Annotated in this window: 37 protein-coding genes and 8 pseudogenes (2 of these 45 running past the window's edge); 16 read left to right on the top strand and 29 right to left on the bottom strand. The window is 52.9% G+C overall.

What is annotated here, in order from left to right:
* The 6 genes in view from NL116_RS02190 to NL116_RS02165 are tightly spaced (at most 44 nt apart) and all read right to left on the bottom strand, a layout consistent with a single transcriptional unit that may run on beyond the window.
* Positions 1-476, bottom strand: partial view of a substrate-binding periplasmic protein gene (locus NL116_RS02190; protein ID WP_494375835.1) — the 5' portion only. Its footprint begins 169 nt before the window's first position; only the first 476 of its 645 coding nucleotides appear in the window; it begins with the start codon at positions 474-476; the stop codon falls past the left edge of the window.
* The gene (locus NL116_RS02185) at positions 460-1,713 is read right to left on the bottom strand and encodes an ATP-grasp domain-containing protein (RefSeq protein ID WP_494375834.1); all 1,254 of its coding nucleotides are present in this window, start codon (positions 1,711-1,713) and stop codon (positions 460-462) included. The genes NL116_RS02190 and NL116_RS02185 overlap by 17 nt, the downstream gene beginning before the upstream one ends.
* Positions 1,688-2,575, bottom strand: a complete 888-nt coding sequence (locus NL116_RS02180) for a hypothetical protein (RefSeq protein ID WP_494375833.1) — start codon at positions 2,573-2,575, stop codon at positions 1,688-1,690. The genes NL116_RS02185 and NL116_RS02180 overlap by 26 nt, the downstream gene beginning before the upstream one ends.
* An 11-nt stretch (positions 2,576-2,586) precedes the next feature.
* Positions 2,587-3,204, bottom strand: a complete 618-nt coding sequence (locus tag NL116_RS02175; protein WP_494375832.1) for a LysE family translocator — start codon at positions 3,202-3,204, stop codon at positions 2,587-2,589.
* Positions 3,205-3,372, bottom strand: a complete 168-nt coding sequence (locus tag NL116_RS02170) for a rubredoxin (RefSeq protein WP_494375831.1) — start codon at positions 3,370-3,372, stop codon at positions 3,205-3,207.
* A gap of 44 nt (positions 3,373-3,416) precedes the next feature.
* Complete coding sequence (locus NL116_RS02165) at positions 3,417-4,232, bottom strand: iron-containing redox enzyme family protein (protein ID WP_494375830.1); 816 nt, start codon at positions 4,230-4,232, stop codon at positions 3,417-3,419.
* A gap of 627 nt (positions 4,233-4,859) precedes the next feature.
* Between NL116_RS02165 and NL116_RS02160 the strand changes: the two are divergent.
* Positions 4,860-5,688 (top strand): annotated as a pseudogene (locus NL116_RS02160) (IS5 family transposase); the annotation flags it as partial.
* A 131-nt stretch (positions 5,689-5,819) separates the two neighbouring features.
* Here the strand turns inward: NL116_RS02160 and NL116_RS02155 are convergent.
* The 9 genes from NL116_RS02155 to NL116_RS02115 form a co-directional block, all read right to left on the bottom strand.
* Complete coding sequence (locus tag NL116_RS02155; protein ID WP_494375829.1) at positions 5,820-6,335, bottom strand: hypothetical protein; 516 nt, start codon at positions 6,333-6,335, stop codon at positions 5,820-5,822.
* Positions 6,335-6,880, bottom strand: a complete 546-nt coding sequence (locus NL116_RS02150; protein ID WP_494375828.1) for a glycoside hydrolase family 19 protein — start codon at positions 6,878-6,880, stop codon at positions 6,335-6,337. The genes NL116_RS02155 and NL116_RS02150 overlap by 1 nt, the downstream gene beginning before the upstream one ends.
* Before the next feature lie 140 nt (positions 6,881-7,020).
* Positions 7,021-7,449 (bottom strand): hypothetical protein, encoded by a 429-nt coding sequence (locus tag NL116_RS02145; RefSeq protein ID WP_494375827.1) that lies wholly within the window; start codon positions 7,447-7,449, stop codon positions 7,021-7,023.
* Between the two features lie 233 nt (positions 7,450-7,682).
* Complete coding sequence (locus tag NL116_RS02140; RefSeq protein ID WP_494375826.1) at positions 7,683-10,622, bottom strand: RHS repeat-associated core domain-containing protein; 2,940 nt, start codon at positions 10,620-10,622, stop codon at positions 7,683-7,685.
* Positions 10,619-15,079, bottom strand: a complete 4,461-nt coding sequence (locus NL116_RS02135) for a SpvB/TcaC N-terminal domain-containing protein (protein ID WP_494375825.1) — start codon at positions 15,077-15,079, stop codon at positions 10,619-10,621. Before NL116_RS02135 ends, NL116_RS02140 begins: the two co-directional genes overlap by 4 nt.
* A gap of 189 nt (positions 15,080-15,268) precedes the next feature.
* Positions 15,269-18,811 (bottom strand): Tc toxin subunit A-related protein, encoded by a 3,543-nt coding sequence (locus NL116_RS02130; protein ID WP_494375824.1) that lies wholly within the window; start codon positions 18,809-18,811, stop codon positions 15,269-15,271.
* 140 nt (positions 18,812-18,951) lie between these two features.
* Positions 18,952-24,195 (bottom strand): Tc toxin subunit A, encoded by a 5,244-nt coding sequence (locus tag NL116_RS02125; RefSeq protein WP_494375823.1) that lies wholly within the window; start codon positions 24,193-24,195, stop codon positions 18,952-18,954.
* Between the two features lie 417 nt (positions 24,196-24,612).
* Entirely contained in the window at positions 24,613-24,939 is a 327-nt protein-coding gene (locus tag NL116_RS02120) for a phage holin family protein (protein ID WP_248916893.1), read from the bottom strand.
* Between the two features lie 247 nt (positions 24,940-25,186).
* On the bottom strand, positions 25,187-25,837 hold the full coding sequence (locus NL116_RS02115) for a helix-turn-helix domain-containing protein (RefSeq protein WP_494375822.1): 651 nt from the start codon (positions 25,835-25,837) through the stop codon (positions 25,187-25,189).
* A gap of 512 nt (positions 25,838-26,349) precedes the next feature.
* Here NL116_RS02115 and NL116_RS02110 point away from each other — a divergent pair.
* The 10 genes and pseudogenes from NL116_RS02110 to NL116_RS02065 all read left to right on the top strand — a co-directional run bounded on the left by NL116_RS02110 (position 26,350) and on the right by NL116_RS02065 (position 39,287).
* Positions 26,350-26,751 carry a carboxymuconolactone decarboxylase family protein gene (locus NL116_RS02110; protein WP_494375821.1) on the top strand — a complete coding sequence of 134 codons (402 nt, stop codon included), beginning with the start codon at positions 26,350-26,352 and terminating at the stop codon, positions 26,749-26,751.
* Between the two features lie 30 nt (positions 26,752-26,781).
* A complete protein-coding gene (locus NL116_RS02105) occupies positions 26,782-27,831 on the top strand; it encodes a beta-keto acid cleavage family enzyme (protein ID WP_494375820.1) in 1,050 nt (349 codons plus the stop codon).
* 28 nt (positions 27,832-27,859) lie between these two features.
* Positions 27,860-29,209 carry an MFS transporter gene (locus NL116_RS02100; RefSeq protein WP_494375819.1) on the top strand — a complete coding sequence of 450 codons (1,350 nt, stop codon included), beginning with the start codon at positions 27,860-27,862 and terminating at the stop codon, positions 29,207-29,209.
* A gap of 115 nt (positions 29,210-29,324) precedes the next feature.
* Complete coding sequence (locus NL116_RS02095; RefSeq protein WP_494375818.1) at positions 29,325-30,959, top strand: 3-(methylthio)propionyl-CoA ligase; 1,635 nt, start codon at positions 29,325-29,327, stop codon at positions 30,957-30,959.
* A 96-nt stretch (positions 30,960-31,055) separates the two neighbouring features.
* A complete protein-coding gene (locus NL116_RS02090) occupies positions 31,056-32,963 on the top strand; it encodes a DUF1302 domain-containing protein (protein ID WP_494375817.1) in 1,908 nt (635 codons plus the stop codon).
* A 40-nt stretch (positions 32,964-33,003) separates the two neighbouring features.
* Positions 33,004-34,362: a DUF1329 domain-containing protein gene (locus NL116_RS02085; RefSeq protein WP_494375816.1), complete on the top strand. Its 1,359-nt coding sequence runs from the start codon at positions 33,004-33,006 to the stop codon at positions 34,360-34,362.
* Between the two features lie 63 nt (positions 34,363-34,425).
* Complete coding sequence (locus tag NL116_RS02080; protein ID WP_494375815.1) at positions 34,426-35,502, top strand: WD40/YVTN/BNR-like repeat-containing protein; 1,077 nt, start codon at positions 34,426-34,428, stop codon at positions 35,500-35,502.
* Positions 35,495-37,945 (top strand): annotated as a pseudogene (locus NL116_RS02075) (efflux RND transporter permease subunit). The gene NL116_RS02080 and the pseudogene NL116_RS02075 overlap by 8 nt, the downstream one beginning before the upstream one ends.
* Positions 37,942-38,271: a Rieske (2Fe-2S) protein gene (locus NL116_RS02070; RefSeq protein ID WP_494375814.1), complete on the top strand. Its 330-nt coding sequence runs from the start codon at positions 37,942-37,944 to the stop codon at positions 38,269-38,271. Before NL116_RS02075 ends, NL116_RS02070 begins: the two are co-directional and overlap by 4 nt.
* Positions 38,268-39,287, top strand: coding sequence for a YeiH family protein (locus NL116_RS02065; RefSeq protein ID WP_494375813.1), 1,020 nt, complete (start codon positions 38,268-38,270; stop codon positions 39,285-39,287). The genes NL116_RS02070 and NL116_RS02065 overlap by 4 nt, the downstream gene beginning before the upstream one ends.
* Here the strand turns inward: NL116_RS02065 and NL116_RS02060 are convergent.
* The 4 genes from NL116_RS02060 to NL116_RS02045 all read right to left on the bottom strand — a co-directional run bounded on the left by NL116_RS02060 (position 39,276) and on the right by NL116_RS02045 (position 43,694).
* Positions 39,276-40,949, bottom strand: coding sequence for an EAL domain-containing protein (locus tag NL116_RS02060; protein ID WP_494375812.1), 1,674 nt, complete (start codon positions 40,947-40,949; stop codon positions 39,276-39,278). The two genes, NL116_RS02065 and NL116_RS02060, sit on opposite strands and share 12 nt — an antisense overlap.
* Before the next feature lie 341 nt (positions 40,950-41,290).
* Positions 41,291-41,767, bottom strand: a complete 477-nt coding sequence (locus NL116_RS02055; protein ID WP_494375811.1) for a hypothetical protein — start codon at positions 41,765-41,767, stop codon at positions 41,291-41,293.
* Complete coding sequence (locus NL116_RS02050) at positions 41,764-42,528, bottom strand: winged helix-turn-helix domain-containing protein (RefSeq protein WP_494375810.1); 765 nt, start codon at positions 42,526-42,528, stop codon at positions 41,764-41,766. Before NL116_RS02050 ends, NL116_RS02055 begins: the two co-directional genes overlap by 4 nt.
* Before the next feature lie 313 nt (positions 42,529-42,841).
* A protein-coding gene (locus NL116_RS02045) for an IS5 family transposase (RefSeq protein WP_494375809.1) occupies positions 42,842-43,694 on the bottom strand; the annotation gives its coding sequence in 2 pieces (ribosomal slippage) (positions 42,842-43,339 and positions 43,341-43,694; 852 coding nt in all).
* Positions 43,695-43,807: 113 nt separating this feature from the next.
* Between NL116_RS02045 and NL116_RS02040 the strand changes: the two genes are divergently transcribed.
* Complete coding sequence (locus NL116_RS02040; RefSeq protein ID WP_494378172.1) at positions 43,808-43,933, top strand: hypothetical protein; 126 nt, start codon at positions 43,808-43,810, stop codon at positions 43,931-43,933.
* Here NL116_RS02040 and NL116_RS02035 read toward each other — a convergent pair.
* Positions 43,930-45,297: an MFS transporter gene (locus tag NL116_RS02035; protein WP_494375808.1), complete on the bottom strand. Its 1,368-nt coding sequence runs from the start codon at positions 45,295-45,297 to the stop codon at positions 43,930-43,932. The genes NL116_RS02040 and NL116_RS02035 overlap by 4 nt on opposite strands.
* Before the next feature lie 431 nt (positions 45,298-45,728).
* Here NL116_RS02035 and NL116_RS02030 point away from each other — a divergent pair.
* Positions 45,729-46,295, top strand: a pseudogene (locus NL116_RS02030) (IS5 family transposase); the annotation flags it as partial.
* Positions 46,296-46,419: 124 nt separating this feature from the next.
* On the opposite strand, the pseudogene NL116_RS02025 reads toward NL116_RS02030, so the two are convergent.
* From NL116_RS02025 to NL116_RS02010, 4 pseudogenes are all read right to left on the bottom strand, one after another.
* Positions 46,420-46,926: pseudogene (locus tag NL116_RS02025) on the bottom strand (IS5 family transposase); the annotation flags it as partial.
* Between the two features lie 100 nt (positions 46,927-47,026).
* Positions 47,027-47,425: pseudogene (gene istB / locus NL116_RS02020) on the bottom strand (IS21-like element ISPre4 family helper ATPase IstB); the annotation flags it as partial.
* Positions 47,419-47,859 (bottom strand): annotated as a pseudogene (locus tag NL116_RS02015) (IS21 family transposase); the annotation flags it as partial. The pseudogenes NL116_RS02015 and istB, both read right to left, overlap by 7 nt.
* 179 nt (positions 47,860-48,038) lie before the next feature.
* Positions 48,039-48,527: pseudogene (locus tag NL116_RS02010) on the bottom strand (IS5 family transposase); the annotation flags it as partial.
* A gap of 645 nt (positions 48,528-49,172) precedes the next feature.
* Here NL116_RS02010 and NL116_RS02005 point away from each other — a divergent pair.
* Positions 49,173-50,183: an AraC family transcriptional regulator gene (locus NL116_RS02005; protein ID WP_494375807.1), complete on the top strand. Its 1,011-nt coding sequence runs from the start codon at positions 49,173-49,175 to the stop codon at positions 50,181-50,183.
* Here NL116_RS02005 and NL116_RS02000 read toward each other — a convergent pair.
* Positions 50,176-50,987 (bottom strand): annotated as a pseudogene (locus NL116_RS02000) (inositol monophosphatase family protein). The gene NL116_RS02005 and the pseudogene NL116_RS02000 overlap by 8 nt on opposite strands.
* A gap of 1,007 nt (positions 50,988-51,994) precedes the next feature.
* Between NL116_RS02000 and NL116_RS01995 the strand changes: the two are divergent.
* Positions 51,995-52,276: a helix-turn-helix domain-containing protein gene (locus NL116_RS01995; protein ID WP_494375806.1), complete on the top strand. Its 282-nt coding sequence runs from the start codon at positions 51,995-51,997 to the stop codon at positions 52,274-52,276.
* 346 nt (positions 52,277-52,622) lie between these two features.
* A complete protein-coding gene (locus NL116_RS01990) occupies positions 52,623-52,958 on the top strand; it encodes an antitoxin Xre/MbcA/ParS toxin-binding domain-containing protein (RefSeq protein WP_494375805.1) in 336 nt (111 codons plus the stop codon).
* Positions 52,959-53,125: 167 nt separating this feature from the next.
* Here NL116_RS01990 and NL116_RS01985 read toward each other — a convergent pair whose 3' ends face one another.
* From NL116_RS01985 to NL116_RS01970, 4 genes are all read right to left on the bottom strand, one after another.
* A complete protein-coding gene (locus NL116_RS01985) occupies positions 53,126-54,379 on the bottom strand; it encodes a hypothetical protein (protein ID WP_494375804.1) in 1,254 nt (417 codons plus the stop codon).
* The gene (locus NL116_RS01980) at positions 54,360-54,947 is read right to left on the bottom strand and encodes a DNA glycosylase (protein ID WP_494375803.1); all 588 of its coding nucleotides are present in this window, start codon (positions 54,945-54,947) and stop codon (positions 54,360-54,362) included. Before NL116_RS01980 ends, NL116_RS01985 begins: the two co-directional genes overlap by 20 nt.
* A complete protein-coding gene (locus tag NL116_RS01975) occupies positions 54,944-56,740 on the bottom strand; it encodes a hypothetical protein (RefSeq protein WP_494375802.1) in 1,797 nt (598 codons plus the stop codon). Before NL116_RS01975 ends, NL116_RS01980 begins: the two co-directional genes overlap by 4 nt.
* Positions 56,741-57,125: 385 nt before the next feature.
* On the bottom strand, positions 57,126-57,671 hold the 3' end of the coding sequence (locus NL116_RS01970) for a hypothetical protein (RefSeq protein WP_494375801.1). Its footprint extends 1,317 nt past the window's final position; the window shows 546 of its 1,863 coding nt (coding positions 1,318-1,863); its start codon lies off the right edge, out of view; its stop codon occupies positions 57,126-57,128.

Below are 57,671 nucleotides of genomic sequence, written 5' to 3'. Positions count from 1 at the left end.
TTTGCAATATCAACCCCCACAAGCAAACTGTCTATTGATTCATCATGGAGCCCAGCAGATAACGCTTCAAGATCCAAAAACTCATAAACCTTGAGCGTATTAAGCTCTGACTGCGCATATGCACAATGATTTGAACCAGCTAAAACACCAATTGAACGAACTCTACTAAAGCCATTTAATCGCCTCTTATAAACAATTGCTTCTGGCGAATTAAAATATGGTGTCGTGAAATTGTACATCATCGATCTTTCAGTCGTTTTAGAAATACTGGAAAATATCGCATGCACTTTTCCAGCGTCTAATGACTGAAAAAGCTCACTCCACTTCATCGGGATAAATTGGCAATCCAGTTCGGCGACCCTACACACCGCATGTAAATAGTCTAACTCAAACCCACAGCCCACTCCATTGCGAACGAAGGTGAGCGGGATATTCTCCGAGTCATAACCTATAAGATATTTAGCACCCCGCGTCATACATCGCACCCTCTAACGATTTAAATTTATCATAATCGCATTCAAGTTTTTCAGCGCTCTCACTGGCAAAATAAACAATGCCGGGGCAGGTTTCCATACTGATAGTCTTGACCAACTCAGACCCTTTTCTTGGCAAATGAAGTTCATCGACATAGGTCGGCAATGCCCGTACGGCATTCAAGTAACTATCATCCTGCACTTGAAGATCACGAGGACATCTCATCAATACTGCAAGACATTTTAGTTTGTTGCCGAAAAAGCTTCGCATTTGGTTTTTAAATTTCTGAGGGCTGATATAAGCCAACGCAGTTAAAGTAACATGACTATGGCCTACCGACTTCAATACCGCACTATGGCAAATAGAACCCTGCATCCGCGCGCCCAATTCAATCAGCACCGGGGCGTTTCTTCTCAAACACCACATAACCTCAACATGAGAGGGCCCATGAACAACTCCCAATGCATCAAGGCACTGCCTAGCATAACTTACTAATAGTTCACCTTCCGCACACACCACGTTAAAATCAAGAAGGTACTCCTTATCGCCAAGGTAGCCATGAAGCTGATCTTCAACACGACATTCCTTCCAGACATCCGAGACAAAATGCTCACCTTCACAACTGACCATATTTACGATGTACTGAACACCAATCAACTTCTCCTGAACGATTAGAGTTGTGTTCAATGAGCCCATCGAGTTCACTTTATTCAACAAACACCGAAACGCCGACGAAATCTCGGATGCAGTATTACAAAAGAAGACCCCATCTGAGCCTGCGCTATCTAATGGCTTTACAACAACCACCGAAAAACCACTAGCTTCGAACCAACTTATTGCAGCACCGGGGGTGTCTGTTTGAAAGCTTTCTATATGCTCAACACCCGCGCACTTCAAAGCGGACTGCATAAGATACTTGTTTCTGCGACACTCAGACTTTTCAATAACATTACCCTGCAAGCCAAGTATATCTATCAGCGTATCCGCCAGCAGCACCCCTGATTCACAACCTGCCACGATAAACTCAACGCCCAGTCGCTCCAATTCCAACGCAGTCTGCTCTACACTTTCCGAAATTATGTTCGCAATAAAATTTTCGGGCCTGAAACTTCCGCGATCAAACTCCAGAATAGGATCCATTGACTGAACATGGACTATCTTATATCCATATTCTTCAAATTCCGCCGATAGCAAACTGCCTGTAGAATAAGCATCAACTATCGCAGCTAATTTTCGCATAACCGACAGCCCTCACATTCCTGATGATCTGAATGACAGAAATCATGACTATTGAAAAGCAACAAAAAACCGTTATTAACGATGGTGGATGGGGATGTTGTAGCCATTGAAATAAAAGTACGAACAGTGGCGTACTCGACAACAAAATCTCTAAAAGCACCGGCTCCAGATATCTAATACCCTCCTGGAGTAAATACACTGCGGGTATTATCCCGAGCCCGGAGATTATCAACGCCACTTCAAAAATTTCAATATTTAGGGCAAACGTACCCTTGACCAACGAGCAAGCAAATGCAATTGCAATAAGCAGGTAAAACCTAGAAGAAAGGATAGTTAGTGTATTCGCACCTTTATCGTACATCGACTTATTGGTAACGGTAAGCGCAGCATCCGAAAATGCTGCAAACACCGAAATGCAAAGCCCTAGAGCCATAACGAAAGGCGCTATCCCTGAACCCACACGAAAGCCATCGTAGAATAATAGAAGCATTATCAATAGCGAAAGCAGACAGACCAGCATGTCGCCGCGATCACTTTTTGAGTCAGGCCGATATATTTTGTTAATACAGAAAGTTAATGTCGGAGCCAATGAAGTTGCCACACCTATCACCATTGCTGGAGGCAGCAGTGAAATAGCCAGAAAAATCCCTCCCCAACTACCAGCAGTCCAGATATTTAGATACAGCAAATGGCGGATCTCCAGCCTTGCCTTTGATATTTTGAAACGCGCGACCATCATAAAAAACGTTGCTGTCAGCAACATCGATAGTGATGTCATCAGAAACACATCATGATTCATGAACGTAGATGAACGATAGACATCCTGCCATCCAGCAAGAATATTGTGACTCAGAATCAGCAAGCACCCATAGATCAACCCATTCCCCATAAAAACCCTTCGTCCTTAATAAAATGGTGTAATTTCCATATAGAGAATGCAATCAAATAAAAGCCGCTCAGACAATTTAATATTCGAAAACTCACTCTACCCGACAACATTTTACCGACAACATCACCGCCTAATGCATATACCATTTGACAGGCGAAACTACCAATAAAAAAGCCTGAAATAAAGGCAGGCATATTGACCGCCGCCCCACCCGAATGATTGGCAAAAACGTAAGACGTAATCGCAACAAAGGTCAGTGGGTTAGTCATCGTCAAAGCGAAGACAGAAATAAACCCAGCCTTCTGCGAAACTGATATATCAGGATCTGCATACCCGAACATCTTAACACCCAAATAGAACAGATAAACTACAGACGCAACGATCAAAAAATGCCGGTATTCATACACAAGTACATTGACAAATGCAGCGCCGATTAATGCAATTGCAGCATATAGAACATCAGCAACAGTAGCGCCCAACGCACTAGGCAATGCACCCATTCGGCCATACAAAATTGATTGCCTCAAAATAATTAAGGCAATCGGCCCGAATGAAATCGACAGCACCATCGAAAACAGCAGGGACTGCTGAAAATCATGCACTTACTTTCCGACTTCCTTGAATATTTTTTTCTTCGCACGACAATGGGGACATCTAAAGTCCTCAGTCACGTCTTCCCATTTAGTTCCTGCTTCAATGTTCTCCAATGGCTCACCGTCACTTTCAGAATAGGTGTAATGACAGAGTTGGCACTCATACTCGTTTGACATAACTAATCCCTGTTAAGAAAGCGGGCCGCAGGCCCGCTTAAAACTCACTGAATGGATGCACTCAAGCGCTTGTTCAATGCGGCAAACATTTGCTCAAATCCATCCATGAAAGCCATCGCCCCTCGTAAAGCTTGCGGACCGATGTTTTCATTTTTCTCCAGATAGGAAACAAGTATGTCCCGTCCGGTTGCCACGTGCATGGGCTCCACATCGCAATGAATTGCAAAAAAGGCCAGTACCGGATCGTCCTGATCCTTCAGACCATATTCACTGGAGTACTTCTGGAAACCCTCAAGAAAGTACTGAAACTCCCTGGATGAGGTCATTTCTGACGCAAGATGAAAACCTAAAGCTTCTCCAAGGAACTCCGAACGGTACATTCGGTGAGTGTTATTACCCATCGCGACGCCTTCCGGCAAAATGTGTTTCGGATCAAAAAGATCAGCGTCAGAAAGGTCTAAATGGGACGTAAGCTCTTTGAACATTTGATGATGGGTTGGCAGCATGTGTTTGCTGTGTTGATGCAACCCGTATTCATCTACTGAAGCGTAGAGAATATGTGCTGCTTTGGCTGTACCGTTCCAGGTATCTTCTTTGATCCACTCATCAGTGACCCTGGCGGCCAACGCAATAATACCCGCGGGTACGTCTTTGAAGAATGCCCACACAGTTCCGAAGAATATCGCTAATCCTTCATGATCTAGGGGTTTAGCCGCCAGAATCTGGCCAAATCGATCAAGTTCCTTAATTGCCTTATGTCGAACGATGGATGAGGCAATATTATTGTAAGTGGCATCGTGTTTGGTATCGCGTAACGCTTGCTCATTTGCCCTTACATTAAACGCTTCCTGAATGCTCATCAGACTCTCCGTTTATCCTTAATTTTGTTTTTTATCGATCCTTGTTGCGCTATCCTGCGCCGGAGAGATATTCAATCCACCAAAAAAAATGTCAACATTATTTTCTACAAACACGTAATGCCTTGGATGCCCGAGTTGCACACCTTCGTCTGAAGCGATTGAGCTAGAGCCTCCCACTCATGAACAAAGCTGAATCCGATAATCAAAAATTTCTGGTAACTAATCGTTACGGATTGCGCGCAAAACATATCCGCTCCACGAACCCCACATTCCAAGCGAATAGCTGACAACGGATGCTGTGCTCTCGATTTCCATCAGGAGCCCATCACGATGATGCGCCCCAATGCCAGTGTTGAAAAAGTGTACCTCTACCCAAACCGGTGGACTTTCGAAAGTCCATCGACGGCCTGGCTGCGCTGGTCGAACTGGATATCAAAGTCGCGATGTTTGACCCGGGGTTCGGGGAGCAACGGAACCGAAAACCAACGTAAGGCATGGTTAGAGTTCGCTTTTCCCGTCAGGTGGTGTGGATTAGGTTCTGTACGAAATCTCTTGAAATCTCACAGAGGGCTCTTGGGAGCTGAGATTCGGTAGAGTTCGCAGTCATCGAAGGAAAGGAGTCCATGGATGGCAAAGCGGTATGAACTCTCCGATGCGGCCTGGGATTTGGTCGCTGATCTCTTTATGGAAAGTCGTCGAAACGGCCGGCCTCGCGCAGATGATCGCCTGATGCTAAACGGCATACTCTGGGTGCTCTGCTTGGGAGCCGCCTGGCGCGATATGCCCGAGTACTTTGGCCCATGGTCCACGGTCTATCAGCGGTTTCGAGATTGGCGTAATCGCGGGGCATTCAACCTGATGCTCAAGCGGCTTCACACCAGGTTGAACGAGCAGGGGTTAATCGATCTGGATACCTGGATGATTGACTCCACAGCGGTACGCGTAACCCGGGCCTCTTCTGGTGCAGGGAAAAAAGGGGCCTGAAGAACCGCAAGATCATGCGCTCGGACGTAGCCGGGGCGGTCTGACGACGAAGATCCACATGCTGTGCGACGCCAATGGAGTACCGCTGAGTTTTCTACTGTCGGGCGGGCAAGCCAGCGACATCGCCTATGCCCAACCGTTGCTGGATGGCGCTTACATCCAAAGCTTGCACGGTCGTCCCCGCAAACGCTGCCGTTGGTTGTTGGCCGACAAGGGCTATGACGCCGAAGCCCTGCGTCGTTACTGCGACCGCTACCGGATGCAACCGGTAATCCCACTGCGCAGCATGAAGCACAAACCCAAGCCGGGTTTACCGAGACTGTTTGACCGCCCCAAGTATCGGCAGCGCAACATCATCGAGCGTATGTTTGGCTGGCTGAAGGAGAGTCGCCGCATCGTTACGCGCTTTGACAAGCTTGCGAAAAGTTATGCGGCGATGGTCTCACTGGCTTGTGCCATGCGGTGTTTACGACATGTCTTGATCGAGGTCAAAAACCCTCAATTCGATCATGTCGAAAAGGCAAAATTAATCCGGACTGTGATTGTGGTGTTTACTGACAGATTCAACAACATGATGATGGGTTCAATGCTTAAAACGCAGGCCTATTCATGAGCCCGCCTTTTCTCGAAAAGCCTCTCTCGCTGCTGTAGATAAGCCAGTTTCACTGCGCACTCGTCGGCGTCCGCGGCAAGGGCGGCAAGATCTGCTGCAACCGCTGGATGAAGTTCGGTGGTGTAGGTTGCATCGCCCAGGGCGCGACTGCTGGAGGCGGGCTGCATTCCACCGTCACATACCGGACCGGCGATGCGGACTGACAACCGCTGGCGAGCAGCAGAGAGCTCAAGAGTGAGGCGCTGAGCGGTGTCTTGAACATGCTGAATCTCCTGATAGCGTTGCTGCTCCAGCTGGGTGATTGCCTGGGTCAATTGTCTATTACGATGCTGCTCCAGGATGATGGCTTCGTTGGCTGCTCTGGCGCGTTGCGCTTCATCGGTGGCGGCTCGCGCCCTGATGTGGGAAATTTCAGCCGCATAGCGAATGGCTTGCCATTCCCATGCGCCGCACGCTCCAAGACTGACGAGTGCCGCCATGCCGACCATCCGCCAACCCAGCGTCATCACTTCAGTACCTGCATTGCCACACGATACAAAGCCAATCGATCGGCCTGCCCATTGAGCCCGCCATTGATACGGCGAGTGATGGATTCAAAAGCCTGATCGTCCGCCAAACCATTCAGCCCGTTGCTGTGCCAGAACCAGGCTGCGCTAAGGCAGGCGTGTTCAGGTTGCTCAAGCCACTCTGGATGATTGATCAGATCGAGCTCCAGGGCATAGCCACACCGCTGATAGTTGCTGCGTCCCGTAATTTGAATAAGCCCACGGCCACGGTATTTTTGCCCGTCACCGTCAGCGTGCGGAGTATTGCCAAGGCGTGCCGCCAATGGTCCCGTGTCGTATTTACTCAAGTAAGCCTCATTGCCTAACTCGCGCAGGTAACGCAATTGTCCTGATTCATGCCCCACTTGAGCGATGAATGCAGCGATCCTGCTTTTCGTAGTGATCTGATAACGACCCATCGCGACATCGAGCAATGGAGCAAAGACACCTGCTCGAGCCCCGGAGGCCGGCAGAATTTGCAGCAGTTGTTTCTCGAAAACCAGCATATTCCAACCTTTCGAAAATATTATAAATTACAGTTCCCCCCAGGCAGAGGGTGCCAGGCATATATGTTGAAGGAAAAAATGTTGCGCAGTAAAAACTGAGCGCTGCCAATAGAGTTTATATTGCAAAAATAACGAATAACTCAATTACAAAATGGATAGGTCAAAACAGCTTGAACCCTGCTACCAATCAGCATTCTGCGCTCATAAACATTCAAAAAAGCGTCATCAAGGAAGCCTTGCAGCTCTGCAACAATAGGCGCATATTCAAAGTACCATTCAGCGTCACTTTTTATTGAATTTATCTTTAGCAGCAAAGCCTGAGCATCGTTCAATACGGATTCATCGCGCTCGACTTTCAACTGCGCCTCTCTTAAAACACTGAGATATTCACACTTCGCTTCCACCTCTTTAAAATAGAATGCACAGCCAAAACTTACCCCAACGATAGCCAACGCAACCAATCCATAACCCAGAAACTGTCGAGCCCTATCACTGCTCATCGACATCGCAACCTCCTGAAATTCCGATAGCAAACAACCGAAGAACGGCCACTCCATAAACCCAAGCATTTATAAAACACCTGAGACACAGAGCACAGTAAGCGTCTGAAATCAGACAATTTAGTCAGCACACAGCGTGAAGCGGTGACAGCGTAAGGCTGCCACCGCATGAACAACTTCTATTTTACAAACTGCCCAGTTGTGTGAACCGAGTCGTTGCTCCTTCACTTACGGTGGATCACAGTGATCAGGAGCAGATGTTATTAAACCGTCGAGAGAACGATGTTCACGAACGGAAACTACTACATCTGTCGGCTTCTCGAATGACTTGTCGCTCCACGTGCACCTCCTTGGCGAGTGCCAGCGGGTCTCGAAGGACCGCGATTGAAGCCAATTTGTACTTGATGCACGACAGGCCGCGCAGTTTCCACAGGAACGGGCGCCAAGGGTGTTGGTTCTTCCGGATCGACCTCAACTGGTTGAGCCAAAGCCTTCGCGGTCAATGAAGCGTAATTAGGGTCGCGCACCGACGATGCATAGGACAAGGCTGCCGTTTGGCTTTGCACGTTGTACGTTCGATGAAAACTTTCTGGCGAAAGAATTGACCTGGCCTCAAATTGCTTAGCCGCTTTTAATCCAAGGTCATCAATAGTTCTTCCGGAGCCGGGCTCGCGCCCTAGTGCAGTAGCCGCCAAGCCCCTCCAATTGCCTTTTTGGCTCGAGTCTTCAGCACCATTAATCCCCTGCCTTAGAATAATTGCCCCTGGATTACTCCATGTATTATAAAACAAGTTTCCGGACACTGATTCTAGCGACTCCCATTTCCCCTCTCCTTTGGCCAGTGTTTTTTCTGCGATGCTTTTGACTGAGTTACCAGCGAAACAATTCATTATATATATCTGCCCCACCTTCGAGGTAAGTTGCGTAGGCAGACCCAACTTATTCAAGTTATAGGCGTAATCATCCCCCATGCCGAGATGGCCTGCGTAACCACCATGACCAATCAACACGAGGTTCATGGAATCAGGATAAGCAGTAATCGCGGCAGTGCGCTTAGCAATTTCATTGTAGGGAATTAGATCATCAATTAGTCGCGGCTTGATTTCCTTCTGTTTGAAGAACACTCGAGCAACCTTTGTCACGTTTTCTATCTTCTTTTCTTTCTGAGTAAATACAACCAGTGTGTCTGGTGCTAGACCGTCTGAATCCAAAAAAACAATCGGGTTATTCCTGACCATCCGATACAAGTTCAGCCCATCCACCGTCCCCCCCGGATCCGGATTGATCCAACGCCCCAGCCACGGTGCGTAATACCGGAAACCGTAGTAATACAAACCTGTAGCATCACGCTCCTTGCCCGAATAACGCACAAACTTGTACTGGGTTTCACTCGCCGTTTTGCCTGACCACACCGCCGTGCCGCCATAGGGAAAGTATTCTTCCAGGGTCAATACGTTGGCCTGCTGATCCAGCTCCAGCACGCTGGAACCAATTTGATTGTCCAGACTGCCGCGCAACTGGTCATTGGGCATGTCGCTCGGCCGTCCGGTCTCCCAGTGCAGTACCCGTACTTGCTGCCGGCCGGCGCCGCCTACGCTGATCACGTGCAGCTCCTCCTCAAGCGCACTCCCGCCCGCCGTCGTGCGCAGCGTGCGGCGTAGCTCCAGCCCGGGCAGGTAGATCACCTCGGCACTTCGCTGGGTGCCGCTCGTTTGCGTGACCGTGGTTTTGCGTACCCGAGCGCCCCCACCGTCGTACTGGTAGCGTTCGAGGTCATCGTCCGGGCCGCTGCGCACCACCTGGGTCACTTGTTGCAGCTGGTTACGCCCATCCCACAGCAGCGGCTGGCCGGGGGCCAGTTGTTGAAGATTGCCGCAGGCATCGAAGAAGCCCTCAACATCGTCCGGCAATACATGCCCGGTCTGTCGCACACCGTGATTGGATGAGGGAGACATCACTGTGTCAAGGGTATAGCCCAGACGCCCCTGATGCTGAATCTGCGTTAGGTTGCCGCCACGATCGTAGGTGTAGTGCCGCGTGTAATTACTGTACTGATTCGGATCAGCACTGATCGGTACATCGGCCATGGGCAACGATGGCCCCTGTTGTCCGGCGCTGGCGTTTTCCCGGCCGCTGGCACTGAGCAACTGGTACAGCGCATCGTAGTGATAGTGGTTGGCGGGCTCGATACGCTGGTTCTGGTGGAAACGGGTCGACAGCGCCGCGTTGCTGATCGACAGGATATTGCCCACCGGGTCATAGCTGTAATTAAGGTCCTGCAACAGGCTCTCGCGCCCACTTTGGGCCGGGCGGGTGGCCAGCAATCGACTCAGACGCTGGGTTTGGGGCTCGTAGGTGTAATCGGTGATCACGCCATTGCCCGCCACTTCACGCAGCACCTGGCCGGCGGCGCTGTAGCTGATCGAACTGAGGATCGGGCGCCCGCCCGCCTCGCCCGCCAGTGTCAGGCCAGTGCTGGCCAACTGGCCAGCTACGTCGTGCCGGTGCCGCTGCACATTGCCCTTGGCATCGACGCTCGACACTGTATTGCCCAGTGCATCGTAGTCCTGGCGCGTGAGATAGCGCTCGGGGTCCAGTCGAACCTGCCATTGCGCTTCGCTCCCCTGCCAATCGCTGTCTGCCAAAGAATCCTGCAGCAATTGACGCACCTGCTGAAGCGGCTGTGCGCTGGTATTGAAGCGTGAGGTTTCACTCAGACCGGCGGTGTCGTAATGGCGCACCAATTGGCCGCGACTATTGGCCAGTTCTGCATCGGGTAGGTTTTCACCGTAGACATAGCGTTCGCTGATGCGGGTCGGGGCCGTCCCGAGTTGTTCCACCGTCGAACTCACGCGGTGCAACAGGTCATAGCTCAACCAGGTTTGCGCACGACCATTGCTGCGCCAGCAAACCCCTTGCTCGATGTCGAACAGGCAGACCTCTTCGCCAGCATCCTGACTCAAGGTGCGTAGCACTTGTCCGGACAAGGACGACTGGTAACGGAAGTTGGGCATGGCCGTTGAATCCAGTTGCTGTTCGTCAAACAAACGCGGATCGATGCTGCTCAGCAGTTCACCTCGCAGGCCGTAATGTTGTTGAGTGACCCTGCGCACCGCGACTTCGCCGACGGCGTTACGGTTGAACTGCAGGACTCGCACATTGAGTCCGCGGTTATCCAGCACCTGTACGGTGGGAGTGCCGGCGCAGAGGCCGGCAGTGGTTATATTGGAAAGTGTGGTCATTGGAAGGCTCCGATGAGTGCCTCTTCGGGGTTGATGACTTCGTGCAACGTGTCGTTTTCGTCTTCGACGACGGTAAACCATGGATAGGCGCTGGACCGGCGCAGATGCCCCAAGGCCGATACCACCGCAAACTCGCGGCCCAGCGGGTCGTAATAATGAGTGTCGGCATAACCCCAAGTCTGAATCTGTGGTTCCTTCACGTGAATGGGCTCATTGATGAAGTATGGCTGGTACGTGCGAATGGTCTGACCTTTATTGTCATACTCGACCCGCCCCGATACCGCCCAGCGCGGCGCACTACCGGTGTCCTGTTCCAGGGGCCGATCGCCGTCCATGATCAGTTCGCCATCGGCATCGACCACATAGGCCATCCCCGGCGGACACTTTTGTTTCGCCTGGAGCTGGCGACCAAAACCATCGTTGGAGGACAAACCGATCTGGATCTGTGCCGCGTCCAACGCACCAGGGGCTTGATCCGGAATCAGAGCCGCGACTTGCACGGGGCTACGCACCGTGCGCTTGACCAATGCCTTCACGCTATCTGGAACGCCGGCCAACGATACGCTGCTTGTCGCCCACGTATAAGCACGCCCGCGAAGCCGACCTGCCTCATCGACCAGATGGTGAGAGCGCATGGCGCTCAGGCAAGCTTGAGACTCTTGTGCACCGAAGAGTTCAAGCAATGACGACCTTGGGGAAGAACCCATCCAGCAATGAAGGTCATATAGATAGACCCCGGCGCTCTCTTGAACCGCGCCAGCAGGATCACTCAGGGCCGCCGGGATCGAGGCCAGTGCCGCCGTATGAGCGTCAAAGGCTGATAATGGCGGAAAACCCGCGTCCACTGGCGCGCCGTTTTCATCCAGCTCCCTCCCATAGGTTGAGTTGGCCAGGACGCGCCCCAGCGCATCAAATAGCACTTCCTGGGTATTCTCGTTGGCGTCGATGACTTTCCAGGGCTGCAAAAAGCGGTAATCGATACTGGACGTCACGCGACTACCCAGGCCATCGGTGACACTCAGCACGGCGCACGAGTAAACGTCATACGTGAAGCGTTGCGGTGCAACAAGGGAGGTACTTTGGGTGGTGCGTGGCCGGCAGAAAGGTAACCAGCTTCCCGCTTCGACATAGGTACTGAGGCCGCTCGGAATAACCCAGACGGTCGTACCAGCGTCCATGCCGACACTCAGAATTTTGGCTCGTTTGAGATAACCCGCCGTGGCCAACAACTGGTCAATGTCAGGCAGCCCCTCGTACGCCTCGAGGGATTGATCATCGAGTTCGGCATGTTCCTCATGATGGACCAGCGCCAGGGGCGGCGGCGGTGTCCCGTCTGCCACTGCACTGCTGCCCGACGCATCCATGTAGAAGGTCAACGTTTGCCCCATGAATACGCGGCTTTGGCCAACGCCCAACAGACCATCGGGTTCACGCAGCGCCTCGTAGCTCAGTCCATAGGTGGCCAGTGGATAGCAGTCGTAGTCGGCGCGATAGGCCAGCATGTTTTGCCGCTGCTGATACGGCAGGCCCAGTCGCCACTGCGTAGGCTCGATCAAGTGATAAACACTATTGCGCGCTTCCGTCAGCCGAAGGGGCTCTTGCCCTTCGTCGTAGGAGCTACGCCACACGCTTTCTGCCACAGCCGCGGGATAGGGGTTGGTGCCAGGCTGCGGACGGCGAGGATAACTGACTACCACACTCCAAAGTGACGTAGCGAACTCGTCCAACTGCAACGTGACTTGCTGCTGCACTTGGGGATCGGCCTCGATGCGCTCGTAAATAACACTCAAGTTTTCCAGAGCGGACGGCAAGACTACGCACCACCCCATGGGCGATAGCGGCTGCAGCAAACGCACTTGTGAGCGCCGAGTCTGCACGCTATAGGGGACCGCCTCCAGCGCACTTGCGTCAACGCCATACACTTCTTCGCGCATGACCGCGCCCTTGAGTGCGCGATAGAGCTGATAGCGGGTTACCTCATGGCTGACCGGCAGCAATTCATCGTCCTTCGTGCGGCTATTGAACCGAGAGAATCGAGTCGGACCGAGCGGGAACGCCTTGGGATCGTTGAAAGCGGGCATGCCAGGGCGCAGCTCACACCCCTCTTGACCGGTGTGGTACCACACTCGGGTCAGGCTCGGTGGCGTCAATGGCACTTCGGAAGCAGTGGCAATGGAATGCGCCTGTGTATCCAGGTGCTGTACAAAACCGAAGCCACGGAACTCACGCTCCCGACCGTCATACACCCCACGCCGATAGCGATATTGTTGCGTCAGCTGATTGCCATTGATTTCATCTACCGAGGTCACGGCGCGTACCAGCTGCATGGCGAACGGCAGTTCGCACACACTCAAGGGAGTCGACTGCTTTTCATCCAGCCACTCTTGGGCTGAGCTGCAATAGTCCAGGCGGCCGAGCATGCCCATATTGTTGTCGTAGCGGGTTAACAGATAGGGCTTTTGCGGGGCGAAGTTGTAACACCAATGCCGAGGCTGCATGTGCGAAACACTGAGCAGCAGGCTAGCCGAACCACTGCCGTTCAGATCAGCGAAACTGACCTGATCCAGGGCGTCAAAGCGCACCCCGGATGGCATTGGCAGGATCCGCGGGGTTGAGCTGAAGCCGTTGCCGGACTGGTTCATGAAGATTAGAAAATAATCGGATTCGGCATAAATCAGATCAGCCGCGCCGGAGCCGTCCAGATCGGCAAGAAATACCCGGTCAGGGTTGAAGCGCTGCACATCGAAGGGCAAGGAACTCAGGATAATCGGCTGGCCAAATGCGCCACGGCCCAAGTTGGGCCAACAGGTCACCAGGTTATGGCGGATCTGGACCAGATGCTGTTGCCCCGATCCGAGTACATCGCTGAAAGCGACCAGGGCCGCACTGTCACCCGCCTGCAGGGGTAAACGATCATGACTGGTATGGGCGACATCCTGGCCGACGCTGAAGCCGTCTTCGCGCCGATTACCGTATAGCCGCACGCTTTTTGGTCCAATCAGCACCAGGTCGGAAAGACCGGTACCGACCAGCTCGGCCAATTGCGCGTTCGGGTGCAGGAACTCCGAGGGAAACACCGGGTAAGGCACAAAACCGGACCAGCTTCGATCTTCACTCAGACTGAAGTATCCGGCCAGGCCAGGCTGAACGAGCAACCAGTCCAGACGACTATCGCCGGTCAAATCCATCAGCACTTGCCGCTCGCCTTGCAGCGGAAGCAGCGATGGAAGCTGTGGCAGAGGCTGCCACGGGGCATAGTCCACGGCATTGGCATGCTCACTGCCACGCATTGGCGCTCGATAACGCCAGTCATTGCCGGCGCGGTAGAGGACCCCGGGAACACCCTCGCCATACAAGTCCACCATCTGGTAGCGATGGCCATCATTGAGCGCAGGAAAAGCCGGCAGCGCGGTGTAATTCGCCGCGTTGAAATCGTTGGTAAAAGCGCTATACGCCAGATCCAGCGGCGGAATGGATTGCACCGCACCATCACGTTCGTACGCCAGGGTTTCAACCGATATCAGCTGCGACATCTGAGGTGTCTGAAGGTAAGAAAGTAACAAGCGCGAGACCAGCGTCGCACTGTCCTGCAATTCCTCAGGGAAGTGATGGAACATCAACACTTGATGGCATAAGCGGTGGGTTCGGACCTCAAAACCAAATGAGTAATCGGAGAACGAATCCTCTCGGCACTGCCAGGACTGAACTGGCGCATGGGTGGGAGGCAACAACGGATCCAGAGTGCGCTCACCGTAATCAAGCACCAGACTGAATAGCCAATCGGGGGCGTCCGCCTCGGCGAAGCGCTGCCAGGCGTACAGCGGCGCGTACCCGCTCACATTGCCGTACTCGACCTTCCTCAAGTAACGATTGGCCGTGTGCCGTCGGGTCTGTTCGGAGCCCGTCAGTACGACACCCTCGGTATTTTCAGCACTGTAGCTATAGGCGATGTGCTCACCCGTCAGGGTCACCGACTCTTCCACCAACCAGGCGCCGATACGACTGGCATCGTCTGGATCAGCAATCCGCGCCTGCGTCGATTTACCCAGGCAAAGCAATTCGCCACTGGGCGAGTGAATCAGCCAAAAATCTCCAGAACGGTCCGCCGGACTCCAGCGCTCGAACCGTGAGAAGTCGCCTTCGATGCACGGGAAGTAGCGTGTCACGGTGTACGACTGATCCAGCGCCAGGTCACCGTAGGTGGAGGTGGTGCTCGATACCACCTGATTGTGCTCATCACGTTCCGGCACCATGACGTCGCCACTGGGCGCCAGATAAATATCCTCCGTTTCATACAAAGGCACGCCGCTGCTGGTGCGTCGACGAATCGCCAGCGTCGACAGCCCCCAGCCTACGGAGAACTCGCTGTTGCCCGCACCGCTGCTGTAACTCAATCCCAGGCCTGGGGCATAACCGCGTCCCGGTGAAATCGGTAGCGGGACAGAAAAGCTTGCCATTCCCGACATTCCCACACTGCCCAGCGCCTCTCCCATTCCCTGGATAGCACCTCCCCCTTTGGGCAATGACGGCGCGGCAACGGCAACGGTTGAGGTTTCTTTTTGATTGTTCGTGTTCATCATGTCTTCCATTTGTCTAGGCGACAGCGAGCCGTGCCCGATCGACGAGCACGGCTAGACATCAGAGGATCAGTAGTCTTTGAGGGTGTACTGGATGTGGTAGATGACGTCGACCAGACTCTCGACCAGCGCGCGCTGATTGCCGGACGCATCGGCCTTGAAGAACGTCAGGGTCAGAATGCCCCTGTCCGTGGCTTCCCCTTCGAACGGCAGGTATTTCGGATCGTTGAAGTCGACGACGAACAGCCCCGAATCATCCAGGCCTCGTGACAGCGCTACGTACGTTGCGCCCAACCCCAGGGTGGCCTTCACATCCTGATAAGGACCGAGCAAGGCTGGCAGGGTCACGCTGATATTTTTCAGGCGTCCGGTTTTTCCCGTGGAACCGTAATCGGTGTTCAACGAGAGTGCTGAGAGGTCCAGGGTAACGGTCAGCATATTGCTGTTCACCATGGCCATGTTCACTCCACCGACGGCGCTAATAGGCTCCTCTTCGTTCAAGACCGCACTGAGCATCTTCCCGAAAGTGTTGCCACTGTCAGCCGATGTGACCTGTGCGTTGAGCGACACACTCGCCTGCACCTCCAGGCCGCGCACATCGTCTTTGAGGTAGGTGTTTTCCAGTTTTTGCAGCTCGAGCATCAAGCCTTCACCGGCTAACAAACCCTGATACAGGTCATTCCACATCGGCGTGCTGAAGAGATTACCCGCGCGCTGTGCGCCGATTTCACGAGCCAGCGCATTCCTGCTGGCCAGGCACAGCGACAACGTGGCGTCGTAGAGTTGGTAGTACAGCGAGGACAGGCGACCGCTCATCCAGTTGTACAGCTCCAGGCCGGTGAAGCGGGTGGATTGCAGGCTATACACCGCTTGCTGATTGGCCAGCTCTTGCTGAGTAATCGCTCGCTGTTTTTGCGCCATGGTGATTTGTTGGCGTTGCGACTCGATTTGCTCACCCAGCGAAGCGACTTCACTGGTGGCCATATCTCGCTGCAGCTGCCATTCCTCACGTCGACGGCGGTACTGCTCACTGATATCCAGACGCTGGGCTGAAGTCTCAAGGCCGGTGCTCGCGGCTTGCAGGCCAAAGGCAACTGCGCGTGCCGCACCGCCCCAGCGCGAGCCACCACAGGCCAAGCCAAAGGTATTGGGCGCCATTTCCACCGCGGCCCCCACCACATTACTGATCATGGCCGCCGTGTTGAGCGCCCCCGCCAACACACGCAGATCCATGGCCGTTTGTTCACTGCCGGAAATCCAGTTGTTATACAGATTGTTGAAATGCGACAGCCGCGTTTGTGCTCCACGCAAGCTTTCTTGCAACGCCTGGAGCCCCTCCTGCAAGGCCGTGACGTTGTTCGATTGCATGTCCTGGGTTAACCCGAGAATTTGCTGTTGCTGCGACTGCATCAACAAGGTCATGTTCTCGTTATCGCGACGCTCCAGGGTGTTTTGTAGCGAAGAACCGAACTGAATCACATTGCTCACCGCAGCCCGCGCCTTATCCAGCAAGACCACGAATCGGAACTGACTCGCAAGTGCGTTATACGCAACCGAGCTGCCCCCCGCATCGTTGCCGGTACCATGCCGACGCTGCAAATCGCTAGGCGAAACGGGTTCAGCGTAAAGCGGCAACGAGAGAGGCTGACCATCCAGGCTGAGGTTATGACGCAAGTTGTAAAGTCGTACCTCCAGCTTGTCCCAATACACTAGCAATTCAGCGTTATACGGCGGCAGGAAGTGCCCATTCGATTCAGCCAGGTACGACTGCACTTGGCGAGCCAGCAGCGAGGACACGGAATCCGGCATGCCAGAAGAAGGATCGATCGCTGCGGCTTCATCACCGACAGTCGGGTTCGGCCAACTGTTGGTGTAATCGATCACCGGACGTGGCCCGAGCATTTGCGAGGCTTGCAAGTAGCACATCTTGGCCTGGGCCAGATAATCGCGCTGCAGCTGTCGATAAGCGCTGTCACCTTGCTCAATGAGCCGGTTTACCGAGTTGAGGAAAATCGCCAGCTTGTAGTGCATGGGATCGTTCATCGCGATCGCATCAGGGTCGACTGTATGCATAAGACTGTCGTTCCAGGACAGGTCTTGCTGTAACGGCACGACGTTCCAGTAACGGATATCACCGTCTACACGATCAAGTTCGCCGTCCGCATTCCGAAAGCCGGTCGGGGCGAAAATATATTGGTACCAACGCGCTGACTCAGCATAGTTTTGTTCATTCAGAAAGCGATTGGCGATCAGAAAACTGGCGTGGAAAAAAATCTCCCAGAAATACAGGCCGTAAGCACCATTGAAGTCAATGGGCTGGGTGTTATCGCATTCGATGTTACGTGTTTGAAGATCATAAGCCAGCAGACCACTAATACCTTGGCTGAGCAGTCGGCTCATCAAGGGCTGAGCGGAGTCGGTTTCCAAATTGGCGATTTTTACAATGACCGTTTGAGTCTCTGCACTGAAAGAAGTCTGCTCACCCGCATCCAGCACGAGTTCGCCGTTGTCGATATAAAATACCGGACGACGAACCTCGGTAGTTGAGATGTTCATTGAGTCATACAGAACGGCGTTAATGTTTTCCCATGTCCCGGCATAATCCAGGTAGAGATTTAGTTCTTGTTCCTCCACATTGTGAATTAACGCAAAGTCATCGGGTTTAGATGTTAGTGCTTCTTGACGCAAGGACACCCAGGTACCGTTACTTTGCAAGTACCAGATGTTCGCCTTAAAAGCATAGGCCAATTGACCATCGCCATAATCGCTTTCGGAACGACTGATCCAGCAAGCGTGCAAGCGATCCTTGTACCAGCAGGCCTTCACCTTCCCGTCCCATGCCTCATTGGCGGGCGCGGTGATTTTCAGCCATTGTGACCAGGCGTCCCCGAGTAACTGGTTATGATCATTGCGCATGGCCAAATTACAGGAGCGCCAGTAATAGTCGTGCGGGAAGTTCTCCGTCTGCCCGATAAAATACAAGGTGTCTGTGCTATTAACCGAAATTTCGTTACCCGCCTGATAGCCACTGATGACCTGCAGATTGGCAAGGGTTTCAAAGCTCAGCAGGTACTGCTCAAAACCTTTTTCCACCCGCTGAGCACTGATTCGCCCTTGATTGAGGGTTTCTTCCAAGGCTTTGAACGTTTCGGTTTTGCTGTAGCGCAGCGTCGGATCCAGATAGGTTTCCGGGTAGTATTGCAGGCGCTCTTTGCCCGCCCAGGTGGAAAAGACCTGGTTGTAATTGTCCCAGTCATACAGAAAACCACCTGGCTGAGACTCAGTGACCATCGTAGACCCGGAATCATTATCTACCTCAGGGTCATAACCGTTGAGGCAACGGTTGATATACATCTGAACGCTGTAGGTAGCTTCAGCCACTAACGAGGTGGTGACTTGCGAACTGATCTTGGTGTCAATCAACAAATACTCAAAAAGATCATCCGGTGTTTCTACCCGCGCGGACAATTTCACATCTTCTTCAATGGCGTCATCTGAAATAGAGTGCGCGATATAGTAGGCGACCAAAGCGTCGCGCCGAGCTTCTTGAAGCGAATTAATGGCTACTTGACTATTCATAAAAATTCCGTGGCGATATATATCGCAAAACAATAGTTTGAAAACAAGAATCCAATGAATAGCTAAATATACAAAGAATGAAAAATCTTCAGCTATTCATACTGATGTTTAGAGTTGGGAAAACTGCCGATCGCTAATCTTTGCAGCGATCGACAGCTACCCGTTAAGCCCTGTTATTCGTGATCAATCGGCGTCGAAAAAGCACAGACTTCAGTGCCTGTATCAGGCGCGCCGGTTAACGATATTGGCGTCACGCAAAATGCAACGATATGTCCGGCATGAGCATCCGTGAGCTGCAGTTTTTTGCCTGTTGCGCCTTCAATGTCCTCCCAGCCACGTCCGGGTTTGGAAAGGAATTTCTTGCGCCAGCGCAACGTCGTTGCGCCTTCTAGGTTGCGGTCATGATCCAGGTATTTATAACTGCCCGTCAGCGTCTGCCCCACAATCGGAGTGCCCTCGATCATGACGGCTCTGGCTTGCGGTGCATGCCCGGCAACAACGCTGTCAGTTGGCGCTGATTTGCTCGTTGCTCCCTGGATCGGCTCCCCCGTCAAGGCAACGGGAGTGACGGCCAGAATCAGGTAATTCCCCAGATCCTCTTCGGCCACGGTGTAGAGCTTGTGTGTCGCGCCAGGGATCGGATTTTCGGTACTGCCATCACAGCCTACCCGATACCACTGCAACTGCGTCTGCCCTTCCTGATCGAGGTTTTCATCGTAATAGGTGTAGCTGCCTGCGAGTACCTCGCCCACGCGTGCGGTGCCCTGGACCAGCACTTCAAGAGTTGATGGTGCAGAAGGCTCCTCAACGACTGCAGAGGGAGCCGACTTTCTCTTCGGACCGATTACTGGCGTTCCGGTGCGCGCAACGGGGGCGACCTCAAATTGCAACGTAGCGCCCAGGTCCTGCAAGGTGACCAGGTAGGTCTTTTGTGTTGCGCCCGCAATCGCGCCAGCGTTCGTACCGGTTCGATACCACTGGAAGGTCGTTTCACCTTCGAGGTCGTTATCTTTATCGACATATTCGTAGGTGCCGGTAAGGGTCTCCCCTACTTGCAGACAGCCATTGATTTCCACCTTTTGGGCTTCGGGTGGATGTCCGAATTGAACGATTGCGGTAGGCGCGCAAATGCGCTCGAAACCTACATTGGGAAGCCCGGTGAGTGCCCGAGGGATGACCGCAAACTGCAGCGTGGCGCCCACGTCATACTCTTGAAGAACATAAGTTTGCTCAGTGGCGCCTTCAATCGCCCCATCCAATTCAGTCCCACTGTTCCTGAACCACTGGAATGTACTTCCGTTTTCAACGTTGCCCTCCGTGTCCACATAGTCGTAAGTGCCCGTCAGTGTCTCTCCCACTTGCAAGTAACCGCGGATAGACACATTTTGAGCCATGGGCGGTGAACCCCGCTTAGCGGCAATCGGTGGAGTCGCCGCCACTTTTTCCACACCCACGTTGGGCTTTCCGGTTAAGGCGACCGGCGTGACCGAAAACGCCAGGACAGCGCCCTCGTCCTCAGCAGTCACGGTGTAAGACTGCGTGGTTGCCCCCTCAATGACTCCCTCCATGCCACCGCCATGGCCACCGGCGCGCAGCCATCGAAAGAGCGTCTCACCTTCCGCGTCGTTGTCTTGATCCACGTACCAGTAGGTGCCGGTCAGTGTTTCACCCACCTGAGGGCAACCATAGATGTTCACGCCCTTCGCCTCGGGGGCATGACCAAACACTGCGATTTCGGTCGTTGCCGAGTTTCGCGGCGTTCCTTTATTGGGCACACCGGTCCTGGCGATCGGAGTGACCTGAAATTGCAGCGTCGCGCCCACATCCTCCTCGGTGAGTATGTAAGTAGCTGCAGTGGCCCCTGCAATGGCTATCGGAGCAGAACCATTGACGCTGCGCATCCAGCGGAAGGTGCTTTCGCCTTGCGGATCGCCTTCAGCATCAGCATAGAGATAAGTTCCCTTCAGCGTCTCTCCGACTTGCGCGCGACCACTGACCGCCACAGAACTCGCCACGGGCGCTGTGCCATCTTTGGCAGAGATCGCTTCGGTTTTGGCAATGGCCTGCGAGCCGAGCACCGGATCACCGGTGCGTGCTTTGGGAGTGACCAAAAATGTAAGGACCGCGCCTTCGTCAGCGACAGTCAGGGTATAGGTCTGCTCGACGGCCCCTTCAATAATTCCTTCAGCACCGCCACCATGGCCCCCGGCTCGTGACCAGAGGAAAGTGGTCTCCCCCTCCAGGTCGCCATCATTATCGAAATAGGTATATCGGCCCGTCAGCGTCTCACCCACTTTTTGAATCCCTTCGATAGTCAAACCAGTCGCCGTTGGTGCAGAACCTCTTTTAGGCGCGATGATGGCGGTGGCTGCGGACTTTTGCTCACTGCCCATGATGGGCGTGCCGGACCGAGCAACCGGGGAGACGGAAAATTTAAGCGTCGCCTTTTCATCCTCCACCGTCAGGGTATAAGTACTGCTATTTGCACCCTCAATCAGCTGTTCCTTATCGCCATCGTTGGTGATTCGGTACCAGCACAAAAGCGTCTCGCCTTCCAGGTCACCCTCCGCATCCACATAGCTATAGCTTCCGGTCAGCACTTCACCCACCGTTGGGACTCCCTCCACGATGACGTCTTTGGCAACAGGTGCTGTACCCGTTGCGACGCCGTCAGCAGATGAAAGCATTGCAGCACAGGTTTCAGCGACCGTTCGGATGAGCGAGGAGTCTTCAGCAACATCGTTGTTGAGCGACATCACGTAGAGGCTATTGATCAGCGCGCAGCCTAAACCACTTTGCAAACTGACTTGCATCGACGCTTCCAGCTGTGAGAGGTGGGCGAAAGTGGTCGCAAAGGCCGGGTAGGTTCCTCGTCTCACCAGCATGTCATTCATTTCACGGGTGGTATCCAAGTCCCAGCCGTGGATGCGGGCCAGCATCTCTGTCGCAAAGGCTGCGGTCTGGCCCGCTTGATTGGCGTATTTGAAATAGCTCATTGCCTCCGCTTCGGAGACGACAATGCGCTGCTGCCATTCCTTGAGGCGGGAAATAAAGAGCAATAGCTTCAGGTCAGGGGCCGAAACGGCACCTTCAGAGAACGACGTGCGACGCGCGGAAGAGGGCCGAGCGACGATGAGATTCAGGTCCTGTTCGGTCAGGTTGGCCCATTGCGCAATCAAGGCATACTGCCCCAGCGCCTGGCTGTAGCGAGCGATATCAGGGTAATTGTGTAGCTCTTCATAGATCGATGGCGCACCGCTGTTGAACAGCTCATCGATTTCCACCCAAAAGTCGGACAATCCGTAAGGCTGCGCAGGCGCGCCGAGACGGGGGACCGTCGTGAAGGTGCAATCAAGCCAGTCGATCAGGCACGCCATGACATTGGCCTTGACTTGGAACGTGGCGGAAATGAGCTTGAACAATTTCTGCCGAACCCCTTCTGACAGCGGAATGCTGACATCGGGGTCCGTCGCGAACGTGGTGTAGATGTTGTCGACGAAGTTGAACAACTCTGGTGTGACGTTTTCAATGTATTGGTCGGTGACCAAATTGAAGCCGTCATCGATGGCTAGCTGATGAGTCGTCATCCACAACAGCACAGCTTCGGTTTGCTTAATGAGCGCAAGGGTTTCAAGCGTTGGAGCACCGGCCAATAGCCGCGCCATATCCCGATCCGGTGTCAGCATTTTCCACAACCGAACCGCCTGGTAATAGGTGATGCCCAGCATCTGCGGAATGATCGCCTGCCGGTAAAGCTGAGCCGCTGAACGAGTATTCCATGAAGCGGTTGTGGGGTAGGTAAAGGTCAGCTGTGCCATGGCGAGCAATTCATTTGCCGACACGCCCAGACTGCCGGCAATAAGGCTCGCATTGGCGTCTCCCGCCTCGGGATCGAAGTCCACCAGCACATCCAGTGGCACAGTTTTACCGTCGGTCTTTGACGTAAAGACCTGGCGATAAAGGCTAGATACAGACTGTGGGGCATAGGTGTTCATGTCCCCAATGAAACAGGCGAATGCATCGACAGACAGAGCGTACGCCGTATGCAGGCGCTGAAACTCGGCGATGGCCTCAAGAACAGGGGTGTCTAACAGCAAACATTCGGTGCGTTCCTGGCTGTGGGCCAAATTGGCATTTTTAATCAACCAGTCCAGTTGATAGAACTCGAGCTTCAACTGACGCTGCAAGCGAATGAGCCGTTCGGCCCGATCAGCGAGCAAGACTGCGTTTTCATTGTCCAGGTTCAACTCGGCCGGGTCGTCTCCGCTGGCCCCTTGAATCATTAGCAATGGGGTCGCGGCGTCACCGGACGTGGACAGATAGGATTGTCCGAACTCAGTTACCGCGACGGCATCCTTAAAGCCAAACTTGAAATAACGACTGGTTTGATCTTCCGGGGACGTTCCTTTCGAATCAGTCTGACCGGTCATCTCCAGCAGTTTATTGACACTCAACCCCGTTTTAGAGGTGAAGATAGACACGGGTTTAAGCTCAACGTGGATGTCTTCACTGTCGAGATTGTAGTTGCGCTGGATTGTTTCTGCGCTTGCATCGGCCCCGACTAACAACTGGTAAGTAGTCGGAGTCAGCAGCAATTCTTCACGGGTGGCCGGAGAGGGGGTAGCAATTCCATCGTTCATGTCATCAACAATGAAACTGACAAGGGGATTAAAGTTCAAAGCCTGCTGATCGAGCAGAATGTCCCAAACTTGTTGAAGAGAAGAACCTTTCGAGTTCAAGGTGGTACGAATTTGAACCAGGTTATCATGGTACGGAAGCGTCATCGGAAAGTAGGTCGTTTCCAGCGAAGCCAGCGTAGCGCCGGGATTCGCCCGCCGCATACCCGAGATTAAAATATCAATCAAAATGCCCAAAGTAGACGCTTCCTTGAGCATATTATCATCGCTAAGCGTCAACGTTTTGATATCGGGACGACGATTATCGATGTTCAAAGGGCTCGACGGTTTATGTAAGCCTTTGGCAATCTTGTATAACTCGGTCAGGTATCGACCAGGAGAGAACAGTGACTGGATGGAAGCGGCATCCGCATATCCCTCTGCGGAGCGATCCGGAAAGAGTTCGTCAAAATCAAGCGATCCACCCAATGAGCGCTCGAGCGCAACAGTGAGTGCCTGTGGGCTCGGATTGACACCCAACTTTGGAAGTGATTGAAGAACAGGCTCATTGCGCGAGCGATAAGCCCGGACAATGCTATTGAGACTGTCCACTCGTTGCGTGGCCAGTGCATAAATTTCCTGCGCCTGCTCCATCGGCAGCACCGAAAGTTGTTGGCAGAAAGCCACTTTTGGTTGACGAACAATGTCGAAAATCGAGTTGTACCCTTCATCACTGAGTCGTTGCACCGCTTCTTCGGTTGAAGAAACAGCGCTCGATGAGGGTTGGTTCTTTATAGACATAACTCTCTCCATTCGTATTGATTTAACCATTGCAAAATGTTCACCTTCCACTCCAAATGCAACGAGTAACTACATAGCCGGCCTTAGATACTCAGCTCGCCGGAATAACAAGCTTCGAGCCGCAAAAACGCCCACATAAATAAAGATTCGACAGCATTGGGATGCACTTTAAACAGTACATGGACAAGCAACTGGATGGCGCCCGCCTGCTCTGAGTGACAGAAACACCACACCACAAACTATAAATAGTAACTTTGGCAAATCAAGATTTTCAGTGCCCAAGTCTGATTTCGCACTGTGCGCTCGGCCAAACATTCAAACACTACGTGAGTGGACGACATAGATAGTCGTCCATCAATGTTAATCTCGAAATTTCGAGGGTGCAGCACGCGGTAGAAACGCCTGCAAAGCCTGCAGTCAGCTTCGATCGTCAAAGCTCTTTATTTTCAGTTTTTTGTAAATATAGGACTGCAATAGCATCAAGGTCGCATCGGCCCCTAACCAGCCACACAGGCCGATTATCACGCCGGATATCTCTGGTGGAATACCCGCTGATCGACAACCTAACAGCACCAGATAGCCCGCAAACGCGGCCCCCACCCCTTGTAGCGTTGTTTCACCGATGTGAATGGGTTGCTGCGCCCCTAACTTGCGCATCATATGACCCAGAACCCCACCGACGGCAGCAATCAAAACATATGCCCAAGACTTCATGAAGTCCGAAAGCAGATCATAATTATTCATATCCCGGCATCCCATGATTCAGAAAAGTCTGTACTAAAAAACAGCGCTTGATTTTTTATAAATGATCGACCGCAAAAGCACAGCCTAATTCGATAGAAGAGCTGAATCAGCGGGTGTGCAGCACTGGCAAACGCCATACAACTAAATAATGAAAATCGCGTCAACCGTAACTATGATTTCAGACTGCCCACTGCTTGAATGTCAGGGAAACGGGTGTAAGGTCAGATTCATGACTTTAAATAAGTACCTAGTAACCTTCCGGTAGTTTTCTGATGATACGCACCAGATACCCTCCATCCATTTCAATGTACCCTCCTTGTTTCAAGGATTTCATGATCGAAAGCGCATGAGATCTGGAAACCCCTGTTGTATCAGTGACAAACGAAATGGCCGTGCATTTTATCTTGACGGTCTCAGGGAGTTCGTTCACCCATTCCAATGCGGACTTGACCTCGGCATACCCATCATTCACGCACTGCGCCAACCACTTACGTGAAATGTTGCTCGTGTTCCACGTCATAAAATCAAAAATGCCTTTCACCAAGGACGCATCCGCCGTCGCAAGTTGAATGAACTCTTCTGGCAGTTCGTAATAAACAGATCGCGACATGACTTCGCACTTGTTCGCGGGCCCCTTGCACTGCTGCGTAAACCGGTTAATCCATACAATACCTCCCGCCCCCACCACACCTATGACTTTCTGATCACCAACGAACAACCGCCACGAACCACTTTCAATTGACAACACTAGATTTCGATTACTGTCTATAAGGGGAGCACCTGGTTCTGCAATTTTTGTCGCTCCATTTTTTTTGATCCAATTATGCAAGTAATGAATATTTTCACTTCTCACACTGCCATCCTCACAGCTGAAACCAGATAGATGAAAATTGCTCATTTCTGCCTTTCTCATGCTTGATCTTATTGTTGTTCACGGCCAAACAATCAGACTACACAGTCATCATTTATATTTGAATCCGGCTTTACGGGTATTGACTTCCTTATTACTTACGGCGGCCCTGACAAGCGTTTCCCCTAGTAAGTTGCTGGCGAATATTTCGGTTTAAAATAAGTTGATCGTCAACACCAAGTCCGATTTCAGACCCGGCGACTCTTACTCATTACCTGCTCGCAGATAAATGTTAAGTATTACAACGCCTCGGCATTACACCCGAGCCACAACGTTCACGCAGACTCCAAATCTTTCAATTCACCACACATGGCTGTTAGCCATCTTTTCCCCGGCACAGGCTTATTGGTCGATTCCATTCATAACGCCGCAACAATTCGCTTTTTGTTCTGTCGGACTTCTGATGTCCCGAATAGCCAAGTCGATGCCCCATTAGGTCAAGTCAAGTCATTCGCAACACCTTAGAGTTGAGCTGCATTCAACTTTTCAAGGACCGCGGCATGAGCCAGGAAAACGCCCCGAATACCTACCCCACCAGTGACGCGTTACGCGAGACCGGGAGTTGGAACCCCGCTTGGGATCGCTTGGCTGAGCTCGATGCCGACTGGATCGAGAAGTTTCTCACCATGGCCGTACATCCCGCGCTCAAAGGAATTCTCGAGCCCAAGACCGTCGAGTTGATCGCAATCGCCGTCGATGCGTCCTGCACCCATTTGTATGCCCCAGGCGTACGCCGTCACATCCGTAAGGCACTGGAGCTTGGGGTCACTATGGAAGAGATACTGGCCGTACTGCAGATGACTTCGGTATTGGGCATCCACAGCATGGCATTGGGTGCTCCGATATTGATTGAAGAAGCTCGCCAGCTCGCCAGCGATGGCCCGATGCAAGGCACCTACTGATCCCTGAACAAGCGCCCCAAGGTAAATGACATGTTCTATACCCACGATTCGCTGTGCCCGGAAAACCAGGAAAAACTGATCATCTCCGTAGCGCCTTACGGGCCGGAATGGGTCCCGTCGGATTTCCCCGAAGACATTCCAGTCAGCATGGACGAGCAAGTACAGAAAGCCGTCGACTGCTATAACGCCGGAGCGACGCTGCTGCATGTGCACGTACGAGAGGCCGATGGCAAAGGTTCCAAACGCTTGTCGATGTTCAACGAACTGTTGCACCGCCTACGCGAGGCAGTGCCGAAGATGATTCTTCAGGTGGGTGGTTCGATTTCCTTCGCGCCAGAGCCCGGTGAGCTCGCACAGTGGCCGGCCAACGATTCCCGACATGCCTTGGCGCTGCTGGAACCCAGACCGGATCAAGTCACCATCGCCATTAACACCAGCCAGATGAACATCTTCGAGTTGGTGACAGCGCAAGAGGTCGAAGGCACCTCTTTGGGCGACCCGATGGTAAACGCTGCATTTCGTGACATGTATCTGGAGGCGGGCCCGAGTTTCGTTGAAACCAATTTACGCCTGCTCTGTGAGAATGGTATCCAGCCCTACTTCATGCTCGGCCATGTGCATCAGTTGGAAACCGTCGAACACCTCGTGCGCAAGGGGTTGTACAAGGGTCCGCTGAATCTCTGCTACGTCGGTATCGGGGGCGGTGCGGCCGGGCGTCACCCGTCCGATCTGATTGAATTCGCCCGTCGCGTGCCAGACGGCGCCAATCTCACCAACGAATCCATCATGCGCTCGGTGTTTCCAACCAATGCCATGGCGATTGCCATGGGGCACCACGTACGGGTCGGAATCGAGGACACCCTTTGGGGGCCCCGTTTCGAAAAGATGACCTCCGTACAACAGATCCAATGGTGCGTCCAGCAAGCCAGGCTGCTGGGACGCGAAATCGCCAGTGCCGACGAAGCACGCGCCATGATGAAGATTGGACAGGCCTACGCCAGTACCGATGAGACGCTGAAAGCTTTGGGCTGGGCGCCGAATCGCCGGGCAGGTCAACGCGGCAGCCTTATGTGGGACTGATTTAGCCTCGTCGCCGAAGGGGGCAGACATGCAGTCTCCCCCTTTGCTTTGGCAAAAGGGTTCGTTCTGCTCTTTGGCCATCTTCATGCCGCTTTATCGGGAGCGTTCCAACATGGCCCTGCATCTGTGCAGTCATACGATTACCACTGACGAAGCGCAGCCGGTATCACGCGGCTATGCGTGGCTGGTGTTTGTGCTGACCTTTGGCTTGATGCTTTCTGATTACATGTCGCGCCAGGTCATCAACGCCGTTTTTCCTTCACTGAAGGCTGAGTGGGCGTTGAGCGATACCCAGCTCGGCCTGTTGGTCAGCGTAGTAGCGCTGACTGTCGGTGTAATGACATTCCCCATCTCGCTATTGGCTGATCGTTGGGGGCGTGTCAAAAGCGCTACCGTCATGGCCATTGTCTGGGGACTGGCGACTATTGCCTGTGGCCTGAGCGGCAACTTTCTGGCCCTGTTTCTTGCTCGCTCCATGGTTGGGCTGGGCGAAGCGGGCTATGGCAGTGCCGGTGGCGCCATATTACTCAGCGTATTTCCGCGGCGCTTGCACGCCACCGTGGTAGGGGCATTTCTCTCTGCCGCCTTATTTGGTTCAGTGCTTGGCGTAGTTTTAGGCGGCGCTCTGGCTCAACACTATGGTTGGCGAATGGCGTTTATCGTGGTCGGCGCGGGCGGACTGATCCTTGCGTTCGTCTACCCGTTGCTGGTGCGCGAACCGGCGACTTCCAATCCTAGTGCCTCGGCAATGCGCTTGCCGCTAAAAGCGGTGATGCGCCAGCTACTCACCACCCGTACGGCCCTGTGGACTTATCTCGGCTCCGGCCTGCAGATGTTCATTCAAGGGGCGGTGATTGCCTGGATGCCCAGTTATCTGAATCGCTTCTATGGCATGGACATGCTCCAGTCTGCTCAGGGAACGGGGCTTCTGGTGCTGGTGGCTGGCATCGGTATGGCAGGTGGCGGAGTCATGGTAGATCGCCTGAGCCGTCGGGATGAGCTCAATAAACTTCGCATACCGATGTGCTATGCCCTGTTTTCGACAGGCGTGCTGCTGGTTGCTTTCCTCTTGCCGGCTGGCGCGTTGCAAATCTCGCTGATTGCCCTCGGCCTGTTGTTCAGTGCCGGGTTCGCCGGTCCCGCAGGGGCGGTGATCTCGGATGTAACTAGCGCCTCCATTCGGGCCTCTGCCCTGGCCACCCTGGTATTGGCCAACAACATTCTTGGACTGGCTCCCGGCCCTTTTATCACGGGTGTACTGGCCGATGCTTTCGATCTGCAGATGGCGTTGGCAGTGGTGCCATTGGTTGGGCTCGGTGCCGCGTTCGCCTACAGCAGGGCCCGTTGCCACTATCGCCAGGACCTCATTCCTCACTAAGCGCATGAGCGGCCAGGTTACTGGCTCTTCGCGAAATACACATCGTTTCACCCCTGACTGGCGGCCGCCGCTCAGCCGGGAATAACAACTCTAAAAACACAAAGGCGATCCCTCAATGCTTGGTCTGATGCAAAACACCCCCTTGATGATCTCATCCCTGATTGAGCATGCGTGTGTCTCCCACCCCGAGGTCGAAATTGTCTCGCGCACAGTGGAAGGCCCCGTCCACCGCTGTACCTATGCGGACATCGCGCGGCGCTCCAGGCAGGTGGCCAACTCAATGACCATGCTTGGCGTACAGCCAGGTGATCGGGTTGCAACCCTGGCATGGAACGGCTATCGCCATATGGAGTTGTACTTTGGCGTGTCGGGTATGGGAGCGGTGCTGCACACCATCAATCCCCGCCTCTTTTCCGAACAAATCGAATTCATCATCAACCATGCTCAAGACCAGCACCTGTTCTTCGACCTGAGCTTTGCCGGCCTGATCGAGGAGCTGGTTCCCCGATTGCCGCACGTCAAATCGTTTATCGCCTTATGCGACACGGCTCATCTGCCAGACCTCGATATTCGCAATCTACGCAGCTATGAAGAGTTGATCGCTGATCAGTCACCCTATTTCGATTGGCCGGAGCTCGACGAAAACAGCGCCTCGTCCATGTGTTACACATCCGGAACGACCGGTAACCCGAAGGGTGTGGTGTATTCGCATCGATCCTGCGTGCTGCACTCGGTGATGTCTTGTACTCACAGCGGCTTTTCGCTCTCGCTGGCCGATACCGCATTAGTGGTCGTACCCATGTTCCACGTTAACGCGTGGGGGATGCCTTATGCGGGAGCAATGAGTGGCGCAAAGCTGGTCCTGCCCGGTCCGCAACTGGACGGCGCCAGCCTCTACCAGTTGATGCGTGATGAGGGCGTGACACTGGCGCTTGGAGTTCCAACCGTATGGATGCTGCTTCAGCAGCACGTTGAGAGCAACAGCCTCGTTCCTCGCGATCAACTGCGCCTGAACCGTGTTGTCATAGGTGGCGCTGCGGTGCCTCGAACGGTGGTGGAATGTTTTGAACATCAATTCGGTGTACGCGTCGTGCATGCCTGGGGGATGACCGAGCTGTCACCCCTTGGCACCGTCTGCCATCCGCTCCCTAAACATGCCAACGCCAGCCTGGAGGAGCGCCTGAATCTTCTATGCAAACAAGGCCGCCCCCCTTTCGGTGTTTCGATGAAGGTTGTTGACGAGCAAGGCAATGCCCTGCCCCGTGATGGCAAAGCCTTCGGGCGATTGCTGGTGAAAGGACCCTGGGTCGTCAATAGCTACTTTCGTGACGAGAGCGGATCACTACTCGATAGCAACGGCTGGTTCGATACCGGTGATATCGCCACCTTCGATGCGGATGGGTACCTGCAGATCACCGACCGGGCCAAAGACATGATCAAGTCCGGTGGCGAGTGGATCTCTTCGATCGATCTGGAAAACGCCACCGTCAGCCACCCCGCAGTTGCCGAGGCAGCCGTCATCGGTGTCGCTCATCCCAAGTGGCAAGAGCGCCCGCTTCTTATCGTGGTGCCAAAACCTGGGCAGCAGGTCAACCGCGAAGAACTGCTGGATTTTCTAACGCAAAAAGTGGCGCGTTGGTGGCTTCCTGATGACATCGTATTCGTCGATGAATTACCGCACACCGCGACCGGAAAAGTTCAAAAGCTCAAGTTACGTGAACAATTTCGCGATTACTGCTTCCCGACCTGAACACTGACGTGAACCGAGCACCTTCCCCTGGCGCACCGACGCCGGGGTCGCTCGTGCCTGGCGCCTACCCACAACAATAAAAAGATGCATACGCACATGCCGCTACTTACTTATCGCCCCACGCCATGCAGCCTGCTCGCCTCCACCCTCCTGGCAGCCAGCACATCCGCTACCGCCTTTGAACTGGACACCGGCAATGCCGATTGGTCTGCACGTCTGGACAATACCGTGAAGTACAACTATGGCGTTCGCACAGAAAGTGCCGATAAACGCATGCTGGCCACGCCGAACAATAACGACGGCGATTTCAATTTTCGTCGTGCAGGCACCAACATCACAAACCGCGTCGATCTGCTGACCGAGTTGGACGTCATCCACCAAGGTAACAAAGGATTTCGTGTCAGTGCCGCCAGTTGGTACGACAAAGCGTACGACAACACAGGTACCCATTCGAACCCCTTCGTCAATGGCAACGACGCCTACTCGTCCATCATTGGCCGACCCAGTACGACAAACACCGGCTTCGGTAGCCCGCACCTCTCCGACTACGCCCAACGCTATTACAGCGGTCCGTCCGGCGAAATTCTCGATGCCTTCGTGTTCTACAGCACGGAAGTCGGCGATGAATCGATGTTGAGCGTCAAGGCAGGCCAAACCAATGTTTATTGGGGTGAAACCATCCTCAATCCGGTGCATGCCATCAGCTACGGCCAGTCCGGCCTAGACTTGGCCAAGCTTGCCGCCGCGCCGGGCACGGAGGCCAAGGAACTGTTCGTTCCGCGCAATCAGATTTTCGCGTCGTTCACACTCAACCCGCAGCTGACCGTCTCCGCCCAGTATTTCTTCGACTGGGATGCGGCGCGCCTGCCCGAGGCCGGCACCTATTACGGAAGTTCCGACCTGGTGGGCTTCGGCGCGCAGTCTTTTCTCCTGGGCCACACCGGTGGCCCAGGCCTGGCAGGGGCAAACAGCACTTTGACCAACGTGCGCCGCGGGCACGACACCACTCCGGACAAAAGCGGCGACTTTGGTCTGATGCTCAAATGGTCGCCCCAATGGCTGGACGGCACCGTCGGTGCCTATTACCGCAAAAGCGCGGAAATTCTACCGCAGGCCGTGCTCGATGCCACCGGGCTGTCGGCCCAAGGTGCGGCTGATCCCATCTCCAATGTCCAACGGTCCATCGCAACCATCGACTACAAGCTTGCCTACGGCGGCGACATCGACATCTTCGGCCTGAGCCTGTCCAAGGAATTAGGCAGCATCAGCGTCGCCAGCGACCTGAACATCCGTCACAACATGCCCTTGGCCAGCATCCCGGCCATCATCAGCGCCACGGGCCCCGGTGGTGTGGAAGCAGGCCTCGGCCTTCTGCCGGCGCGAGCGCCGGGCACCGGGGTTGTCACGCAGGTCCCGAGTCATGGCGACAGCATGAGTGCCACCGGCGACACCCTGCACTGGACCGTGAACGGACTGATGACCATCGGTGACACGCCACTGTTCGACTCGGCGTCCGTTTTGGGTGAGCTCTATTACAGCAACCTGCTGAAGCTCGATAGCCATAACGAGGCGCTCTACAAAGGCAAGGCCACTTATCACGGCATTGACCAGTCGACTCGCGACAACTGGGGTATTGCGGTGAACTTCACGCCCACCTGGTATCAGGTACTACCCGGGGTAGATCTCTCTGCTCCCATGTCCATCAACGTCGGCCTGGACGGCGTTTCGCCCGTGCAGGGCGGCGGCGCCGAAAACACTGGTAACTACGCCGTGGGTATTAGCGCGACTGTCTACAACCAGTATTTCGTCGACCTGAAATACGTGGATTCCTTCGGCGATGCGCAAAAGTGTCGCGATGGCGCCAGCGACGGCTCGATACCCAACGCACTGGATGCCACGCAGCGCTACACCTGCTACGCCGGCGGCTACTCCTCCTTCTCCGGTGGTGGCGCTACCACACACGACCGCGGCGCGATGTACCTGACCTTGAAGACCTCTTTTTAACCCTTTGTATCGCTCGTCCCACGCGTAGGAGAACAACACAATGGCATTCGTGAACACACTGATGACGACCGCCCTGGCGGTAACCCTCACCGGGAACGCGCTCGCGGCCGTGCCAGCCGATGAAGCCGCGAGGCTGGGCAAGAACCTGACCTTGGTGGGGGCCGAGCAGGCCGGCAATGCCGACGGCTCGATACCGGCCTATAACGGTGGCCTCACCCGCGCACCCGCCGACTTCAAGCCAGGCGACAGCATACGCGCAGACCCCTTTGCCAGCGAAAAGCCGCTGCTGGTCATCAATGGAAAGAACGTTGATCAATATAAGGGCCTGCTTAGCGTCACCACAGTAGAGCTGGCCAAACGTTACCCGGATTTTCGAGTCGATGTTTACCCCACCCACCGCACCGTCGCCATGCCCCAGGCGGTGCTGGACAATTCGGTGAAAAACGCCATCGATGCAAAAACCACCAATCAGGGACTGGCCTTTGAAAACGTCTTGCCGGGCGTGCCCTTCCCGATCCCGCAGTCGGGAAATGAGGCCATGTGGAACCATCTTCTGCGCTACCAGGGTGTCACAATCAATGCCAAGTATGACTCCTGGAATGTCGACGCAGCGGGCGTGGCCACACTTGCCACCACAGGCCAGGCATTCATCAATTATCCAATTTACGAAAACATGTCGCGGCCCATTGCCAACGCCGACCTTTATTACCAAATGAAGTTGTATTACTCAGGCCCGGCTCGGCGCGTGGGCGAGGCGGTCATGCTCAAAGACGCCGCCAACGCTGTCGAACAGCCGCGCCGCGCCTGGCAATATCTGCCAGGACAGCGCCGCGTGAAACTGGCGCCAAGCCTTGCCTACGACACTCCGAACCCAGGCACCGCCGGGGCGGGAACTTATGACGACGCGTTCGTCTTCAATGGCGCCCTGGACCGTTACGATTGGACGCTGCTGGGTAAACAGGAGCTGATCGTTCCGTACAACACCTACAAATTGACCTACGCACATGACCCGAAAGTACTGGTCACCCCCGAACATCTGGCGCCTGAGTATGTCCGCTGGGAGAAGCACCGTGTGTGGGTCGTCGAGGGTCTCCTGAAAGAATGCGCCCGACACATCTATGCCAAGCGTCGCTTCTACCTGGACGAGGACAGTTGGGCCGCCCTGGCCTCCGACCAATACGATGCCCGGGGGCAGATCTACCGCGGCTCATTTGCCTTCCTCAGCCAGAGCTACGACAAGCAGGTCCCGGATACCACGCCCTACGTGATCTATGACCTGGTACGCAATTCCTACAACATTAACGGCGTCGTTGGCCCCTATGGCGGCATCCGCTATGTCGCCCCCCTGAGCAAGGCGCAATGGGCAACCGAGTCCCTGGCTGGGGCCGGAGTTCGCTAAGCCTGTTCATTGCCACCCCTGCGACAAAGGGGTGACAACCCTCCTTTTTTATAGGAAGTCCCGATGTATTCGCTCAAGCTCTTGGCCCTTGCTTTGGCCCTTGTGGCTGGCCATTGTGTGGCCGCACCGCCGGTGGATGTACTCGATCAGCCAGCGCAATCCAGCAAACTGGCGGACCTTAGCCCGCTACTCGATCTGGCGCAAGCCGGCAAACGTCTGATCGCAGTCGGTCAACGTGGCCACATTCTGTACTCCGACGATCAGGGCATCCATTGGACCCAGGCCCGCGTGCCAGTCAGCTCCGACCTCAATGCGGTGCAATTCGCTACCGAACAGCAAGGCTGGGCTGTGGGCCACGACGGTGTCGTTTTACATAGCCGTGATGGCGGCAGCAGTTGGGAGAAACAACTCGATGGTCGTCAGTTGGGTCGGCTGATGCAGCAGTACTACAGTGCTCGCTCCGAAAGCGAACAATGGCAGGAGCTGAGCAAGCGGATGGAGACCGAAGGCGCCGACAAACCCTTTCTCGATCTTTGGTTTAGCGATGAGCGCAATGGTTTCGTGGTCGGTGCCTTCAACCTCATTTTCCGTACCCGCGATGGCGGAAAGAGCTGGGAACCCTGGGCTGATCGCATCGATAATCCATCCGGCTATCACCTCAATGCCATCGCCGATGACGGCAAGCACCTGTTTATCGCCGGTGAGCAGGGATTGCTGGTACGACTTGCGGACAACGGCGAGCGTTTCCAGGCGTTGACCACCCCTTACGAAGGCAGCTTTTTTGGCCTTAGCGCGCAACCCGGCATGCTGCTGGCGTACGGACTGCGCGGGCATGTGTATCGCAGCAAGGATGAAGGTCTTAGCTGGACTCAAGTCCCGACCGGATTGAACAGTTCGATTACGGCGTCTGCGAGCGATCACCATGGCCACCTCTATCTCTTCGCACAGACAGGCCAGGTTCTGGCCAGTAAGGACCAGGGGGAACATTTCCAATCGCTGGACCTGGGCCCATCGGCGCCCATTTACGGCGCCATGCTGGCAGAACAAAACCGTCTGCTACTGGTGGGGCCGCGCGGCATAAGCCAACGCCTCCTCGTTCCTGTGCAACAAGAAGACAAGCGAGGCGCCCCCCATGGGTAGCATGAAACAAGGCGAAATGCCTGTCGTTAAAAACCTCAAGGATTTCGAGTTCCACAGCGGCAATCTGATGGAGCGGTTGGTGTTCAATCATCGCCTGACGTTTTTGCTGGGCATCTTGCTGATCACCCTTGTGCTGGGCTACATGGCCCTTACGCGCCTGGAGCTCAAGCCCGGTTTTGAAAAAATGATTCCCCAGGGTCATCCCTACATTCAGAACTTCCTGGAAAATCGCAAAACCTTGCATGGCCTAGGCAATAGCGTGCGGGTTGTCGTGGAAAATACGGAGGGGGACATCTTCGATCCGGCCTATCTTCAAGCGCTGAAAAAGGTGCATGACGAGCTTTACCTCACCGCGGGCGTTGATCGCGCCTGGATGAAGTCGCTCTGGAGCCCAGGAGTGCGCTGGACGGAGGTGACGGAGGAAGGTTTTCAGGGCGGCCCGGTGATGCCCGATGGATACGACGGCTCGCCCGCCAGCATTGAGCGACTGCGGCAAAACATTGCCCGCGCCGGCATCGTCGGCAGCCTGGTGGCAAATGACTTCAAATCCACGCTGCTGCTGGTGCCCTTGCAGGATCAGTCCAACGCGAGTGGTCAGGGCATTGACTACCAACAGTTCTCCCGCACACTGGAGGACAAGCTACGCCTCCCCTTTGAATACGCGAACGTTCGTCAAGCGCAAGCGTCAGGCAAAGAAGGCACAGGTCCGATCAAAATCCATGTGATTGGTTTCGCCAAGCTGGTAGGCGATCTGATCGACGGCCTTAGGCGGGTCATGGCTTTCTTTGGTCTGGCCGTGGTCACTGCTTTCTTTATCATCCTGGCTTACACCCACTGTCTGCGCAGCAGCCTGCTGGTTATCGGCTGCTCCCTGCTGGCGGTGATCTGGCAGTTGGGACTCGTTGCCTGGCTGGATTATGCCCTGGATCCGTATTCCATCCTTGTCCCCTTTCTGATTTTCGCCATTGGCGTCTCCCACGCGGCGCAAAAGATGAACGGGATCATGCAGGACATGGCCCTTGGAACTCATCGGCTGGTAGCGGCGCGCTACACCTTCCGCCGCTTGTTTTTGGCCGGGGTCACGGCACTGCTGGCCGATGCGGTAGGTTTCGCGGTGCTGATGCTGATCGACATCCCGGTGATCCAGGAGCTGGCCATCACCGCGAGCATCGGTGTAGCCGTACTGATCCTCACCACCCTTCTGATGATGCCAGTGGCGTTGTCCTACGTCGGAGTGAGCAAAAGAGCCGCTGAGCGCGCCCTACGCCTGGATGCGGTAACCGCTGAGCCCAAAGGCCTCGGCCAAGCCTGGGATTGTCTGGGCCGCTTCACTGAAAAACGCTGGGCGATACCTACCGTGGGTCTCGCCCTGGCCCTCGGTGCAGGTGGTTTTATAATCAGCCTTCAGCTACAGGTCGGCGACCTGGATGCTGGCGCGCCGGAACTGCATCCCGATTCGCGCTACAACCGTGACAACGCCTACATCACCAGTCACTACGCGTTGTCCAGTGACCTTTTTGCGGTGCTGATAAAAACCCCCGTCGAAGGCTGCCTAAGCTATCAAACCCTGATTCAGGCCGATCGCCTGGCTTGGGCACTGCAGCAGCATCCCAGCGTGCAGGCAACCTCCTCCCTGGCCCAATCGGTACGCCAGATCATCGCCGGAACCAATGAAGGCAATCCGAAATTCCTGAGCCTGCAGCGCAACTAGGACGTGCTGAACTATGCCGCCCAGCAAGCTTCGGTGAACACCCCCGAGCTGTTCAACACCGACTGCTCGCTCATGCCAGTGATCGCTGTTCTGAAAGACCACAAGGCGCAGTCCCTTGACGAGGTGGTGGCCATAGCCGAACGCTTTGCCAGCGAGAACAGCAATGATGAACGCCAGTTCCTGCTGGCAGCCGGAAGCGCTGGCATCGAAGCGGCGACCAACATGGTCGTGCGTGATGCCAATCGCACGATGCTGCTCTACGTCTATCTGGCAGTCACCCTGTTTTGTTTGATCACCTTCCGTAGCTGGCACGCGACCTTAGTGGCGCTGCTGCCACTGGTACTTACCTCGGTGCTTTGCGAGGCACTGATGGTCGTGCTGGGAATCGGTGTGAAGGTTGCGACTCTACCGGTGATCGCGCTAGGGGTCGGGATCGGTGTCGACTACGCGCTGTACCTGCTCAGTGTGCAGTTGCAATACCAGCGCGAAGGCCTTGCGTTGGCCGTGGCCTACAAAAAAGCCGTGGCTTTTACCGGAAAAGTTGTTGCCCTCGTAGGCATTACTCTGGCCGCTTGCGTGGTTTGTTGGGTTTGGTCACCCATCAAGTTCCAGGCGGACATGGGCATCCTGTTGGCCTTCATGTTCCTCTGGAACATGGCAGGTGCTCTGGTTCTGATCCCGGCGCTGTCCTGCTTTCTATTACGTGAACCACAAGTGAGGATGACCTCATGAGCCAGCGTAACATTACTGTGCCGGCCGGGCAGTTGCCCCCGCTGGGTGGCTGCCGGTTGATCACAGAGCAGTGCAAAAGCGTGGCGCTGTTTAATGTCGACGGACAGTTCTACGCCATCAACGACTGTTGCCCCCATCAGGGAGCATCGCTGAGCAGCGGTCGCCTCGAGGGGCACGTGATCCGCTGCGGTGCCCATGGATTGCGTTTCGATCTGGCCAACGGCCAATCGCCCAACCCGAGCCGGCTTGAGGTCACTCGTTATCCCACCGAGCATCTCGATGACCAGACGCTCATCATCATTGTTCACCTGGAAATCGCGACGTGAATATTACCGCTTTAACATATATCCAAGGACATATACGCCTGCTGGCGCCGGGAATCATGGTCAGCCTGGTTCTGGCGATTGCAGTGACGTTTCTGTCACAGCAGTACCATGCACCGGTGATGCTGCTGGCTCTTTTACTGGGGATGTCCCTCAACTTTTTAAGCACTGAAGCCAAGTGCAAGCCCGGCATTGAGTTCAGCGCACGCACCTTATTGCGTATCGGTGTGGCTCTACTGGGCATGCGCATCACCTTGGAGCAGATTACCGGCCTGGGCTGGAAGCCTGCAGTTCTGATAGTGATTCTAGTCGTAGCAACGATTGGTGTCTCGGTCGTTGCAGCCAAAGCATTGGGCTTTCAGCGCTCGTTCGGCATGCTCACAGGAGGCGCGACGGCGATCTGCGGCGCATCAGCGGCACTGGCACTGTCCGCTGCACTGCCAAACCATCCACTCAAAGAGCGTGCGACCTTACTCACCGTGATTGGCGTATCGGCGCTGTCGACAGTGGCGATGATTCTCTATCCAATGATCGCCACCTGGGCCGAACTATCACCGCATGATGCCGGGGTCTTCCTCGGTGCCACCATTCACGACGTCGCCCAAGTGGTGGGGGCCGGCTACAGCATGTCCCACGAAACCGGTGATACGGCCACAGTGGTCAAGTTGTTACGCGTAGCGATGCTCGTGCCAGTGATTGCCTGCACGGTCATGATCGCTCGCTTGCAAAACGGCGAAGACTTCAAAGGGAAACGTCCTCCCCTCTTAACTTGGTTCGCGATCGGTTTTGTCATTCTTGCAGGCCTGAACAGTACGGGGTGGGTGCCGGCGTCGGTACAAACTGCCTTCGAGGACTTGTCACACGTGTGCTTAGTCGTTGCCATTGGCGCTTTGGGCATGAAAACTCAACTGAGGGAGTTAAGATCTGTCGGTATTCGCCCCATCCTGCTGATGATCGGTGAAACATTGTTTCTAATGACTTTGGTACTGGCGTTTTTGAAGGCACAGCTACTTTTTTAACAGATGCAAATCTCTCTCCCTCATTTCGGGCACTACCTCATTACCTGGAGGTAGTGCTATCGCAAAAAAGCCTTGGGCCAGTTGCACAATGGGTAGTTCCCTTGAATACAGCCACCCTTGAGCCAGAGAGACACGGGCACTGTAAAGAAAGTCGGCCTGCGCCTGATTTTCCAATCCTTCCGCTATGACGCTCAAATTCAGCGAATGCGCTAATCGAATGACATGCCAAACGATACTGTCAGGCGATTCCATTTTCTCCAATGTCAAAAAAGAACGATCCAGCTTCAGAATGTCAAAGGGTAGATCCTCCAAATAGGAAAGGCTTGAATATCCCGTACCAAAATCATCCACCGCGATTTGATGCCCCATATCGCGAAGGCGCTGGAGCTGGTCCACAGCAACATCCTTGTTCACCATCGAGGTTTCAGTCACCTCAAAGACAATTTTTTGCGGGAAGATATTATGGGTACTAAACAGTTCCCCAACAAAATCAGGAAAGGTTGTGTCATTGATATCCGCCGCGGAAAGATTGATCGACAAATAGAAGTCGTCGCACGCCCACAAATAAGTTGCATGATCGACAGCGACTTGACGGCATACCTCTCGTGTAACTTCTGTTATAAGTCCGGACTTCTCAGCCAAGGGTATGAACACTGATGGCGGAATCGTTTTTCCTTTCACGGACCAGCGCAAGAGTGCTTCTGCTCCTTTCCATTGACCAGTGCGTATATCGACGATGGGTTGGTAGTGCACTTTCAATCGGCCACCGGCCAAGGATCTACGCAGTTCGGTGGTCAGTGAACGACGGTAGTGATATATCAGAACCGCCAACCGATAGAACACAAAGATCAATACGAGGCCACTCAACATCACAGTCGTGAAGATACCCACCCATACACGGTAATACGAATTCGCCGGCATTGTTATGAGGGCGGATAGCTTGCCCCACTTTGTTGCGAAAGAATAAACAAGTCTGTCATTTGAAAAACCCAACCTTTCTACAGGTAGCGGCTCGGTCAACTGAAACGACATGCGTTTGTTGGAAAATCGAGATTGATGTGTGTCTTTGTCAAGCAAATCAAAAGACACGTCTTTTGAGATATTCAAAACATCGAGAATCAGCCCTTTATTAAGCCAAACGTAACCGCTTCCGGTAGACACGATGATTCTTCCATTGTCCGCGGAAAAATTCGGCCCGGCGCTGAACCAATAATGTGTCCCATCGACTGACGAATAGTGATTGGCATCATCAGTGCTGGGGAGTAAGCCACTGTACTCCGCCTCTCCAAAAGAATGGCAGATTGCACCGAACTTCAAGCGTAGTGCGACTTCATTGATATAGCGAAACTCCTGGATCAACTGCATCTGCTGTTTATAGATTTCTCCAGTACAGTGGCTCTCTGCGGCATTCCGTTGACTGATCTGATTCAAACGCTCCAGTGAATCGCTTAGTTGGAGGCGCAGCTCATTCGACCGCAATTGAAAGCCCTGCCTCATATTCTCCATTTGAATATTAAAGCGTTGATGGGTCAGGGTTTCGCTGAAAACCGCCGCCATTGGCAGCATGATGATCAATGAAATGCCAACAACGAGCGCATCGAATGTACCTCGGCGCTTAATTAGCGTTTGCTTTAATCTTAAAAACTTTTCGAATGTGCTCATTGCCTTACTACAAACCCTATAACGGAGCTGCTGCGGGACCTTGTAAGGTTCCTCATGCTTGACGGTTTAAGTGCGCAAGGATTATTTGTCAGGCAAAGATGGCCCCGCAAATTAATAGAGATTAATTCATCAAAATTCACAGCAGCGTGGGGGGGGGGGGCATGGCATGGAACCGCGACCGAATTTCTCGCCCATATAACGTACCGCACGCGCTGTAAGCAATCGGCCTTCGCAGTGCCGGGCCTTGATCGTAGCGTGCGACACAATGCGAAACCTGTCCCTGCCGTAGATACAACACCTCACACAGCCTGTGTAGACGACGCGTGAAGAAGAGTGCAGTGCTAATCGCGAGTGCGACTGAAGCAACGTAGCTTTTGTAGTTCCTTTATATAAAAGCACATCACTCTTTTTTCTTTTAGCTCTTTTGGCGTGACGTCATAGAGTGTCTGTGACACACCTACCTTTCGGTTATAGGCCATACTGTAAACAATATCTTCGTCCTCATAGTGAGGCGCTACATGATCGGGTGAAGTATCAACCGTCTGGGTTTTCAGCCGCATGCTGTCTTGATAACGAGCGGTCGTTGTTCTGAGCGTATCAAGGTACCAGGGGCCGACCTGCATATATTCGTAAAGTCCGTAATCCCTGTACTGCGTTCTCGTCGCCACCGGGATATTGACACCATTGCTCATCAAAAAATTGCCGGATGCGAAATATGTCAAGTTGTCAGGCTCTCCCCCCTCAATGTACGTGTATGCAAGATGAGCGATCACGCTGCATGCAATGGCCATGTATAACGAACGAGTCATTCGCTTCATTTCAAACACCCTTGCAGGGTTTCCTTGCTGACATGGAGCAATTGGCTTCGATGAACGCTCAAAAATCTCACTGTATTTTTGCGGATGCACACCACGTCATAGTAATCGTGAGCTCGATTGAACAGAAAACTCTCGTCACCCGCAGACAGTTCATCCAATCGCTCAAGCACAATCGCCACCTCGTCTCTCAGACGATCATAACTTTCTGCATTCATCGCCGTGTATACAATGTGATGCCTGTGATCTTGTACATCTTGCACGTACAAATTTGGTCGGAATACCAATACCCAATCGATACGCCAAAACAGGGACAACACTAACCCTGCCAAAATCATAAAAAGGATTGAAGTCCGAATATCCAGCTTGTACTGCTTTAGGGTTTCGATGCGTTGCGGGGCACCTGGCAATAGCTCTCGCTCAAACGGCGATGCAAATTCCTCAATACTGATAAGGCAGTCCGCTGGGTCAACAACATGAGCAGCATTAAATAAATAGCCTCGATGCGGGACGGTCTGAATGATTCGTTTGTCCTGCAAGTCACCAAGCAACTCGCGCAGCTTCCAAATGACTTGATTCAAGCTATTTTGGGTTACCACACGGTCTGGCCATGCGAATTTAAGCATTTCGTCTCTTGCCACGAGCTCGTCAGCCCTACTGACCAGTAACTCCAATAACCGACTCGCCGAATACCCAAGCTCCACTGTCTCTCGGACCAAGCCCTCTACAGTGGTGCATTCTTGTCTATGAGGTACAAAAATCATAAAACGTGCCTGCTGAGAACATTTTATGATGTATCTCACCGAGGTTTCACCTTGCCTCAGGCCATCCATACTGTTGCGCTCTAATTTGCGAAAAATTGATAAGAAATACCGCGGATTGATAATAAATTACAATCTCTATAGGCATGCAGCGCTACCAAGGCTTGATAAGTGTTATAGCGTTGGGTCAACATGTGGAAACCACGCGCCCTTTCGATGATTGAATGGTCATCGACGCTAAAAGCACTGAAGCAGTGGTGGTCAAACCCCGATGTCAAAGAGTGCGGACTGTACACATTTCCCCCAAAGTGGCCGTCTAGGCTCTGTACGAAAAGTAATGTCGTAAACACCGCATGGCACAAGCCAGTGAGACCATCGCCGCATAACTTTTCGCAAGCTTGTCAAAGCGCGTAACGATGCGGCGACTCTCCTTCAGCCAGCCAAACATACGCTCGATGATGTTGCGCTGCCGATACTTGGGGCGGTCAAACAGTCTCGGTAAACCCGGCTTGGGTTTGTGCTTCATGCTGCGCAGTGGGATTACCGGTTGCATCCGGTAGCGGTCGCAGTAACGACGCAGGGCTTCGGCGTCATAGCCCTTGTCGGCCAACAACCAACGGCAGCGTTTGCGGGGACGACCGTGCAAGCTTTGGATGTAAGCGCCATCCAGCAACGGTTGGGCATAGGCGATGTCGCTGGCTTGCCCGCCCGACAGTAGAAAACTCAGCGGTACTCCATTGGCGTCGCACAGCATGTGGATCTTCGTCGTCAGACCGCCCCGGCTACGTCCGAGCGCATGATCTTGCGGTTCTTCAGGCCCCTTTTTTCCCTGCACCAGAAGAGGCCCGGGTTACGCGTACCGCTGTGGAGTCAATCATCCAGGTATCCAGATCGATTAACCCCTGCTCGTTCAACCTGGTGTGAAGCCGCTTGAGCATCAGGTTGAATGCCCCGCGATTACGCCAATCTCGAAACCGCTGATAGACCGTGGACCATGGGCCAAAGTACTCGGGCATATCGCGCCAGGCGGCTCCCAAGCAGAGCACCCAGAGTATGCCGTTTAGCATCAGGCGATCATCTGCGCGAGGCCGGCCGTTTCGACGACTTTCCATAAAGAGATCAGCGACCAAATCCCAGGCCGCATCGGAGAGTTCATACCGCTTTGCCATCCATGGACTCCTTTCCTTCGATGACTGCGAACTCTACTGAATCTCAGCTCCCAAGAGCCCTCTGTGAGATTTCAAGAGATTTCGTACAGAACCTAGTACCCGACGGATCGGCAATGGCCGAAGCCCTGGATTACAGCCTTAAAAGCTGGGTAGAGAACCAGATCCGGCCGTGGGCACTGGGCGCTCGAACTGACTGTTTGCTGGATCGCTGCGCAGCGGAAAACGGGCAACGGGGTTAACCACTTGAAACGTCAACAGACCGAAGTGCATCTGAATCCGCTGGTGGCACTTCAGTTGGCGAACGCACCTGGATGATTAGAAGTGCGGCAATTACCGCCGGAATCGCGCAGAAGAAAAAGATCTGCTGCACCGGAATATGCATAGCCAATAGCATACTACCGAACAACGGGCCGAGAATCGAACCGAATCGTCCGACGCCCAATGCCCACCCCGTACCGGTGGCACGAACATGAGCCGGGTAAAAGTTACTAGCGAAGGCGTTTAGAGTGAGTTGCCCACCGATAATACAAAAACCGGCAGCGAACACAAACACCACCAAGTAGCGTGGATTGTCGTGGTTCAGCCCCAGCAGAATGGTGCAAACCGCCGCCGCCGCCAGAATCCCTGATAGCAGGCGAACCTTGCGCTTGAGACGGTCAGCAAGCCACGCCATCCCTATCGCGCCGAGGGTACCAGCGAACAGAAACATAGAGGTCATAAGGTTCGCTTGATTGAGCGACAAACCACTTTCCAGCAATAACGTTGGCAACCAGCTAACCATGAAATACAACAGAATCAGGGCGACAAAAAATGTCGACCAGATCAGTAGCGTAGGCCGTGCATAACCGTTGCGAAACAATTCAACGACTGTCAGTTTACTGCCCTGTTCCTGTTCATACTGTTGAACCGAAGCCGCTGGTGGCTTCCAGTCCGGCAGTATGTGCGCGGTGACCTTGAGCAACCTCGTATAAGGTGGTTGATCGCGTAGCAAGCGCGGCAGGGATTCAGGGAGGAGGCAGACTAGAAATGGGAACAACAGCAATGGAGTGATACCACCAGCAAGGAACACCGCTTGCCACCCAAAACTGTCGATGAAGCCTGCCGCAACAAATCCACCTGCAGCGCCGCCAAAGGAGAAACCGCAAGCGGCGAGGGTCACCATTAACGTGCGTAGCCGCGGTGGTGAGTACTCGGACATCAGGGCCATCGCACTAGGCATTGCTCCACCCATGCCGATACCGCATATGAATCGGGCGGCCATCAGCGTGTTTAGGGAGTCTGCAAATACCATCAGCACCGTCAGGCTGGCATAGATCAACACGCAGCCCAGCAGAATCCGTCGCACGCCAAACCGATCAGCCAACGGTGTGACCGCCAACGAGCCAAAGGTTAGGCCCAACAGATTGGCACTGAATACTGGGCCGAAGGCGGATTTTTCCAGGCCCCAATCCTGCGCCAGCGCCGGCACTACATAGCCCAAAACTTGCGCGTCATAGCCGTCAGTCACCAGCAACAACGCTAGAAGCAGAAGTAGCGTCCACTGATAACGCGACACCGGACGGGCGTCGAGTGCGGTTCGGAAACTGGCAATCTGATTGTGCATTGCAAGGTACCTATTTTGTTTTTATGGTTATTTGCAGCAACAGCGAAGTCATCTTCCTACGAGCAATTCGTATTCGCTGCACTCTCAAACGGTGCAACTGCGCTGGGTCCAGTGGAGATACGCAACCATCCCACCTTCGCCTTCAGCCATCCCTCTCTCTAGATCTCTAGGATTTCGAACCGCAGCTATCCGCCAAGCGCTGATGCTGAGTTTGCTCCAGAAACCTGACTGAGAGCTCGGACCAGTTCCCAAACAGAAATATACGACGACCAAAAAATATGAGTACGCCCTAGTTACGGCTCTTTCCCGGGAAATTGACGTCTCCAGATTATTCTTCATAACTTGATTACGAGTAGCGTAATTTTGTTAAAGCAGATGTCAAGCCATGAAAAGCGGCCGCCCATGTCTGCGAGATACTCCATAAGGGAACCGATCGAGGCCTTCTGTTGCGCGAAGGCACGGTGGTCGATGCAACGATCATTCATGCGCCGAGTTCGACCAAGAACAAGGATGGCAAACGCGATCCAGAAATGCATCAGACGAAGAAAGGAAACCAATATTATCTGGGCATGAAAGCGCACATTGGCGTCGATGCCGAATCCGGCCTGGTGCATAGCCTGGTGGGCACGGCGGCGAATGTGGCGGACATGACGCAGGTCGATCAGTTGTTACACGGCGAGGAAACTTACGTGTGCGGCGATGCGGGATACACCGGTGTGGACAAACGTCCCGAGCATCAATATCGCCCGATGATCTGGTCGATTGCCGCCCGGCCCAGCACGTACAAAAAGCGTGGGAAACAGAGTTTGATCGGACGCCTGCGCCGCAAGATCGAATATGCCAAGGCGCAAGTCAGGGCTAAGGTTGAACATCCATTTCGGGTGATTAAGCGCCAGTTTGGTTATACGAAAGTGCGCTTTCGTGGTTTTGCGAAAAACATCGCGCAGCAGACAACGTTGTACGCTTTATCGAACCTGTGGATGGTTCGAAAACAGCTAAGGATGCTCCGATCAACTTGCCGCACGGCGGCGGCAAGTCGAAATCTCCTCGGGACGCACCGCTATTTGCCAAAAAACGACCGATGCTTCGTGTATTGAGGGCTATTTCGTCTGGTCTTCCGTGTTAAGCACGCAACTCGCCCATACCCATCAGCTGTTTTCGAGCCATCCACAGGTTTGACAGGGCGAACAGCGTGGTCAACTGAGCTGTGTTTTTCATCAGTCCACGAAAGCGCACTTTAACGTAACCAAACTGCCGCTTGATCACCCGAAACGGATGCTCAACCTTGGCCCGTGTCTGAGCTTTGCAGTACTCGATCTTGCGCTTGGCTTTGTACAGCAGGCTGCGTTTATTCAACTTGGAATAGGTGCTGCGGCGCGCTGCGATTTGCCAGATCACTTCACGACTTTCATGCTCTTCGCGCTTTTCGACACCGGTGTATCCAGCGTCCGCATACACCGCGTTTTCTTCGCCATGCAGTAGCTCGGCGACCTGTGTGACATCGGCCACATTGGCGGCGGTGCCATGGACGTGATGAACCAATCCCGACTCTGCACCGGCGCCAATATGGGCCTTCATCCCGAAGAAATACTGATTACCTTTCTTGGTCTGATGCATCTCGGGATTGCGCATTTCACGCCATCCGGCCACTCAGTCCACCAACATCCGGCCACCTATTCCACGGTCATCCGGCCGGGCAGTCGGAGCGCAGCGACGCAGGTTTGCATTGTTAGTCTGAAGTCTCTGTCGCCGTCAATTTCGTTGCGCGTCTGCGCATCGATTCGCCCTTCAGTTCGATCCGATAAGCGTTGTGCACCAGCCGGTCGAGGATCGCATCGCCCAAGGTAGGATCGCCGATCAGTGCGTGCCATTTGTCCACTGGCATTTGGCTGGTCACCAGTGTCGAGCGGTTGCCGTAACGGTCGTCCAGCAGTTCGAGCATGTCGCGCCGTTGCGCAGCGGTAAACGGCGCCAGGCCCCAGTCGTCCAGGATCAGCAAGTCGGTCTTGGCATAACCCGCCATCAGTTTCGCGAAGCGCCCGTCGCCGTGGGCCAAGCCTAGTTCTTCCATCAAGCGCGGCAAGCGCAGATAACGCACGCTGTAACCGTCGCGGCAGGCCTTATGACTGGCACGGTCTGGCCCGCGTAATCGACAAAAAGCTTTTCACCAGCACGGTGTTCCTGGCGCATGACCACGTCGACCTTGGCCGCCCAGAGGCGGTAGTGCTCGCAGAACCAGCTGTATTGGAAGCCTTGCGGATGAGCGAGTCGGTACTCTTGCCAAAGCAGGGCCAGGGTTACGCCGGGGCGGCGCAGCTCGGCGTGAGCCCATGCCCAATCAGGAATTGGACGTTGATCGCTGGGAACGGCGGGCGGCGGCGGAAAAAGTTGCCGTTGCAACTCGGCGTCAGCCAGCTCAGAGGGCCAAGTCAGGCCGCTGGCAGCAAAGCGATTGAGGTACTCGCCGACGCTGGCTCGACCCACCTGCAAGCTGACAGCGACCTGGCGGGCAGATAGGCCGACCTCGAATTTGAGACGTAGCACTTCTCGAATCTTACGCATGGATAACCGCTCCACGACGACCTCTCTGCTTCGATAAAAGAGGTCGATGGTAGTGAATTAATCCTGCGTTGCTACCTGCCTTGAGGGTGGCCGGATGAGCGTGGAACGGGTGGCCGGATCACCGTGGAATCAGTGGCCGGATGCTCATGGAATGGGTGGCCGGATGGCCGTGGAATCCGCATCTCGGGATCGCGCCTGCTTTCCTCGTTCTTGGTGGAATTGGGGGCATGAATAATGGTGGCATCGACGATAGTGCCTTGACGCAGCGACAGGCCTTTTTCTTGTAAATAACCGTTGATGACCGCGAGGATCGCAGGTGCGAGTTGATGCTTCTCCAGCAAGTGCCGGAAGTTCATGATCGTAGTGTCTTCCGGGATCGGCGCGCTCAACGTCAGGCGTGCGAACTGACGCATGGGCGTGATTTCGTAGAGCGCTTCTTCCATGGCCGGATCGCTCAGGGAGAACCAGTTCTGCAACAGATGGATGCGCAGCATGGTTTCCAGCGGATACGGTTTACGGCCACCGCCGGCCTTGGGGTAGAACGGCTCGATCAGCCCCAGCAGGCCTGTCCAGGGCACGACCTGATCCATCTCGGCGAGGAAGCGTTCGCGGCGTGTCTGCTTACGTTTTCCGGCGTATTCGAAATCGGAAAAGCTCATCTGGCTCATGGGCAGCTCGGATCAGGTTGTCAGGCGTATTTCAGCACAGTTGAGGACTTGTTCGGAGATTCCCTAATGGGTACGGGTGAGGTGCGCCTGTAATGCGGGTCAATCGCCCTGAAACAGCGCGACGGGAGGAAAAAAACGTGAATTAAGGACAAGAAGGTCTGTTTTTTCGACCGTTTCATGATTTTTTGAACCTCAAGCAGCGAGGGCATCAAAAATCGGTGAGTACTTCAGACCTTCCCTAGCGTGACGATAAAAACGACCTATTTTGTAACTCGACGCTTCCGTCACATTATAATTTCATCGCGTCAATTGCACGTAATCGCAAAATCATACTCGCAGTATTGACTGCACAGAAGCACTTGCTCCTCGCGTCCATTGCCCGGTTTAGCGCGTCTCGCCGACTAATTACAATGAGATAAGCTGCCCAAAGCTCTCCGCCCCTCCTCGTTGAGCCACCCAATTTCGGATGAAAATGTTGCCATTTCCGCAGGCTTAAGCGACAAAACCTGCACTTGACTGAGTGAGATACTCGGCTGATATCGTGGCAGCCCCTTCCCCAGTAGATATTCCACTATGGGTGGCTTAGTACGAAGTGCCTGTCTCACAAACTATGCGCAAGTCGCACATTCATTCGGCTTGGACCCATTGCCGGAATTACGCAAGGTTGGCCTTGATCCAAGATGCTTGTATGAGCCGGATCTGAAAATCCCCATCGAGGCGGTAGCTTGGCTCCTGGAAAGCGCCGCGCATATTCTTGGTGTCATGGACTTCGGCCTGCGCATGGCCGAAAGCCGAAAATTGTCCAACCTCGGCCCTCTGGCGCTATTGTGCCGTGATGCATCAACGATTCGTTCTGCACTGACGGCTATTCGCAATTTTCTTTACCTGCACAATCAGGGAATGGTGATAAGCATCGAAGAAAGCGGTGGTATAGCGGTACTGCACATCGAACAGGTCGCGCTCGGAAAACTTCCCATACGCCAGGCAATGGAGTTGTCAGTAGCCATGACCCAACGCGTGTTAAAAACGTTGCTGGGAAAACACTGGCACCCGTTAGTTGTCTGCTTTCGCCATACAGCACCTCAAGACGATAGCTCACACCGCCGAGTGTTCGGTACCTCAGTCCAGTTTGGCAGCCCGATGGACGGCATTGTTTGTCGAAGCAACGATCTCGATAAATCGGTCCCGAACTCAGACCCGGGAATGACCCGCTATGTCCAACAGTACCTGGAGAGTATTCGCGAAGATTTAAAACCCACATTACTTGCGCAAGTGAAACAGATTATCTGGGCACTAGTACCGACAGGGCGCTGCACGGTGGATCAAGTTGCGGCCTGCCTGAAGCGAGACAGACGAACCCTGCACCGACAGCTGGCGCGGGAGGGGGAGACGTTTTCTACACTTTTAGACCAAACACGAGGAGAACTGGCTCTAAGGCACTTGGAAAGCTCCACGATTCCATTGGGCGAAATTGCTGCTCGACTCGGCTTCTCCGAACTCAGTGCGTTCTCCAGATGGTTCAACCGACACTTCCATTGCAGCCCTTCAGTTTGGAGAACACGTCAGATCGAGCGCGAACGACTGGTCGAGTCGAATGCAAAGGATTGGACAAATGGAGTGAGATTCGCTCGTCAGCGCCGAGATCTCATCATGTGAAAATTCGATTCCATTCTCGGACGACCAATGTCCGACAAGCTGATAGAGAGCCGCCGAAGCAGCGACGCGCAACTGCTTGCATGTTGGCATCCATAACATAGCTAATAGTCTCACCTCGTTCATTTAGTAAGACGCCACCAGCGCCTCTCAACAACGCCTGACCAGCTGCGACGTCATGCACAGAAACTGGATAGAGTGATATCCCACAGACCCCCTCTCCAGCTGCCACTTTGCGAGCCTGTATGCGATGGAGGGCATCGGAATAAATCTACCTGGTTTGCAAAGCTCGCTATTAATCCTTGGCTTGTTGGTCGCAGCAAAACTCACCATCACAAACTCGCGGCTCGATAACGTTTTTGCAGAAAGTTTTGCTGTCACTGGCCGTCCATTCCGCAACACATGGGTTAACCCCTCAGCCCAAGCTATGCAATCAGGCGAGCCCTCATTTGTTACTGGTGCATACACCACTCCTAACACGGGCGTTCGCTCATACAGCAGCCCCACTGATAGCGCTGAACCTTTGATCCCGTTGATGAAGTCGCTGGTCCCATCGTTCGGATCAACAACCCAACACCACTGATGTCCTGTAAGACAATTTCCGGTTTCCTCGCCCCAGAAATCGCAGGTAAAAAGGTCTAGTAATTTCTGACGTACCAAATGTTCGATTTCTAGGTCTACATCCGCCTTGTCAGCCTTCCCCCTCGGCCCTTCAACTCTTACCCACTCGTCGATCAACAGCTGGCCGGCTCGAATGACAACCTCAATGGTTTCATCAAGTAGTGCAGCAAGATTGGGTGTGGGCACAAGCTTTACCGCCCCATGTGCATTGGACGAGATTTTGTAATTTTCGCTAACAGACGGGCCAGGCGGTCCACCCGCTAATATTCCAGTCGGCTCGAACTCTTTGCCAAATGTCAGGGCAGCATCGAGGAATCTGTCTGCACTTTTTTTTGATCTCTTCTCAAATTTGCGTCTGGCTTCCAATTCAATCAAAGCCTGCAAAGCCCACTTATGATTTACGACCTTACGCCTACCTTTCATCACGGCCTCTTCAGAAACTGCCAGTATGCGGCCCTAGTTTGAAGCAGCCTCCATCAGGGGAATACGGCATCTCCCACCGATCAAAATTTAACGGTAAGCAACAGAAATGCACCGGCTAAAATATTGCTATAGCATATACATCTTTCCCTTTCAGCAATACGCCCCCCCTCCCAAGGGGAGCTACACCGGAGCGCTTAGTGATTTTCCTTTTCGACCGTAAGCATGGAGAGGTACGAACATGGACTCATTGCGAAATTGAAGGACTCTGCTTCGTTGCCACCATCACTTCAATGAGAACGGGACAACGTAACCGTGCTGCCGTAGTCGAGTGTGCTTATGAGCTGCAGCATTACCTGTCTACTGCCAAGGATGTCGTGGTCAAACATGTCCACATGATGTGCCCTCCATCCATTAGCGGACGTAGTGCCTGGGCCTTGGAGGAGCTTGAAAGCATCGTGGCATACAGTGGGGTAGACATAGCCCAACACGCAGTGCTTTACCGGACCGCTATCGCAACCTACAAATTAGGTGAATTGGACCTTCGAAAGAAAAAGCATAAGCGAGTTCTATTCTCTGCCCGCCACCTGGAGCGGCAGTCACCGACAGCCTCCGATTCTTCATTTGACGCTACGGAACCGCGACTACTGGCGTCTCTCTGAGTACGTAGAATATTGAAAAATCATACAAGGCGAGAAAATCGTCAATATTGCTATAGCGTATAGCTCTTTATCCCGCAACAGGGCTTTATCGTGCCTTTTGCGGGTTACCAAATGGATCTCAGAGAATCCTTCGGGGTTACGGTAAAGGCTATTCGTCAAAGCAAAGGGCTACCACAAAATGCTGTTGGCATCAATCAGGGGTATGTGAGCGAACTCGAAAGTGGCCAAAAAACGCCGACCCTACCCAAAATGGCTGCCATCGCAAAAAATCTGGGAATTCATCCACTGACCCTCCTCGCCGCTGTGTACAGCAACATGGGCCCGGAAGATTCTGTTGAGCTTATAGCTCGGGTGGTTAGAGAACTTGAGGACCTGAAGCAGCCTTCAATCTAGATCTCTTCTTAGGCGCGCGACGCCGAAAAGCAGAGGCACGGTCTTTACATTTTCACTGCTCAGTTTTATCCAGCTTGCCCTGAGCATCAGGGGTGATTATTCCGTCAAAGCTCAGACTACGCTGAGCATCTCGCGGTGAAGGCCACCGGCTCTCAATCAGGCTTCGAAAAGGTGGGGTTTCGAGGTGAAAAAGATGTGCTATTCATCATCAGCAATCTACAGAGGACCCGATTACTGTAGAGCCCCTTCACACGACACCAAAATGCCCAAATTTAAGCAGCTGAAAAATGTCAGATTGAAAGCGACCTAGCTCTGCGTCCCAGATACCGCGCAGGAAAGGTGCCTCATGCTTGTTAACGTTTTGTGCGAGAACGTTCATCGTACCTATCGGCACCGACTGGAAACTCTTCTTCATCTTCTAACGACCGCGTCGGCTCAGGAAATTCACGAACTGATCGAGCTAGGATTTCCAGCCAGCAGCATCAAGACTCTGTGCGTGAGTGGCGTAATGGGTCCCTCCGAGCGGGATTGGGTCATTCCCCTTAAAACCCTCAACACGAAATTGGAACAGGATCAGCGACTGTCGGTGGACGAAAGTGATCGTCTGTACCGTTTTGCGCACATTATCGCCATGGCCGAGGCTATATTCGGGGATGACCGGGCACTCCCTCACAACTGGTAAGAATCCGGGGATATGAGCATTACTTGATGCGTCCGACATCGCTGATTTCCGAACAGCGCCAAGTACGACAAGACAGCCACTATCATGCCTCGCAGCGAGCACAATGATACTAAGCTAGCGACACCAGTGAATAGGGTGGATTAGCTACAGCACATGCTGCCCGATTATCAATTTACAGTTATTTCACGCAATAGTTTCAGCTGCCGCTTGAGGTCGGAAATTTCTTTCTCTAAATGTTTAATTTTCGATTTGTTATCTTTTGGTAGCTTCTTATCAAGCCTGGAAAATGCGTCTGATATGTATGTGTAGAGCGAGTTAGGATTCGCCTGGCCTACTTTAATAGCTACAGCTGCGGCTACAGACTCTATAGAGGTATCCAACTTTAGCTCAATTCTACGCATAATTTCACGCTCCACCTCATCATTGATAAACTTATGACGAAATACATGTATTGATCCTTTGGGCATACCCGAGGCACGCATGGCCGAAGCGATGAACCCTGTTATGGCTCTATCGGTAAGTGGTTGACCAGTTTTACATGAAAGAAAAAGTCGATCTTGTGACACAGATGCCGGAACCTTGAGTCGCTGAAGGAGTGCTTTTCTAGGTCCCTCGATGTACTGAAGAATAGACGAAACTAACTGGAAAGGAAAAATATACGAAAACTGATAACTAAACTTCTGAGATGAAGGCACAATCGCAAGATCAACTAAGGCTTCCTCACTCTCCAACGCTGCCAAAAACTGGATGCAAGTAAGTGAGTTTATAGATGCTCTTCGCATTCCCAAAGTATCAGCGACATCAAGAATTACAGTATTGCGTGACGCAAGATAGTCATCATTGAGACTATTAAATTGGTACATCATTTTTCCTTTGGTAATACCGGTCGCAGCTTTCATTGGTCGATGCTTACTTGATGCACCACTTAACGGAAATAGTAAAGGGTAAAGTAATTTAGGAGTGCGACTTCTATCACCCTTACCTGCGGTTAAGTTCAAAGTCGAGCGAATACTGCACCCTGAAGGGCCGATGAGGTTTTTCGTGGAAAGATTACATTCTTGGTACCAAAATACAAAGCTATACACTGATTTTAAACGACTATTGACAGTGCGCTTTTGCACCTTTTCAGAGCCTCGTTGGCCTATTCGCTCTCTCAAGCGTACGAATTCTGCGTCCCGAAACTCTCTAATCTTTACATCGTCTAGATTTGTCAGACTAATAGAGTTTTCATAACAATAACTCATAAGCCTTACAACATTATATATAGCTGTCTCAACAGTCAAATTGGTCAAGGCACATTGACGACTCAAATAGATAGAATAGTCAACCAACTCCAGAATTATTTTTCCGCTGTTGCGCCACCTTGCCACGGCATAGCGCCCACCTTTCACATCCAGCCACCTAACTTTTATTGGGTGCATTATGGACTACTCGCAAACCGGTCACCTTCGCCAACGTTTTTTTCAACTCGCGATTTTCGTTTGCAATAGCTTCGAGCTCATTTTTCGAGGAAATTTGATAGTTGCGATAGTCATCCACGAGAGCTTTGTATTTCTCTTGGGACGCGATATTTCTCAGAGACCAATCGGAATGTTCAAGCCGTAGGCTAATCAATTCCTGTTCTAGGACCCGAATATAGACATTAAGCTCTGAAATTTCGTTCTTCAATTTCTTGAAACGATCACCTTTTTCAAGAGTCTTACGCACAGTTTTCGTCAACAGAGAAATTGCTACCTGTACTTCTGCTCTCAACGCAGGATAATTATTTAATGTATCATTAGCATTTCTAAAAATTGGCGGTAGCGAATCTCGGAAAATATTACTATTTTGAGATAAATCCCAGTTATTAAACTGCCTTATTGTAAGTGGGTAGTATTCAGTTCTGCCTTCGGAGTTGAGCGGTATCGCTTGCGCCCATGCCTGAAGAATTTCCTTCTTTAATATTATATTTTGTAGCGCTGTTTGTTTATTTATCTCGCCTCTATTCATGAGTGTCTCTCATAATGAAACTGAATGATTCTATCGATATTCGCTACTTCACGGGCTAAATTCTGAGCTGACGCCGAACCTCCTGACGCCCGATCTAACTCAGCACGCAATAGGGCATGATCTTCAATCATATTTTTTATATGGTGCTCATTCAGATATTGAAATGGACAGCCGTGGCAGACCGCAGGACTGGCCAACTCCGGGCGTAGTATGTTGGTTACAGGAGAGCTACAGCGAGCAAATGCACTGTGCCGACTCGTCGATGCAACACAAAGACTATGACGAAAAGGATTAGGAAGATGTCCTCTACTTAAAAATCGATTAGCAATTACTTTGGCTTGCTCATTGATTGCGAGGTTAGTAAATTCCACAGAGTTCAAATATTTTTTATATACAGTCTTTAAAAATTTTGTGAACCCACCACGCCCGTCTCCACCACTCAAAGTGTATTCGACCAGCTCAGCCATTCGCTCTTTTGCTATTTCTAAAATAGACTCTTCCAGATCCTCACAATGTTCACCGTAGGATTTTCGTACACTTTCAGGATTGACACCATATAGATTAAAAATCGAATTTAGCTCTCCTTCAACTGCCGGATCAGTTATATAAGTGACGGTTGCAGTAAAACAGTCGTGTTGGTATTGATACGATAAAGCCTGCACTTCAGGAAGCTCATGTCGATACATGAACAATAGACCGTATAAGCGTCTAAACATGTGCGCGGATACTTCAAGAGAGTGGCCATCAGGAAAAATGTAATCAAAGAATCGCGCAACGTAACCACGCCTCGTGTCACTAAAACTAAACCAACATAACTCCTGGCCTATGCCCTCACGTTCACCAAAGCGACGATAGGAAAACAGATTTCTTTCTCTGTCACTGACAATTTCCGCACCCCGACCAAGCGCCCGATCAACCCTGTCAAATTGATCATGAATTTTCTCAAGCACCTTAAGGACGCGATAGCTGATACCGTTTATAAAGAAAACAGAATAATCTAACAGCGTTTTTTCGATATAAAATTCAGAAACATACAAACCCAACTCCTCATCCATGATCTTAGCGCAACCATGATGAACTCCATATTTTTTGTGCTGAATTTCATCACGTCTACGCGCATTGCAAACCGCTAACACTACAAAACAAGCACTCATTAATAGCAAAATCAGACCGCAGACGTAATTACCGCCCACACTTGCACTATTGTCTCGGCCTATTTTACCAGGAGGAATAAGTTCATCTATATGCGACCCCAGTACAATCCTTTCTATTTCGGAACCTAACTCGAACCTCCCCAACTTAAAATTCTTAATAACTGAGTTAGCAATTTTATCGAGTAGCGAAACCAATACATCAGAAAATGAAAGTATAATTTCGAAAGAGCCAGCAAATAATAATGCGGCATCCCGCGGACCTATGTTTGGTGTTCTTAGGGGACTTGATGTCAAAGCTCTGCTAAGCGCAACTCCATTTAAATATGGATATTGCTTAAGGCCAATGCCAGCTGCAAGCCCGTGAAGATTGTTCAATGCCCCCAGAAGATGCCGCATTGAGCTGTAACCAAGTGGCTCTATGCTTAGTTCCAAACGACCTCCTTCCGAAAACCTGGAGATATAATGCTGAAAAATTAATCCAAAATCTGAACCATCTATATTAGTCGAAAGAAGATTTGCAAATTCGCTTTTTGGTAAGATTGAGTCAGGGCGTTGGAGAATTACACTGTCAACCCTTGCCTCAATGCATAAAACTCCAATCCATCCAACTTTGGAGACATCTTCTGCGAATTTCTGCATAAAATCGTTCGGAACCGAAGACAACTGAAGAAAATTCATTATCCAGCAATATTCGAAGAATTTTATGCACTGCCTTGCTTGCACTCTCGCACGATCGTGGCGCCCTTTGGAAGATCTCGTCCTGAACATAAAATCGTTCAAAAAAAATAGGACTGCGCAGGTTAGATCATCTCTAGACAAAAGGGACGTAGGCGAGTCGTAAACATCGTTAGGGGGAAGCCAAAACAACTTAAGGTCAAATACAGCAAAGTCTTTATGTGGCTCATCAGCTCGTGAGTCATATCGTCTTATTTTAACGACCCCATTTTGATCAAGCTTCAGATCAGAATGCAAACCATATCTGCCTATTTGCTCTATTACGTATTCACTGAACTCCGTAGATTGCCTATTCATTTTTCGTCGCCTCCTCCGCATCATCCAGAAACACTCTATATCTCGAATTTTTTATGTAATCATAAAGACTCAAAACATAGGCCATAGCATCAAAATGGTATTTCCTAAACAACGCTGAATTGTTACTTTCAAGGCGACGCCAGTTATTCAAATAATAATGTTTTCTCCGCACCAAATCTTTTATCGAATCATTGTCAATTATGATTTTTCTGTTTTTGCAGCCCCCACTACAATGACATGTTAACGCAGCGCACACCCCATCGAAAACGAAAGCTTCATCTGGCGGATTACGCTTGTCGGCGCAGTATGAACCATCTCCAATTGCACTAAATAGCTCTGGCTTAACGCGATTAACGTCAAACTCAAAGTTCCCCTTTCCGCTTTCCACCAACCGGAATATGACCGTGCTTTCAAGCCTTCGTGAAAACTCGAGGTTCATTGATGAAAACATCCTACGACTTACTAGGCTATCTAAATAACCTACCGTTGTATTCCTGCTTCTATGTCCAGCTTTCCTCCTGATACTCTCAACGTTCCG

Source organism: Pseudomonas sp. FBCC-B1667 (genome assembly GCF_059133255.1).
Note: the sequence above shows the minus strand (reverse complement) of the source record. Positions and strands in the feature narration are given on the sequence as shown.

What these genes read in the sequence shown, in the direction of transcription:
- NL116_RS02185 (WP_494375834.1), bottom strand. Translation starts at nt 1,713, where the DNA reads ATGCGAAAATTAGCTGCGATAGTTGATGCTTATTCTACAGGCAGTTTG.
- NL116_RS02170 (WP_494375831.1), bottom strand. Translation starts at nt 3,372, where the DNA reads ATGTCAAACGAGTATGAGTGCCAACTCTGTCATTACACCTATTCTGAA.
- NL116_RS02165 (WP_494375830.1), bottom strand. Translation starts at nt 4,232, where the DNA reads ATGAGCATTCAGGAAGCGTTTAATGTAAGGGCAAATGAGCAAGCGTTA.
- NL116_RS02155 (WP_494375829.1), bottom strand. Translation starts at nt 6,335, where the DNA reads ATGACGCTGGGTTGGCGGATGGTCGGCATGGCGGCACTCGTCAGTCTT.
- NL116_RS02150 (WP_494375828.1), bottom strand. Translation starts at nt 6,880, where the DNA reads ATGCTGGTTTTCGAGAAACAACTGCTGCAAATTCTGCCGGCCTCCGGG.
- NL116_RS02145 (WP_494375827.1), bottom strand. Translation starts at nt 7,449, where the DNA reads ATGCTTGGGTTTATGGAGTGGCCGTTCTTCGGTTGTTTGCTATCGGAA.
- NL116_RS02140 (WP_494375826.1), bottom strand. Translation starts at nt 10,622, where the DNA reads ATGACCACACTTTCCAATATAACCACTGCCGGCCTCTGCGCCGGCACT.
- NL116_RS02135 (WP_494375825.1), bottom strand. Translation starts at nt 15,079, where the DNA reads ATGGCAAGCTTTTCTGTCCCGCTACCGATTTCACCGGGACGCGGTTAT.
- NL116_RS02125 (WP_494375823.1), bottom strand. Translation starts at nt 24,195, where the DNA reads ATGTCTATAAAGAACCAACCCTCATCGAGCGCTGTTTCTTCAACCGAA.
- NL116_RS02120 (WP_248916893.1), bottom strand. Translation starts at nt 24,939, where the DNA reads ATGAATAATTATGATCTGCTTTCGGACTTCATGAAGTCTTGGGCATAT.
- NL116_RS02115 (WP_494375822.1), bottom strand. Translation starts at nt 25,837, where the DNA reads ATGAGCAATTTTCATCTATCTGGTTTCAGCTGTGAGGATGGCAGTGTG.
- NL116_RS02110 (WP_494375821.1), top strand. Translation starts at nt 26,350, where the DNA reads ATGAGCCAGGAAAACGCCCCGAATACCTACCCCACCAGTGACGCGTTA.
- NL116_RS02105 (WP_494375820.1), top strand. Translation starts at nt 26,782, where the DNA reads ATGTTCTATACCCACGATTCGCTGTGCCCGGAAAACCAGGAAAAACTG.
- NL116_RS02100 (WP_494375819.1), top strand. Translation starts at nt 27,860, where the DNA reads ATGCAGTCTCCCCCTTTGCTTTGGCAAAAGGGTTCGTTCTGCTCTTTG.
- NL116_RS02095 (WP_494375818.1), top strand. Translation starts at nt 29,325, where the DNA reads ATGCTTGGTCTGATGCAAAACACCCCCTTGATGATCTCATCCCTGATT.
- NL116_RS02090 (WP_494375817.1), top strand. Translation starts at nt 31,056, where the DNA reads ATGCCGCTACTTACTTATCGCCCCACGCCATGCAGCCTGCTCGCCTCC.
- NL116_RS02085 (WP_494375816.1), top strand. Translation starts at nt 33,004, where the DNA reads ATGGCATTCGTGAACACACTGATGACGACCGCCCTGGCGGTAACCCTC.
- NL116_RS02080 (WP_494375815.1), top strand. Translation starts at nt 34,426, where the DNA reads ATGTATTCGCTCAAGCTCTTGGCCCTTGCTTTGGCCCTTGTGGCTGGC.
- NL116_RS02070 (WP_494375814.1), top strand. Translation starts at nt 37,942, where the DNA reads ATGAGCCAGCGTAACATTACTGTGCCGGCCGGGCAGTTGCCCCCGCTG.
- NL116_RS02060 (WP_494375812.1), bottom strand. Translation starts at nt 40,949, where the DNA reads ATGAGCACATTCGAAAAGTTTTTAAGATTAAAGCAAACGCTAATTAAG.
- NL116_RS02055 (WP_494375811.1), bottom strand. Translation starts at nt 41,767, where the DNA reads ATGAAGCGAATGACTCGTTCGTTATACATGGCCATTGCATGCAGCGTG.
- NL116_RS02050 (WP_494375810.1), bottom strand. Translation starts at nt 42,528, where the DNA reads ATGATTTTTGTACCTCATAGACAAGAATGCACCACTGTAGAGGGCTTG.
- NL116_RS02040 (WP_494378172.1), top strand. Translation starts at nt 43,808, where the DNA reads ATGGCCGAAGCCCTGGATTACAGCCTTAAAAGCTGGGTAGAGAACCAG.
- NL116_RS02035 (WP_494375808.1), bottom strand. Translation starts at nt 45,297, where the DNA reads ATGCACAATCAGATTGCCAGTTTCCGAACCGCACTCGACGCCCGTCCG.
- NL116_RS01995 (WP_494375806.1), top strand. Translation starts at nt 51,995, where the DNA reads ATGGATCTCAGAGAATCCTTCGGGGTTACGGTAAAGGCTATTCGTCAA.
- NL116_RS01990 (WP_494375805.1), top strand. Translation starts at nt 52,623, where the DNA reads ATGCTTGTTAACGTTTTGTGCGAGAACGTTCATCGTACCTATCGGCAC.
- NL116_RS01985 (WP_494375804.1), bottom strand. Translation starts at nt 54,379, where the DNA reads ATGCACCCAATAAAAGTTAGGTGGCTGGATGTGAAAGGTGGGCGCTAT.
- NL116_RS01980 (WP_494375803.1), bottom strand. Translation starts at nt 54,947, where the DNA reads ATGAATAGAGGCGAGATAAATAAACAAACAGCGCTACAAAATATAATA.
- NL116_RS01975 (WP_494375802.1), bottom strand. Translation starts at nt 56,740, where the DNA reads ATGCAGAAATTCGCAGAAGATGTCTCCAAAGTTGGATGGATTGGAGTT.